A 57671-nucleotide genomic window follows, 5' to 3' on the forward strand; every position below is an offset into this window, starting at 1 on the left:
CAGCTTTTTTTCTGGCCTTTTTAGAGAGCTTTTTGTTTTTTTTCTTGGTCTTCTTTTCTTTCTTCTCTTCTATTTTGTCCAGACGCTTATTGCGTTCCTTTATGGCTTCTTTTTGCGAATTCTTTTGCGCGGTGGTTGGGAGTAAGACTTGTTGGCTAAGCCTAGAAGTCTTACCCTTGCACAGTTTATAAGTTCTTTAGTAGCAATGAACCTCTTTCAAAGTTGCGATAGAACTTGCAAAGCAAGTAGAAGCACCAAAATTTCTAGGATATTTTGTCGAAATTCACAGAGTCATAGGTGAGGTCAACTTCTTTCTTACATTAAAGGGGGGCAGAAAAAGGCCCCGACACCTAAAAGGAGACGGGGCGGAATGTTCAAGAGAAGCTCTACAAGTCTCTTGCAAAATATTCTCGATGCTGATATATCAGCATTTACAAGTATTCAAGTATAGAAAATCTTGAGTTTTTCGGGGTGCCCTCAAGAATGTCTTGCCTTTTCTAAAAAAATGGAAAGTCTATTATGAATCTTGGGATGTATAATGCGACTTTGAAAATTATGTAACTCTAATGTAAAAGTGCATATACGACTTCTGCCGAACTATAAATACCCAAAATCAAAATAATTACAAAGCAAGTAATTTTTACAGCAGGACTTTTAATGTGATTGGCCATAATAGGCAGTAGTAAAATACAAAATAATACTAAAGTAGTTGGGAGCTTTGGCATAAAATAAAACCTCCATCTCCCCAGCCATTAACAACACTGATAGTTCCACCTATCTGTTCAGACAAGTCGTTTGCTTGAACAGATTCGAATTCCTCAAACACAATTGATTCCATATAGTTTATCCTTTCATTTTTATGGTTGCTATAGTATCACCTAAATTCTTCTTAATCAAGCTCTTCTGCCCATCTTTTATTAGAATGTCAAAACCCTGAAAAAACATAAATTTTCTGATACTTTTAAGCACTTGGACAGTGTTACAAATAGTTGAAAAGAGAAGACCAACTGAATCTTCTCTCGCATTTAATTATAGTCATTTATCACAAATTAAAAGGAGAAAACTTGATTAGTCTCCTCCCTTTTAGTTTTGAAGTCCCATGTTTGCCATTAATTAGGAACTTAGAAATCAATATCAACAGAAACGGTTTGGACAGGGACGTCATAGAAAGGATCTTCACGGCGGCCTAAGAAATCTTTAGCTTGCTGAGGGAAGGAGGCATAACTGAGCACATCTTCTTCACTTTTAGCATAGTCTGCAATTTCTTGACGTAAACTTGGTAGTTGCGGTTCAATCAAATCAGCTGGCCGAACCGTGATAGGCTCCTCATTACCGATAATGAGTTGCTTGATCTTGTCATCAATAGCTGCTGGTGGACGGCCGTAAAGCCCACGGACATAATCCTTAATCTCATTGGGAACGACCTTATAGCGCTCACCTGAGATAATATTCATTAGCGATTGGGTTCCTACCATCTGTGATAAAGGGGTTACCAGCGGTGGATAGCCAAGGTCAGCTCTGACACGAGGAACCTCAGCTAAAACTTCTTCATATCGATCAACCAGACCCTGTTCTGTTAATTGGCTGAGCAAGTTTGATAACATCCCACCTGGAACTTGATAAATCAGGGTTTTAGGCTCAACATCCTTGACCTTAGGATTCAAAATGCCTTCTGCTCGATAATGGTCGCGAACAGTATTCATGTGGGCAGCCACTTCTTCGACCTTTTTTAAATCTATGCCCGTGTGAAAACCAAGTTCTTCAAGGGCGATGACCAAAGACTCTGTCGCAGGCTGGCTAGTTCCTCCTGCAAAAGATGAGACCGCTGTATCAATAATATCAGCTCCTGCTTCAGCTACTTTGAGATAAGTCATTTCAGAAATACCACTGGTCGCGTGGGTATGGACTTCAAGAGGCAGATTTACATCTTCCTTGATCCGCTTCACTAACTCATAACCCGTCTGCGGCGTTAAAACACCAGCCATATCTTTGATACAGATGGAATCAGCCCCAATTTGGGCGTACTGCTTGGCAAGATTTACAAAATAATCCACCGTATGAATAGGACTAGTAGTGTAGGAAATAGCAACTTGAGCATGACCACCTGCTGCTTTAGTAGCTGATACAGCCGTTTGCAGATTGCGAGGATCATTGAGGGCATCAAAGATACGAATAATATCAATCCCATTTTCGATAGACTTTTGAATGAAGGAGGTCACAACATCATCGGCATAATTGCGATAGCCAAGCAAATTTTGACCACGCAGGAGCATTTGCAATTTCGTTTTCTTAACATGTTTACGAATGGTCCTCAGCCTTTCCCAGGGATCTTCATTCAAATAGCGCAAGCAGGAATCAAAGGTAGCGCCACCCCAGACCTCCAAAGCATGATAGCCTGCCTCATCCAAAGTTTTCAGGACCGGCAGCATCTCTGTTGTTGTCATTCGTGTTGCGATTTGACTCTGTTGTCCATCTCGCAACACTGTCTCCGTAAGGCGGATTTCCGACATGACTTTCCTCCTCTTATAAATTTTCACTAATAATTTGGGCAAGCTTGGCTTGCATCGTTTCCACATTATGTTTTCGAGATCTGGCACAAGACTTGGCCTCTCCCTGACAGATAAAACACCGTCGTTTAGGAAAACCGAGCTCCTGACGGCTAATTGGTCTTGGATGATTTTCAAGCAATTGTAAAACATCTAAGTCCATCAGGCGTCCCAAAGGAGTGCTTGTTTCAATCTCTATCATAGATTGTTTTAAATCGTTAGCCGCTAAATCTGAAATCAGGTAATACTCACAGCCCGTTTTTTTAACAGTTTCTTTTTCAAAATTAATATGTCCTGCTAAAGTTTTTTTGACCTGCTTAATAACCATCTCAAAGGCTCGACTCAATAAAACTGAGTTCTTTATGGGCCCAGGAATATTCATGGTCGCACAGAGCAAGGAATGAGGCTTATAAGTTTTTAGCAACTCCGTCTGTTTATGGCTGCGGTCTTCACGCGCAGCTAGCATATCCTCTAGGGTTACCTGCGGTCCATCAAAGACGGCTTGAATACTCCGTTTTTCAGACATTGCGGACAACATCAATTAGACTACCGTCGCGGTACTCAATAAGAGCCACAACCTTGTCTCCATATTGAATAGGATCTGGATTGCCAACAATCGCGTAAGCCTTTTCTTTCAACTCATCAATTGTAAATTGCGGTACTTTCAGGTCCTTAAAGTGTTCTATCAAATCAGGACGATTAGGATTTATAGCAATACCCACTTCTGTCACAATGACATCAACGCTGGTTCCCGGCGTAATAACTGTATTAACCTTATCAACAAAGGTAGGAATACGGCCGCGCACAAGGGGTGAGATGACTAAACTCATTTTGGCAGCAAAGGCGGTATCGCAGTGACCACCTGATGCCCCGCGGATAACACCATCTGATCCAGTCATAACATTGACATTAAAGTCTGTATCTACTTCTAAGGCAGAGAGTACACAAGTATCCAATTGATTGATTACAGAACCTTTGCTAAGCGGAGAGGCATACATATTAGCATCAATTTCATAATGCTTTTCGGCATTACTGTCAAGCGATACGGCCGAAGGATGGTCGAAGTCCTGAACGTCCATAATCTTGTCAACCAGACCTTCTTCCAGCAATTCTACCATGGCATTGGTGATACCACCGAGAGCAAAGTTAGCTTTGATGCCATCTTTAAGCATCTGCTCACGCATAAAACGTGTAACAGCTAATGAGGCTCCACCCGTTCCTGTTTGGAAAGAGAACCCTTCTTTATAGTAAGGAGAACCGGTGATAACCTTAGCCGCATACTCGGCAATGAGCAATTCCTTAGGATTCTTGGTATAACGAGTTGCACCCTTAGCAATACCTTCGGGATCCCCGATCGCATCTACAACAACGACATAATCGACATCTGTTTGCGGAATACTGATCGGCGTATTAGGGTAAGGCACCAAGGTATCTGTGATGATGACTACTTGGTCTGCATACTTAGCGTCAATCATGGCATAGCCTAGTGAACCACAGGTTGCCTTTCCTTTTGTCCCATTAGCATTGCCGTAAGCGTCAGAGCTCGGAGCTCCTAAGAAAGCGACATCAATATGAATGTCATCGGCTGCAATCGCACGGGCACGTCCCCCGTGGGAGCGGATGACAACAGGATTTTCCATGATTCCTTCTGAAATTGCAGCCCCAACTTTATCGCGCAGCCCACTGGATGTGATATTAGTAACAACGCCATTTTTGATGTGATCGATCAAAGGGGCATGAACATTGGCGATAGAACTTGGAGCGATAGAGATATCTTTAATCCCCATCTTAGCAATCTCATCCAAGACCATATTCATCACATAGTCTCCCTCACGGAAATGGTGATGGAAGGAGATAGTCATACCATCTTTTAGCCCTGTTTTTTCAATCGCTTCACGAATAGAAGACAAGAGCTTGTCATCAGCGGGTTTCACTGGTTTCACCCGCCGACTGGATTCTTGATAATCTTTAATATGTGCCAATTCCCCTTCAAATACACCATAGCGTTCAGCATATTCTTGAGGAATATCACGACCTAATTTATTTTCTACCATCTTAAATATCCTCCTCGCTTAACACGCCAGCTGCCTTGGCCAAGGCAATAACACGTTCGGCGCGCTCAACAATAGGCTTATCAACCATTTTACCCTTGAGCGAAATAACACCAGACCCCTTGCTTTCTGCCTCACGAATTGCCCAAACAACTTCTTTGGCATTTTGAATTTCTTTTTCCGTTGGTGTATAGATTTCGTTAACCAAAGGAATTTGGCGAGGGTTGATAACGGATTTTCCATCGAATCCCAGTTGCTTAATTAAACGCACTTCGTTTTGGAAACCTTCGGGGTTATTGACATCAGAGTAGACCGTATCAATCGCTGCAATGCCGGCCGCACGCGCTGCATGAAGAATCATGCTGCGAGCAAAGAAAAGCTCTTGGCCGTCAGGGTAGCGACGCGTTTTCATATTAGTCACATAGTCTTCGGCACCGAGGGCGATACCAATTAAACGTTGAGAAGCCTTGGCAATGGCTGGAGCATTGAGAACACCTTCGGCAGACTCGATAGCAGCCATCATCTTAGTACGCCCAATCTCAATACCGTTATCGCGCTCAACTTTTTCGATAACTGCTTCGACATCAATGATATCTTGGGCCGTTTCCGTTTTAGGTAGACGGACTACATCGACGCCAGCAAGAACGACGGCCTCAACATCAAGTGCGCCACAGGTATCCAGACCATTCACCCGAACAACCGTCTCTACTTGGCTGTAGTCAAAAGTCTTGAGGGCAAAGTGTACCAAAGCTCTAGAAGTGTCCTTTTCTTTTAAGGAAACCGAGTCTTCTAAGTCAAACATAATGGAGTCTGCGCCATACAGCGGAGCATCCCTAAGCATGGCTGCATTGGCTCCGGGGACAAACATCATTGTTCTTCTTAAGCGTTCCATGCGTCAATCTCCTTCCAGTTGTACTGCTCTACTTCTGCCGCTCTGTGAACTGCAGCAAGCGTACGTGCTTGAATGGTACAATCCAAAGCTCCTTTATCTACGGCTTGGATAGCAGCAGACTGAACACCCAAGTTTTCCAGTGTTTCTTGGATAAGTGTCCTAATTTGTTGACCAAATTGTTTTTCGACGCTGCTTTCTAATTCGATAGAAATACCATCATTGCTTGGATTAACTGTCACCATAATGTCACTGGACTCCAAAGAGCCAGCGACAGCAGATTGTTTAATATTCATAATTCACCTCACATTGCTATAATATGCGGCGCAGGTGAGATCATCCCACGAGTGTCGCGTGTGATAACTAACTTATTTTTTGACTGGAAAAATCCTGAGTAACAATTCAGCTACTGCATAGAGAATCCCCAAGACGATAAAAACACCAGCCATACCTAAGCCCATCAATTCAAAGGCTTGAATCAAATCATCCATTGACATAATTTTTTCTCCTCACCTTTTTAGCTAAAGAATGACAGCAGCAAGCCGCCTGCGATTACCGAAGCAATTTGTCCCGATACATTTGCCCCGACCGCATACATCAAAATAAAGTTTTGCGGATCTTCATCCGTTGCCATTTTTTGAATAACCCGGCTGGACATTGGAAAGGCTGAAATCCCTGCAGCACCAATCATTGGATTGATTTTCTTGCGGCGGAAAATATTTAAAATCTTAGCAAAAACAACCCCTCCGACAGAGTCCATAATGAAGGCCACCAAACCAAAGAGGATAATCATAAGAGTTTGGAGATTTAAGAATTGATCAGCTTGCATCTTAACCGAAATCGTTAGACCCAGGAGGATACTGACAATATTGACCAACTCGTTTTGAGCTGTTTGTGATAAACGGTCTAAAACACCACATTCACGCAAGAGATTACCAAACATCAAGAAACCAACAAGCGGTAGGGAAATAGGTGCGATAAATCCTGCAACAATCGTAATGACAATTGGAAATAGAATTTTAGTTAATTTAGAAACATCTTCTGCCTTGTAGGTCATACGAATCCGACGTTCCTTTTTAGTCGTAACCAATTTGATAGCGAAGGGTTGGATAATAGGAACCAGTGCCATATAAGAATAGGCTGCAACTGTTATCGGCCCCAGTAGCTTAGGAGCTAGCTGGTTGGCGACAAAGATTGAAGTTGGACCATCGGCAGCCCCGATAATCCCGATCGAAGCTGCTTCCTTGATATCGAAGCCTGCCAAGACCGCAACAACGACAACAAAGAAGATCCCAAACTGGGCTGCGGCACCAAAGAGCAGCATAAAAGGATTCTGCAACAGAGGGCCAAAGTCAATCATGGCACCAATCCCGATAAAAATCAGGAGGGGAAAGAGTTCAGTATTAATCCCTATCTTAAAGAGGACATCAAAAACTCCTTCTTGATGGACACCATTGACAACCTGTGTTAAAACTCCTGTTCCGGGGAAATTCACCAAGATGGTCCCAAGACCCATCGGAACTAAAAGGGTGGGCTCATATTCCTTTTTAATCCCCAGATACATGAGCACGGCTCCAATTAACATCATAATGATTTGCGGAATAGTGATAGAGGTAATTCCTGAGATTAAAGTATCCACAAGCTTACTTCCTTTCTAATGTCTCATTAAGCGATTGTAATCAGGCCGTCGCCTGCATTAACCACTTGTCCTTCTTTAACATGAATGGCAGAGATTGTACCTGCACTGCTAGCTACAATTTCATTCTCCATTTTCATGGCTTCCAAAATCATGAGGGGTTGATTTTCTGAAACGGTATCGCCTGGATTAACCAAAATTTTCAGGATTGTTCCTGGCATTGGCGCTGGCATAGCATCCGCACCTGCTGGTGCCGAAGCCGCTGGGCTTGGAGCAGGTGCGGCCGGAGCTGATTCAGCTGGTTGAGGCGCTTCTACAGTTGGTGCCGAAGCAGGTGCAGCTACTGGGGCTGGTGTTGGAGCCACTGGAGCACCGATTTCTTCCATTTCCACTAGATATTCTTTTCCGTCAATTGAGATTTTAAATTTACGCAACATAAAATGTCTCCTTTTTGTCTCAGTCTTTCTTTTTGTAAATATTTTTTATGGACAACTGGCTATCAGTTTTTGTGCCGGCCGCAATGCTTGCAGCTATAATCGAAATCGTTTTAACTTCTGGATTCCTCTGTAAGACTCTTTTAACAAGAAACTTACTGTCCGGTCTGTCACCAGCAGCAATAGCTGTTGCGATGACACTGACTCGCTCAACATCTTGAGGATCCGCCGGAATAAAGGCTGGAAGCAGCTCCCAGTCAGAACCTGTTGAACTTTCTAGACTATCAGACTTTGCTGCACTGATAGGTTCAGCTTTACTGGTCTTGCCAAATAAACGTTGAAAAATCCCCATATTTTCCTCCTTTCGAAGTATTGCTTGTGTATTAAGCTTCCGAATAGCTGCTACTCCTTAATTATATAACGTTAAAAGCCTTCAGCATGCATTTTTTGTGTTCTTTCAACTAGCAGGCAATTTGTGTTTTTTTTGTGTTCTTTCGAAAAGGCACTATTTATTTTTGAAACGCTTTCATATACACTGTTAGTAAGATACTTCAAGCTTATATATTTTTTAAATGAAGGAGAAGCTTATGTTATTAACATTATTAGCTTATGCGATGATTATCGTCTTCATGTATGTTGTCATGAAGAAAAAAATGTCTCCCCTTACAGCATTGGTTATGATTCCACTGATAGCAGCTGTCATTGCTATCCTAACTGGATCAGCTAATCTGACTGCAGATAAGGCTTTTGTTGAGTTTGCTGCCGAAGATGGGATGGGGAAAGGGTTAACAGCCATCGGCCCAATGATCATGTATGGCATCAACAATACCGCCAAAACGGGTATTATGTTGCTCTTTGCTATTCTCTATTTCTCAATTATGTTGGATGCAGGCCTTTTTGACCCTATAACTGAAAGGATGATCCGCTTCGCCAAGGGCGACCCTCTGAAAGTTCTTGTAGCCACAGCCGTTGTTGCAGCTGCTGTTTCTCTCAATGGTGATGGTACTACAACAACCTTGATTTGTTGCTCGGCTTTTTTACCAATTTATAAAAAATTAAATATGAGAATCATGAATCTTGGTGTCCTGATTATTTTGCAAAACACCATCATGAATCTACTGCCTTGGGGCGGACCTACTGCCCGGGCTATGTCAGTCCTTAATGTCGGTTCTGAAATTTTAAGTTATTTGGCTCCCGGTATGATTCTTTCTATCCTCTATGTCATCTTCTTTGTGGCAAGAAGCATGGGGAAAAAAGAACGCAAGCGTTTAGGGGTTAGTGAACTCTCTGATAAAGAGATCACCGAGTTAACCAAAGTTACCGATCCAAAGGTTTTGGATATTCGCCGTCCTAAAAACTTTATTTTCAATGCTATCTTAACGATTATTCTGATTGTTTGGCTGGTTGCTAGTTCCTTTGTTCCGGCTATCGAAGTTCCTTCACTTCTGCTCTTTGGTGTCGGTACCTGTATCGCACTGATGGTCAATTACCCTAGACTGAAGGATCAAACAAAACGCATTAGCGATAATGCCGGTGATGCTGTTCAAGTTGTTATCTTAGTCTTTGCTGCCGGTATCTTCATGGGACTTTTCCAAGGTAGCGGTATGGCCAATGCCCTTGCGTCCAGCTTTACAACCATTATTCCTAAACAATTAGCTGGCTTCTGGGGTCTGGTTATCGCCCTCATCTCTGCTCCTGGTACCTTCTTCCTGTCAAATGATGGCTTCTACTATGGTATTATGCCAGTCTTAGCGCAAACCGGTGCCCAATATGGTTTCAGCAACATGGCAATGGCTCTTGCATCTTTGATGGGACAAGCTTTCCACTTGCTGAGTCCTCTGGTTGCCTTTATCTACTTACTCCTGCGCTTGACCGGTTTGGATATGGGGGAATGGCAGAGAGAGTCCGCCAAATATGCAGCTGTCATCTTTTTGATCTTCGTTGTCACCGTTCTTGTGATGGGACATGTCCCACTTTACATTCCTCAATAAACAAAGCGATACTCATTCTTTTTAAAAGCCCTGCTCACTGGCAAGGCTTTTTTTATAAAAAAACAAGTTATTTACTTTACTTTTTTTAAGAGACTTGGTTATAGTTATAATAGTTACTAAAATTTCAAGGAGGAATCATGTCACAAATTACTCAGGCTATTAAAAATAACTTAGATTTATCGCAGAACGTACCTCTGAAAGTCTCTTTTTATGAAGCTCTTAAAAAGACCATCATCATGAGTGAAATTCCAGCTGGCAGTCACATTAATGAAAAAGAACTCGCTGAAACTCTTAATATCAGCCGCACTCCTATCCGCTATGCTCTGAGTGTTTTGAAAGAAGAGAAGTTGGTGGAGCACATTCCAAAAAAGGGGATTATTGTCCGCGGTATCAGTTTAAAAGACGCTATCGAAATTTTTGATATTCGTAAAGCGCTTGATACTCTGGCTTCCATCAAGGCTATGCATTTGATGACTGAGGAAGACTTCGCAGATATGAAAAAAATATTGACTGACTGTGAAGCAATGATTGAAGATGGAGATATCCAGCAAATACTGCAAAACTTTAACCAATTTAATGAATTAATCTATGAAAAAAGTCAGATGCTCCGCCTGCGTAAGATTGTTATGGAATTGCAAACCTATCTTAGATATTTTCGGGAGATTTCCATAAGTTCCCTAGAAAGACGGAAACGCGCCCTATCTGAGCATTGGATCATTTACCGAGGTATGAAAAACAAGGATACTGAGCAGATTACCTTGATTACTCATGAACATCTCAATGCCTCCCTCGAATTTATCAAACAAGAAATGGAAAATAGGCAGCATGGCCAATAACTTTTCTTTAGAGAATTATGCCGATCTAGCCTCAAGAGCCTTGCTCTACGAGCTTAATCTCAGCCCCAAACCAGGCCTAGTCGATTGTTTGGATGCTGGGGCTCATAGGGATATGACCTACGAAACCTTCCTTACTAGTATTGAAACTCTCAGTCCCTTTTTCTTACGCTATCTTGAAGTAGGCTGGCGGATGGCTGGGCAAAACCCTCAGCTGATTTTTGAAGAACTAAGAAAAATTGGTATTCAAGCCGAACAGGCTATGTTTCAGGCTACCGGTGGCGTCAACACTCACAAAGGTATTAACTTTTCACTAGCCTTGGTTCTTGGAGCTACTGGCATTTACTTAGCCAAGCAGAAAACCGCCGCCACTAGTCATAATAACCCCTTAATTCCCCAAGATAGCCTAGCTATCTGCCAACTGGCCCAACAGTTAGCGGCTCATATTATTCAGACAGACCTCAGCCAGTTGGAAACAAAGGCGGACCTTAGCCACGGTGAAAAGCTCTATCTCAAATTTGGCATTAAAGGCCCCCGCGGTGAAGCCGCGGCCGGTTTTCCTACAGTTATCGCTCATGCTCTCCCTTTTTTCCGACAAGAGCTTAACAAGGAACAAGACAAAGAATTTTGTCAATTGCGACTACTGCTTTATTTGATGGGCACCGTTGAAGATGCCAATCTTATCCACCGAGGGGGGGTGCCAGCTTGGCAAAGGATTAAAAAAGAGGCTCAGAACCTCTTGAATAGTGATTTTAGTAAGTCAGAACTCAAACGACAGCTGGCCGCCTACAATCAGATATTGATTCAGCGCTATCTCAGCCCTGGTGGCAGTGCCGATTTTCTGAGCTTAACCTTCTATTTTGCTTTCTTGGAGAAGCTGCTATAAGTATTCTGCCAGCTGATTGGTAGAACGTTTGTTAGAATATACTAGCTAGGGCTTTAACAAGCAGGGGCATGACTACTACGGTATAAATAGTTCGGCTAATTTGAATACCTGCAATCTTGGGCATATCTCCGCCAAGTTCCCCAGCTAAAAGCGAAATATCTGTAGCTCCAGCGGGTGAGGAAGCAAAAAGTGCAGATTGGAGATCGAGCAGGCCACTGCGGTACATGATAAAGCCAAAGAAAGCATTGATAATGAGGTAACTCGTCAACAGCAAAACGATAGGAATGATGAGTTGTGCCATCCGCAACAGACTGGTTTGCGTGAAATTCGTTCCAATTAAAGAACCCGCAACAATTTGCGCTAAATATCTCAGAGAAATAGAAAGTTGGCGGGTATCTCTAGTAATTTTTAAAATGGAAGAAAAAATCAGAGAGAAAATCAAAGCTCCCACAGGAATTCCCAGCTCCATCCCAATGAGTCCGCCCAAGCTAGCAACAGTCAGAATTAAACCGTTATTGATCCACTGTTTTTTGCCACTTAGCTTGGCTGGCTTTCGCTGCGGTAAAGAAGAAGGCTGATTATTCTGTCCTTGTTGCCTTTTGGGTTGAGCACCTTTAGGGCTAAATTTCTTTGTTAGAAAGGCCACCCAGGCCGGCAAGATCAGCAAAATTCCAATCAGACGAGCTGACTGCAGAGTCGCCACAATATCCGATCTTGCTCCCATGTCAATGCTCATCAGAGAAACATCTACAATTCCTCCCGGAAGACAGCTGAGTAGAGCAGTTACTAAGTCTAACGCAAAAAAATGTCGAAACAGCAGTCCCATTGCTATCATATTAAGGGTAAACAGGCTCATTAATCCTGCGATAGCCTTGCCCAACTTGGGAAAACTCAAAATATCCCTTTTAGAAATCTGTTGACCAATATAGGCACCGCTGATAACCTGTGCAAAAATTTTCATGCTTGGCTCTGTAACCATCCGGCCTGTTAAAATGGATACCAAGGCCACAGCTATCATACTACCAACCATAAAAGGGGCTGGGATTCTCAGGCGCCTTGCCAGCCAGCCACCTGCAAAACCAATGAAAAGGGTTAAGAAAATTGATAATACCATGAGCTAAAAATCTTTCTTGCCGTCTAAATTTTAACTTAGCAATCTTAGTGTCAGTGACTTTTTCTTTAATTATGGCACATTTAGCATCTCTTATAAAGCAAACTATTGTATTAAAAGTGTTTTTAATGGGTGACCCTTGATGATAAGGTGCACGTTTAGTGCTACAATGACATTAAAAAGCGGAGGAAACCATGTCAGCCTATTCTATTTCAAAAATTTTTCCATCTGATGTAGCCAGCTTCAAAAAGATTGATCAACTCTTAGAACAAGAGGGGATTCGCCGTGATGGCAATCTTGATTATACCTGTGCAATCTTTGATGCGGACCTCAATGTTATCGCCACTGGCAGCTGCTTTGGCAATACCCTGCGTTGTTTGGGAGTCAGGCAAGACTATCAAGGAGAAGGGCTGCTCAATAAAATTGTTAGCCATCTCGTTAATCTTCAGTTTGAGCGGGGCAACAGTCATATTTTCCTCTATACCAAGCCTTGTACAGCTAAGTACTTTACCGACTTAGGTTTTTATGAAATCGTCAGACTTCCCAAGAAAATTTCTTTTATGGAAAATAAAAAAACTGGCTTTCAAACCTATCTATCAAAGTTGACAAAAAATCCTTGGACAAGTCCGCGGACAGCGGCTCTTGTTTTAAACGCCAACCCTTTCACTTTGGGACATCAATATTTGATTGAGCAGGCTGCTGCGGAGAATGATTGGCTCCATCTTTTTATTGTCAGTGAAGACAGCAGTCTGGTTCCCTTTTCCATTCGCAAACAGCTAGTTCAGGCAGGAACTGCCCATCTCAATAATATTATCTATCATGATACTGGTGACTACATTATCAGCCGTTCCACCTTTCCCAGTTATTTTTTAAGAGACAGAGAACAAGTGATTGAAAGTCAGGCTAGAATTGATCTTACTATTTTTATTCAGATTGCTAAAGAATTAGGCATTTCACGACGCTATGTCGGACAAGAACCGACAAGTCTAGTTACCAGTCTTTATAACCAAATTATGCAAGAGGATTTACCCAAAGCCGGTATTGACTGCATCATCCTTCCCCGTAAAGAAACTGCTGATGGACAGGTTATTAGTGCTTCTACAGCTCGTCAGGCAATCAAAGAGGAGAATTGGAAGCTCTTGAAAGAACTTCTGCCCCAGAGCAGCCTAGATTATTTCTTAAGTGAACAAGCCAAGCCTGTGATTGAGAGAATCCAGACAGCTAATGAGGTTCGCCACTACTGAACTCCTCTGATTAAGGAACATCGCCACCAAAGAGAGGGAAGGTATCTTAAACTCCCAATACTATCCTTTAAAGAATATATCAGGCAATCATAAATAACCTTGACTCCTTAACTTTATACATCATTGTCATATTGTATGATGGGCGAGAAGAAAGCCTTCATGGGTATCTATCTCAGGCTTTCACTGCTTAGTTATTTTCTCTTAATACTGGCAAATGGCTCGGCAAAATCCCCCTATTTATGTTACAATGAAATGAATACTTTCACAGGAGAAACACATGGATAGTAAACTCATTATCGCTCAAGAGCTCAAGACTGTCCTACCTGATATGGACCTTGATGCGATTGTTAATCTATTAGAAATCCCTAAGAACACTGCGATGGGGGATTTAGCCTTCCCTGCTTTTTCTTTAGCCAAGATATTGCGTAAGGCCCCCCAAGCCATTGCCAGCGAACTCGTTGAAAAAATTAACACGGATAAATTCGATAAAGTCCAAGCTGTCGGCCCCTATATCAATTTCTTCCTCAACAAGAAAGAGATTTCCCGAAGTGTTCTAAAGGAAGTCATTACTCAAGGTAGTAACTACGCCACACAGGATTTCGGTCAAGGACGACATATTACCATTGATATGTCCAGTCCTAACATCGCCAAGCCCTTTTCTATCGGTCACCTGCGCTCGACTGTTATCGGTGACAGTCTAGCTAAGATTTTCGAAAAAGTCGGCTATAAGGCTATTAAAATCAATCACTTGGGCGACTGGGGCAAACAGTTCGGCATGCTGATAGTAGCCTATAAAAAATGGGGTGACGAGGAAGCTGTCCGCACTAATCCCATCGATGAGCTACTTCAGCTTTACGTCCGCATCAATAAGGAAGCTCAAACCCAGCCTGAATTAGACGAAGAAGCTAGAGACTGGTTTCGGAAGCTAGAGGCTGGTGACGACGAGGCTATTAACCTCTGGCAATGGTTCCGTGATGAGAGCCTGATTGAATTCAACCGCCTCTATGACCAATTAGGGGTCCAATTCGATAGCTATAATGGGGAAGCCTTCTATAATGACAAGATGGATGAAGTTGTTTCTATCCTAGAAAATAAGGGACTCTTGCAGGAATCGCAAGGAGCTCAAGTGGTTAATCTGGATCAATATGGCATTGAAAACCCTGCCTTGATTAAAAAATCAGACGGAGCCACCCTTTACATTACACGGGATTTGGCTGCAGCTCTCTACCGCAAGCGGACCTACGATTTTGCTAAGTCTATCTACGTGGTCGGCAATGAACAAGCCGCTCATTTTAAGCAACTCAAGGCTGTCCTTAAAGAGATGAGTTACGACTGGTCAGACGACATCGTTCATGTTCCTTTCGGGCTAGTCACCAAGGATGGTAAAAAACTCTCAACTCGTAAGGGAAATGTCATCCTCTTGGAACCAACCATTGCCGAAGCCATCAAACGGGCTGGTGATCAAATCGAAGCTAAGAACCCTGATTTGCCAAATAAGGACATCGTTGCTCACACAGTTGGTGTCGGAGCCATCAAGTTTTATGACCTCAAGACGGATCGCCTCAATGGTTACGATTTCAACCTCGATGCCATGGTTTCCTTTGAAGGAGAAACCGGTCCCTATGTCCAATATGCCTATGCCCGGATTCAATCCATCCTCCGCAAGGCGGATTTCAAGGCTACTCCAGCTGCTGGCTATTCCTTAGATGATGCTGAAAGCTGGGAAATTATCAAGTTGATTCAAAATTTCCCAGCCACCATCAAACGAGCGGCCGATAATTTTGAACCATCTATCATTGCCAAGTTTGCCATCAGCCTAGCTCAAGCTTTCAATAAGTACTACGCCCATAACCGTATTTTGGACCAAAGTCCAGAGCGTGACAGCCGTCTAGCCCTTAGCTATACAACAGCGCTGGTCCTCAAAGAAGCCCTGCGCCTTCTGGGTGTGGATGCCCCAGACGAAATGTAAAATAAGACCATCGGATTTCCGATGGTCTTATTATTCTAATCGTCCTCTACAAAACGTCCTAAGATATGGACATCCTCAGCAATGGAAACGAAAGCTTTGGGGTCAGCCTTGTGCATAACATATTTGAAATCGTTGAATTCTTCTCGAGTGATGATAGTAATCAGCACTACCTTTTTCTCATGATTATAGGTCCCTTCGGCATCATTGATCTGGGTCACTCCCCGATGGAGCCTCTTATGAATTTGCTTGGTTACTCGGTCAGGCTTGCTGGTAATAATAGTGGCCTGCATTTTCTTTTGCTTGGTAAAAATAGCATCTGTCATTTGACTAGAAACAAAGATCGTCACCATGGAATAGAGGGCATACTGCCAGCCAAAAAGCAACCCCGCAAATACCATGATGGTCCCATTGACCATGAGAGAGATACTTCCAACAGCACGCCCTGTCTTCTTGCGAATATAGAGGCTAACGATATCCGTCCCCCCGCTAGAAATCCGCGATCGCAAGCCATAACCAATCCCGGTTCCCATCACTAAACCTCCAAAGATAGCATTAATTAGGGGATCACTAGTCAAAGTAATCTGAGGCATGATTTGGATAAAGAAGGAACTGATGGTTACCGTAATAAAGGTAAAGATAGTAAACCGGTGGCCCAGATTGAACCAGGCCAAGATCATCAAGGGAATATTGATGGCATAAAAAGTCACTGAAACCGGAATAACAAAACCAACAAAACGATCACTGAGTGCCGATAAGACTTGAGCTAGACCAGTCGCTCCGCTTGAGTACACATGCCCTGGTTGAAAAAAGAAGTTAACCGCAATACTAGAAAGTATTCCGTAAAAGAGCGAAGCCGAAATCTTCTCAGCATACTTCTCGCGGGAAATACTGCGCACTGTATGGAGCAGGCCGACCTTTTTAGCTGCCTTACCAACAGCATATTTGATTTGTCGCTTAGGCTGTGTTCTTTTAGTCATGATCTTGCACTTGCAGAGCTAGTTCTTCCAATTGTTTATCAGCAACCAAGCTAGGAGCTTGAGTCATAGGATCTGACGCCTTATTATTTTTAGGAAAAGCAATAACTTCACGAATATTGTCTTCCCCCGCTAAAATCATCACAAAACGGTCCAAACCGATAGCCAGCCCTCCGTGTGGTGGGAAGCCATAATCCATAGCTTCTAGCAAGAAGCCAAATTGCTCTTTAGCAGACTCTGCTGTAAATCCAAGAGCCTTGAGCATACGCTCTTGCAAGTCTTTTTGATTGATACGCAGGCTGCCACCGCCGAGCTCATAACCATTTAAGACAATATCGTAGGCAACTGCACGAACCTTGGATAGGTCACCCTCCAGCTCAGCAGCGGTCTCTTCTGTTGGTAGTGTAAAGGGATGGTGAGCTGACATATAACGTCCTTCCTCTTCTGACCATTCGAACATTGGCCAGTCAACTACCCAGAGAAAGTTGAATTGCGATTGATCAATCAAGCCTAATTCCTTAGCTAGACGCGTCCTCAAGGCGCCCAGTGTTGTGTTAGCAACCTCTGAGGTATCCGCAACAAAGAGCACTAAATCGTTGTCAACTAACTGTAAACGCTCTGTCAACTTAGCAGTAATCTCTGTCAAAAACTTGGCTACAGGTCCTGTCAACTCACCGTCAGCGACCTTAACCCAGGCGAGACCTTTAGCACCGTATTGTTTAGCCACTTCTGTCAGCTTATCGATATCTTTACGCGAGTATTTATCAGCCGCATCTTTCACCACAATAGCCTTGACAACTGGAGCTTGAGAGAATACTTTGAATTCAATTCCTTTGACAAGATCTGTCAAGTCTTGTAAAAGCATTTCAAAGCGAGTATCAGGCTTATCTGAACCATAGTTATTCATGGCATCATTATAGCTCATGCGTGGAAAAGGGAGTGTCACATCGATGCCTTTAGTTTCTTTCATAACACATGCAATTAGGCCTTCTGTGATATCTTGAATTTCCTGGTCGTCAAGAAAGGAGGTTTCCAAATCAATCTGTGTAAACTCAGGTTGACGATCCCCACGCAAGTCTTCATCACGGAAACACTTAACTATCTGATAGTAACGGTCAAGCCCAGCGTTCATTAACAGCTGCTTTGTAATTTGTGGACTTTGAGGTAGAGCATAGAAATGTCCCTGACTGACACGTGACGGTACAAGATAATCACGCGCTCCTTCTGGTGTTGACTTGGTCAGCGTCGGTGTTTCCACATCGATGAATTCAAGCGCATCTAGATAATTACGAACACTGTGGGTCACTTTGGCACGCAGCTTGAGGTTTTCTAACATGCTGGGGCGACGCAAGTCCAAGTAGCGGTAGCGCAGACGATTATCGTCCGTCATTTCCGCATCATCTTTGATTTCAAAAGGTGTCGTCTTAGCTGTATTAAGAACGGTTAACTCGCTGACATGAAGTTCAACTTGACCGGTAGGAATCTTATCGTTGGCTTGCTCACGCGCTTGAACGGTACCAGTCACTTCAATGACGTACTCGCTGCGAAGGCTCTCAGCTGTCGCCATCACTTCGTTAGAGACAGCTTCAGGATTGATGACCAACTGCATGATCCCTTCACGATCACGCAAATCAATAAAAATCAAACCACCAAGGTCACGGCGGCGAGCTACCCAGCCCTTCAACGTCAACTGATGGCCAACATGATCACTGCGAACGCGACCAGCATACATACTACGTTTCATACTTGAGATACCAAGCCCAACTGGGCTTTATCCTTTCTCTATCTGAGTTTTTACATTCCCTATTATTATAGCAAAAAGCACACTAAAACCCCACCCATTCGGACGGAGTTTTTTAGATAGCCCTAGTACAAATTAGTATGTGATTCAAAGTTCGACAACTCCTCAACTTTGATCTGCATCTTTTGCGCCTCATTAATGAGATCATTATTCTTCTGTTCATCTAATTTAAAAACTTTATGGTCCCAAGTTTTACCTGAATCATCTGTCATGGGAAATGCCTTATCACTCACAATCCAACTCTCTCCTTTTTTCTCAAAATGTGGATACAAAATATCTAAGTACTCTTGAAAGTCAAACGTTTCTTTTCCACTGACATTTCGGTAATTCGTAAGAATTGAAGAATAAGCTTCTGAAAAGTCTAAATTACTATCTTCATTCAGTGCCCCCTTTGTGTTATGCAATAAAATGGCTTCTGAGACAAGTTGACTCCCTTCTACTCGCTTTCTATAAAATATACCAGCATACTGCGGCTTACCAGAATAATCATTTTCTAATCGCATCAACTTAAAAAAGTAGTCACTATTAGCGATATAGTACCATTGATCCATTTCAATATTGCTTACAGGCTTTTCAGTATTATTCTTCAGGTTAGAAGGATCATAGCTCCAAGATAAATTTCCAGAGTAGAGTTCCCCTTCAGCAATAGTTTGATAACTTCCTAACTTTTTACTATTCTTATACGATGTAACAGTATAGGCAATCGTCGAATAGGTGACAGAATCAATGGTTATTTTTATAGTATCGGCATGAGTATTAAAAAATGCCACACCTTCTTTATCCGTAACGACAAGTTTTTCACCTTCATATTTAAAAGGAAAATCATGGTCTGTAACAGCATCTTCAATATCTGTGTCATCAAAGGTATGAATCCTACCATCTTTAAATGTTATAGTCGAGCTGTAATCTGAATTGCCGTATTCCCAATCAACTTTGTCAATCCCCGGATAGCGTTGTACCAAAGTTTTTGTCGGTTTTCTATTGATAGATACTTTTTGAGAATTAACTATTTTACCAATTTGGACTCCCAAAATGAAAACCATTCCTATACTAACAAGGATTAAAGCCACCCATAAACTTATTAACTTCTTCATAATGATTCTTCCTTTTATAAAATAACCCCACCTATTCCAGTGGAGTTTTTAGCTATTTTCCAAAAGCTGCTATCAAATCACTCGTATCAACAAATTCATCCTGAAACTCTTCAAATTCATTAAAGTGATAATCCGCTTCATCAGCCAGATGGTTCCAGCTAAAGCCATAAACATCTTGAATGGAGATGCCCCATTCATCGGTCTCCTCGTCATATTGCCAGCCAAGAAATCGTTCTGTCGGCTTGAAAACTAAGATAACCTTTTGGTAGTCATGGTCCCATTGCTGGCCGAGAAACTGCTGACACATAAAATGGTCGCCGGCCTTTTCGCCATTAAACCAAGGTATATCATGCCGATCCAAATAGCCAATCATCTTCCAAAACTGTTCCTGAAAGTGAATGGGCTGACTGCGATCAAAACTCAGGCTAAAGGTCTGCTCCTCTTTTAATAACTCTTCAATACTTGTCACAATTTTCTCCTAAAAGTCTAAACTCTATCCTTCAATCTTGGCCAAAACACGAGCAAAGTCTGTACTGATTTCTTCGAGACTGACAATCACTTCTTTGCGGGTCTGATTATTCTTAACAGCTGCTTTACCGCTCTCAACTTCGCTTTCACCAAGTGTGATAACCGCCTTAGCCCTGAAAGCATCTGCAGATTTAAACTGAGCCTTGATCTTGCGGCCCAGATAGTCACGTTCGGCCTTGAACCCTTGCTGACGAAGGGCTTGAACTATCTCGAGCGCCTTAAGGTTAGCACCATCACCAAGAACGGCTAGGTAGACATCCAAATCCTCATCGATTGGAAGTGAGATGCCTTGCTTATCCAGAACCAGCAAGAGGCGTTCAATCCCTAAACCAAAGCCAAATCCTGGAGTTTGTGGGCCATCAAAATACTCAACTAAGCTATCATAACGGCCTCCCGCACAGATCGTTAGCTCCGTTTTATCAATGGTCGTGATGAACTCAAATATCGTATGGTTATAGTAATCCAAGCCGCGCACCATGTTGGTGTCAATCACATAAGGAATTTTCAAGGTCTCCAGCATCTGACGGACAGCGTCAAAATGAGCTTGACTCTCTTCATCCAAGTAATCCAAGATCGATGGCGCATGCTCAACGGCTTCCTTATCCTCTTTTTCCTTAGAGTCCAGCACACGTAAAGGATTTTCATCCAATCGTCGCTGACTGTCTTTTGAGAGCTGATCACGCATGGGCTCCAAATAGTCAATCAAAGCCTGACGATAAGTTAGGCGACTCTCAGAATTACCAAGGCTGTTGAGGTGCAGGGTGACATTCTTAATACTCAGCTCATCAAAAAGCTGATAGGCCATAGCGATGGTTTCTGCATCGGTTGCTGGATTGCTGGAGCCAAAGCACTCTACCCCTACTTGGTGAAACTCACGTAAGCGTCCAGCCTGAGGGCGTTCGTAACGAAACATAGAACCAATGTAGTACATCTTGACAGGCTTTTGTACTTCAGGCGCAAAGAGCTTATTTTCCACAAAAGAGCGGACAACCGGAGCTGTTCCTTCCGGACGCAAAGTGATATGACGGTCGCCCTTATCGTGGAAATCGTACATTTCCTTGGTCACGATATCTGTCGTATCACCAACTGAGCGCGAAATTACCTCATAGTGCTCAAACATAGGGGTGCGAATTTCACCGTAGTTATACTTTTTAAATGTTTCACGTGCAACATCTTCCACATACTGCCATTTAGCACTCTCAGCAGGCAGGATATCCTGAGTCCCTTTTGGTTTTTGAAGTTTCATAATTAAGATACAAAGGCCGAAAAGAAAGCGACTGAAATCAGGAAGACAGTTCGTCTTCCTGATGACTAGACTGACTTGTCTATTTTCCGAGCTTTTCGACCGTGTTCAATTCCTTTCATAGATTTTAATCAATTTCTTAAGATAGCATGAATCACTGCCTGTATCACTACCAGCATCGATTATAATGCTCTTCTTTACACTTATAGCTCCCTCTATTCTACCATAAAAACAGCTGCCCTAACAGTTTAAGTCATTTCAAAAGCCCCTTAGCAGAAGCTTGAATAACCTTATCAAACTATTACAGTTTAGTATTGATAGCGCCGATATCCCTTTTGATCATCACATAATTAAACACATAGATAGCAGCATAAAGAAAGCTGATGAAAACTAACATGCCAAGCAGGCTTGTCACACTAAATTGGAACCATCTCAGGTACCAGCCCGCCACTAGCAGCGGTACTACAATGAGGCTATAGTGCAAGCAAGTCAGCCAAAGTAAGGAATACTTTTCTGCCTGATGAAAGACAGATTCAGCTATCCCCTGAGCCATGCCCAGACCAGCAAAAATGGCAAGTTGGACACCAACCGCGCTGATATCAGACTGAAATTGTTCCATAAAGGCAGGGACTGCTGGTGAGAAACCTCTACCAACCACTAAGCTAGCAAGGTAGGTGGCTAAACTTCCCATACCTAGCCCCATTAAAGCATAAACGAGCATCTTTTTAAGTACTTTCATGATATCTCCTCCTTTTCTAGTCGTTACAAACCTAATTTCTCTTTAAATGTTTTGAGGGAGCGTCGGGATACAAAACTCTCACCGCCAGTTTTCAAGGTGAGTTTAATCGTTACCCTGATACTGAGATCCAATTTTTGGATGGCACTGATATTAACGATCTCACCTTGAGAAATCTTGATGAAATCTTTTGTCAACTGCTCCTCTAATTGATAAATCCGGTATTTAGTTGCATAGACTTTATCTGTTGTCTCTGGGAAAACTTTCTTATCCTCACTGTAAATACGGATAATATCAGGAAGGGCTAAGAGGTATACTTTTTCCATCCATACGCCAAGCAGATGGTCTGACTTCCCTTCGGCAAGATCGATAATCTGTTGGGTCTTACGGTCAATATGCGCTGCATAAATTTTGATCAGTGTCTCCGCTAACCGCGAGTCTCTAATGATTTCGAGCTTCATTGCTTTTCCTCCTCTTTTTTAATTTAGTATAACCTATATTTTTCAGAGAGACTATATTTTTAAGATAAGCGGCTGTTTTTTACAGATATACGGTCATGCTTTCAATTAAATAATGGTTACAATTTAGCTTTTTCGATGATAGTTATTGATTTTCTAAAAAAATGGGATTATAATGCCTTGTCAAATAAATTTAGAGGAGGAAAGGGATGCTTTCTAATATCAAATATTTCCTTTTAGGGGCCCCTTTAAAATCTGATCCTGAAGAAGAGGATAACCATTCTTTGGGTAAATCACAAGCTCTGGCTATGCTATCCAGCGATGCCCTGTCGTCAATTGCCTACGGGCCTGAGCAGGTCATTCTTGTGTTGACTGCTCTATCAGCTGGTGCTATCTGGTGGTCACTACCTATCGGTATAGCTGTCCTGATTCTTTTAATCAGTCTAACCATTTCTTACAGTCAGGTCATCCGTGCTTATCCTAGCGGCGGCGGGGCTTATATGGTCTCTACTGAGAATTTGTCACCATCTCTAGGACTGGTGGCTGGCGGCAGCCTCTTAGTCGATTACATGCTGACGGTAGCTGTTTCAGTATCATCTGGTGCTGATGCTATCACATCAGCCTTCCCGATACTGAGAGCCTTCAATTTGGAAATCTCTATTGCTCTTGTCCTCATCCTGATGATTATGAATTTACGTGGACTCAGAGAGTCGGCGGCAGCGCTCTTTGTACCTGTCTATCTCTTCATTATCTCCACACTTTTTCTGCTAATTTCTGGTATTTTCCAAATCATCACAGGCCATATAGACTACTCGGCAACAGCCCATATCGGTCAGCCTATTTCGGGACTAACCGTATTCTTGCTCCTTCGGGCCTTTACCAGTGGTTCGGCATCTTTGACTGGAGTTGAAGCCATTTCAAACGCTGTCCCATTTTTCAAAAAACCAAAAATCAGTAATGCTATTAAGACCCTTGTCATGATGTCTATGATTCTTGGTTTTATGTTTGTTGGCATTACCTTCCTCAACTACTGGCTTGGCATAGTTCCACAATCTGGTGTAACCATTTTGTCTCAGATCGCTCAGAGAATTTTTGGTGCTAGTGTGGTCGGTCAGGTGCTATTTTATATTTTCCAAATTGCTACCGCTCTAATCTTAGCTGTAGCTGCTAATACAGGATTCTCAGCCTTTCCAATACTGTCTTACAATATGGCTAGAAACAAATATATGCCCCACCTTTATTTAGAAAAAGGGGCACGTCTTGGTTATTCTAATGGTATTATGACCCTAGCCTTCGGTGCCATTCTTCTGCTCTTTATCTTTAAGGGAAGTACCGAACGGCTAATTCCCTTGTATACAATTGGGGTGTTTATTCCATTTGCTCTTGCACAGACTGGTATGGTGGCTTATTGGAAAAAACAAAAGCCTGATCATTTCCTTAGGCGGTCTTGGGCTAATCTGTTAGGAGCTGTCATTTGTTATGGCATTATCCTCATTCTTTTACTTTTCCGCTTAACAGATATCTGGTATTTTTTCCCAATTATCATTATCTTGATCCTTATGTTTCAGAAGATTCACCGTCACTATCAAAATGTAGCGCGACAGTTACGCATTTCTGAACAAACCAAATCTATCCAGTACTCTGGTAACACGGTTCTGGTTCTCGTCGGCAATATGACTAACGCCACTGTCGGAGCGATCAATTATGCTAACTCTCTTAGTCAAAATGTTATCGCCTTGCACGTCTCAACAGCCGAGACACAGATAAAAGATGACGAGGTTAGGGATGAATTCAAACACTATTTCCCAAATACTACCTTTATTAATATTTATTCCGATTATCGCGATATTATCAAGCCAACTGTTGATTTCGTCAATGATATGAGTAAGCAAGCCAAGGCTGCTAACAATACTTTGACCGTTATCATTCCACAATTTGTCCCACGAAAGCGTTGGCAAACACTACTGCACAACCAGATGAACCTTCGTCTTCGTTATTTTCTCAGATGGAACCAGGATATAATCCTAGCCAGCTATTCCTTCCATTTAAAAAATTAAAGAGTTAATGTCAAGTAACTTTACTTTACAAAAATAATATGATAAACTGTTAGAGTTGATTTAAAATCAAGATTAATCTATTGGAGGAAACATAAAAATGGCAGTACCTGCACGTCGCACGTCAAAAGCGAAAAAAAATAAACGTCGTACACACTACAAATTGACAGCTCCAACTGTGAAATTTGATGAAACTACTGGAGATTACTCACGTTCTCACCGTGTATCCCTCAAAGGCTACTACAAGGGACGTAAGATCGCTAAAGCTAACGCTGCGGAATAATAGAAGGGAGATACCATGCGCGTAAATATTACACTTGAACACAAAGAATCTGGTGAACGCTTGTACCTTACTTCAAAAAACAAACGTAACACTCCAGACCGTCTGCAATTGAAAAAGTACTCACCAAAATTGCGTAAGCACGTAATTTTTACTGAGGTGAAATAACACAAAGAAAGCCTATGAAATCAACGTTTCAAAGGCTTTTTTGTTGACTATTAGTTTCAATTTTTAAAGAACCGGTAAAAAATCCGGCATCAGTTGTGTAACGAGCTGTGTTGGCTCATAAAGGACTTATAATTTTGTTATAAAAATTGTCAAGTTATGAATTGAAAACCATTTTATTCTATCATTTATCTATTTATCAATTATTGCAGCCACTTATAACTTTTAAGCTTAAAACAACTAAAATAGGGCTTTATCCCCCGATCCAAGCAGCCAATAATAGATACTAGATTAAAGATTTAAGCAAATGAGCCAATTGGTGAACTAGTTGAAATAGTAACAATTTGTAGTACTCACTGTAACGCGCCGTGCTGACTTGTATCTATATATTCTAAAGGAAGTCAATTATTAACAATAAAAGTCAAAAAATTCGTCCCTATTTCTTAAACATCCCAGCTTGTGCATATAAGATTAGCGATAAAGCAATTGTTCCAGCAGCGAAGACTGATATACCCGAAAAGCCTGTAAAGTTTGCAAAGAGGATGCCACCAACAACCCCTGCAATCGTTTCACCCAGATACATAGCTGCATTGGACAGGGAAGAAATGGTACTGCGTGCATTCTCCACGGTGCTTTGCAATGTTGTCATAAACAGTGGGAAAATAAATCCATTATTGATATAAATAACAGTTAACAGGATTTCAGCAGTCCAAAAATTAGGCGCAAACGGCAAAATGAGATAGAGGATAATCAGTGCTATCAACTCTGTTTGAAATGCCCTTTGTAAACCAAACCGTTTAACAATTTGACTTCCAAAAAGAGAACCCAATAAATTACCGGCTCCGATAGCAATAATAGCCGTACTGATATTGGTTAAACTCATATCAAAATCATGCGTATACCAAGTCGAAATAAAGGTAATAGCAGTAAAGGAGCCTGTTTGAAAAACAAAATAAGCAATGAGGTAACTAGTAGATTTCTTATTGGTGAGAATATTTTTATAAGCTTCTCCAAATGAAACTCTATTATGACTGCTAATTTCTAATTTAGGCAAATAGATATAAATGAGTGCAAGTAATACCAAAGAGGATACTGCAATAGCGAAAAATGGTGTTTGCCAAGAAACATTAGCTAGATAACCGCCAATAGGGACACCTGCCATTTGAGAAACAGATAAACCAGCCGTCGCATATCCCATTACTTGTACAATGAATTTCTTGTCAACGACAATAGGAATTGATGCCCAAACTTGAGGCGTCACAAATGAGGCACTAATCCCTGCAAACAAACGAAAAAGCAACATTAAAGGAAAACTTACTGCAAACCCACAAAGAAATGTAGAAACAGCAAAAGCAGCTAATCCGTAGACCATGACTTTTTTTCTATCTCGGCCATCAGAAATTGGTCCTGATATGAGTGCAAATACAGCATAACCAATAGCGTAAGCACTGACCATCCAACCCGAAACAGAAGAATCTATTCCATATAATTTGGTTAAAGTCGGCAATAAGGGAGAAACTAAAAACGTATCAGTCCCGATGATAAACATGGTAAGGAAAAATAAAACCGAATACTTCTTCATTATTTTTCACTCCTTCTATTTTTTAGTTTAACAGTTGTTTAACTATTTAATAAAATATATCACTCATGGATAAGGAAGTCAACACTAAGAATAGAGAAATTGACATAAAAGTTATCAAGTAGTACAATTTTCACATGACTATTAAACTATTAAATAATGAAACCGATGACTTAAGAGTGAAGCAGCTAAAAGCCTTAGCCGATCCTGTCCGTTTAAAAATTGTTCGCTTGCTCGTCCAAAAAAATGATGAACTAAACTGTGGAGAAATTGGAACTATCCTAAAGATGAGTAAGTCGGCAGCTTCATATCACTTTAAAACTTTGAGAGAGGCCGGGTTGACTACTACTCGAAAAGTAGGGCAGAGTAAATTTGTTAAATTAAATGAGACTGCTTTTCAAGAGTTTTTACCTGGATTTTTGGAATCTCTTTAATGACAATATATTTGATGTCATAATTGATGAACCATCAGTTACTTTTTATCTTTTAAAAACCTTCTAAAACCAAGGTTATTACTGTTAAATACTTCTATAGATTGCACAATTTAATTTATTATTATAAAAAAGCGAACAGTCTCACTATCCTAACTGATAGGAAGGGCTGTTCGTTTCTTTATGATTTAACCAATCATTTTAGAAAACTTTTCCCAAAAGTCTGTCTATCTTTGATTGGACCTTTCGGTGATTCTTTTTTATTTGATAATTTTGAAGTTTATTACGCCTATTAAACTGCAAATAACCAAAACGATAGTAATGGCCCAACCAACTCGTGTTGCTAATAGGAGATTATTGGGCCAGAGATTTAGACAAGCTGCTCCAATTGCTGAGCCACTGGAAATAGCAACATTTTGTACCATACGCTGCAGTGCCCCTGCACTGCCCTGTATTTCTATAGGACTGGCTTGCATAATACTAGAAATATTGGCAGGTTGAAAATAACCGCCACCAATACCATAAATAAAAAGCCCTAAAGTTAGAAACAGATAAGGCCATTTAGGATTAAGAAGCAGTAGAAAAACCAAAGATAGGCAGATGATTTTCAAGCCTAAACGGCTAAACATTTTATTTTTATGACCATTGTTTAATTTGCCGGATACTCGCGAAAATATGACTAATCCCGCTGGAGCACCCAATACAAGAAAACCGGTAAGTCCTACTCCTAAATGATAGAGCTGTTCAAATATAAACGGAGGCAATAAAAATATTACAGCAGAAGCAAAACCAAAGGCAATTGTTTGGAATAGATAAGAAATAATCTTAGGGTTATTTTTGAGTTCTTTAATATTAACAAGGGGATTACTTTTATTACGTTCAATCCGGTAGAATAGACCACTGATTAGCAAACTCATCGTAATTAACACAAGGCTAGTCATTAATAAGTGAGGTTTGCTTAATAAGGACAGGCCTAACAAAAGACAAATGAGCATTGCCGCATTGATCAACGTTCCAACTCTATCTAATTTTTGACTGTTGGTCTGCTCAGAGATTTTCCTAAGAAGATAGTGATTACAAATGCTGGCTATAATGGCAAAGGGGATGTTTATCCAGAAAATAAAGCGCCAACTATTTAAAGAAAGCAATATTCCACCAAGGGATGGGCCCAACACAGGTCCTAGACCTATCATAACTCCTAAAATACTAATGGCACTATTTTGGCGTTTTTCAGAGACCAGCGTTGTAATTAAGGCAGCAGATGTAGCTTGCAAGGCTGCGGCTCCAATTCCTTGGATAATCCGTCCTGCAATAAGCCAACTGATACTATTGGCAAATCCGCAAAAAAGTGAGCTAAGTCCAAAAAGAACAAATCCTAAGTAAGAAATCCTTAGTTTTCCAAATTTGTCACTAAGAACCCCCAAAGGTAGGATAAAGATAGCCAATGCCAAAGAGTAGCCTGTTACTGTAAGAGCTGCGGTATTAGTTGGCGTTTGGAAATGTTCCTTTAAAAAAGATAGCGCTACATTGATAATACCTGTGTCTAAGGTTGACAATAGCATCCCCAGACCAGCGATAATAGTTATTAGTGAGTCCTGAATCCGTTTGTTCATCCTTCTTCTCCTTATATCAGAATTGTGAATATGATACAATGAAAACAAGCGATAATCAATCGATTTCAAAAATATCGAATCGTTTGGAGGTGTATTTTTATGGCTATTACTGTTCAATTCAGCAATTATGCTCGTAAAACCGATGAAACGCTGACACAAAGGATACAATTTGTCTATTCCCCACTTAATGAACTATTTAGAAGTTTACATGTCTTATTGAATCCTCGCCACCATGGTACAAATGTCGACTGGGTCATTGACGTACAGGATAAGCTGACGGATGTTTTCTACGAAAATCTCCATTATTTTCAACTTTTTTATGAACTGGGTGTTCCTCCCATCTTGCTTTGTAATTTTCGTTACCATGCCGCAACTATTGAAGAGGAAATACAAAATTTAAAGACATTCCTTACTGATTTGCCTACTGTCCAGTTGATTGAACAATTGAAAAAAGTAAGCAGCGATCGAGAAAATTCTTTCATTCCTGCATTAGCAAAAGGATTAGAATGGAAAGATTTCTCATTAGGTGACGATAAACAGTTACTTAAGGATTTAAAGAAGGATGCTTCGGGTGTCTACCGACGGCTTTTCTCCTTTATTGATTGGTACAGGCGGGAAATATTTGATCAGACTTGGAAAAAGAAAAGCATCCAGCAGAAACTGCTAGATGAAATACAAAAGCAATCTTCTTTTTTAAGAAAAAACGGTTTAATCGAAATGTTTAATCATTTGCAAGTTGACCGTATCCATTGGAAAGGGGATGAGCTAGCCATTATCAAGCCATTTGACCAAGAAATTCAACTGCAAGATCGTGATGCTATCATGTTGATCCCCAGTTACTTTATTTGGCCTCACTTGTTTGTTGAATCTTTCGATCAAGGAATTGCTATCACCTATGATATCACAGAGCAGCCAAGTTACTATAACGCTTCACCAGAAAATTTGCTTACTATTTTTAAAGCTTTAAGTGACCCTGTACGGCTGCAAATTATGAATTATGTGATTAACAAACCAAGTACAACCCAATCTTTAGCGCAAGTTTTCTTGATGAGCAATTCCAGTGTATCCAGACATTTACAAATTTTAAAGGAAGCAAAATTGCTAACTACTAAAAAAGTTAAAAAGTTCGTACTTTATGAGCCAACACAGCTCATTACACAACTAATGCCGAATTTCTACCAGTTCTTTAAGAATTAAATGATTTGAAAATTTTTAAACAATCTGAGTGAAACTAGTAAGAGGCTGAGACAAAAGTTCTCAGCCTTATTTATTGGGTCAACTTTATTGATAAGGTGTTTAAGGTGCTAAAAGAGCAGGATCATTGACCTGCTTGATGATTTTAACTTAGGAAGAAGACATTGACTCCTTCTCCGATAACGATAAGACGGTCGCGACTGCTATCATCCCATTGACTGGCGGCCTGAGCTCCACTTGGAGTCGCTACACCTGCTGGAACGACATAGTAATTCCAACCATATTGATTTGAGAAGCCGGCTGATTGACCATCTTGGTGATAGTTACTGAATTGGCATTGAAACTCACCGTCTGACTTGCTGATGGTGCCTGTACCATCTGTGCCTACGGTAAAGTTGATAGCACCATTTTGACCAGTATAGGTTCCTGCAATACTAGAAAGGTCACCCTTAGCTACAGCAGTTATATTGATGTTAGGATTAGGCTGAGATTGGGAATTTTTTTGATCCTGACTAGACGATTGTGAAGGGGCTTGGGACGATGAACTTGGAGAATTTTGAGAGCTCGTCTGCCCCTGAGAGCTATTTTGCACTTGCTTGCTTTGACTGGAGCTGCTCAAATTTTTCTTGCTAGCTTTTTTACTGGTCTGAGTCGTCTTGGCAGAATGGTCCGTCTTAGTTTTAGAACTATTCTTCTGGCAGGCTCCTAGTAAGAGTGTGCTTGTCAGCGCAAGCATGATTAAGCTTGTACCTTTTTGAACTTTTTTTCATAGTAGATGAGTCCTTTCTATATTTCATCTTTATTATAAGAGGATTTTAAATAAAATGCAATATTTTTGTAATTATTTTGTAATTTTTATCTTGCTATCTTTTTATTCGAAAATTATTTTAAAAATTTAGGAAAAATAAAAATGAGAATGGAACAGACAGTCATGTGGATCAGCTTTCACTTACAATGTATTGGAATCTCTGGAGATTACGTATAAAAATCAAAATCATCATGAAATGGTGATTTTGATTTTGCTGTCCCACTCTCACTACTTTTTAATAATTGACACTTTGGCACAGTGGTTAAAGGAAGGCTAAAACAAAATCGATTGGTATTTCTAAGCTTTCTAAGCCATCGATTTTGTTCTCATTCTCAAGAAATCGTACTTATGAGGCCTTACTGTGAGCTCGCAAGGCTGATAATATAGCCACGGTATCGACAACTTCTTGAAGTATAGCTCCTACTAGAGTTGGAATGACACCGGTTGCGGCGACTAACATGAGGACGACACAGACAGCCAGACCGATTAGGACTGACTGACGGGCAATGCTCATGGTGTGTTTAGCAATCTTAATAACTTGAGCGACCTTGCTGAGGTCGTCTTTAAGAATAACAACATCGGCACTCTCGCTGGCGGCACTGGAACCACTGGCTCCCATGGCCATCCCTACATCGACCATTGCTAGAGCGGGAGCATCATTAATCCCGTCGCCCACCATAAGAACTGGTTGTTGGTCGGGTGCCACTGTTTTCAGAAAGTTAATTTTGTCTTGGGGAAGACAGTCCGCGTGAACTTGAGTGATTCCGACTTCTTGGGCAATCTTATCAGCAATACCTTTTCTATCTCCTGTTACCATGACCAGATTGTTCACGCCGAGGCCTTGAAGTTCAGACATGGTCCTTTTTGCTTCTGGTCGAACGCGGTCAGTAAAGGTGATATGACCGATATAACAGTTATCTTTAGCTACATAAATACTAGTTTTATCAGTCTTTTGATCATCAGTTAAGTCAGGCATCATGGCTATCTTTCCAACTGAGAAGAGACTACCTTGGCAGTTGCCTTGTACGCCTTTGGCGGTTATTTCTTCAATATCACTAACTGGAAGCATTTTAATACCTTGACTCTGGGCATAATGAACCAGACTTTGAGCTAAGACATGAGAAGAGGATTGTTCAATGCTGGCTGCATAAGTCAGAAGTTCCTCTTGGCTAACCCTCTCAGCTACAATTTGGTCAACTTTTAGGTCTCCCTGAGTAATGGTCCCAGTCTTATCGAAAGCTGCTGTTTTGATTTTGGAAAGTTTTTCTAAGACCGTTCCGTTTTTAACGATAACACCATTTTTTGAAGATTGGCTCATACCAGCTACCAGAGCAATTGGCGCTGCTAAAATTAAAGGGCAAGGCGAAGCGACTACTAATACCTGAGCAAAACGGACAGGATTCTTGGTGATCAACCAAGCTAAACCACCAATTAGATAGGCAAAGATGGTAAAAGGAACAGCATAACGGTCGGCCAGTCGGACGAAAGGAGCAGTGTTCCCTTTTGATTCTTTGACCAATTTCACCAGTTGCTGATATTGACTATCCTTGGCCAGAGCCGTTACTTTGAATTGGATAGCGTCGGAACCATTGAGTGAGCCCGACATAAGGCTATCACCAGGACCTTTTTCGATTGTCTTAGGCTCCCCAGTTAGAGAAGCTTCATTGAAATCAGAACGGCCTTCTAGGATTATGCCATCAACAGGTACCATCTCCTGAGGACGCAGAAGAACAGTATCGTTAATCCTCAGATCATCAACATCCACCACTTCAACATTAGTTCCAACCATCTTATGAGCCAATTTAGGAGTATTATCTAGGAGGCTAGTCAGTTCGCGGCTGGCACGGCGGCTAGCATAATCTTCTAGACTTTCCCCACCCGTTAGCATGACCAAAATAATCAAACCAGCCCAGTAGTCACCAATAGCCATAGTTGCAATAATGGCTGTGATAGCTAAAATATCAACTCCATAGCGACCTTCCTTGAGAGTCTGGATCATATCCCAGAGCATCGAAATAGACATCATACCAGCTGATACAGCTACTAGTATATAGGCCAAGTGACCTTGACTTAAGCCAAAGGTTAGAACCAAGGCTAGCAGCCCAATCAGAGATACTATCATAAATTTTTTGAAGTTGCTCATGATTGGCCTCCGCTTATTCTTATTTTTCTAGCTTAATTATAATCATTATAAATAAGAATAGCAAGTTAAAAAATAAAACTCTTAAACATAAAGCCTGCTTTTGCTGCATCAAGTAAAAAAATAAAAGGAAGGTCAATAAAAAGTACTGACAAAATATGTTGACAGAGGTGTAAAGAAAAGGCTCTGATAATCAATCAAAGCCTTTATTATTAGCTTTTCAGCTTAGAAAAGATGTAAAGCATATTTACAGATAAAGAGCAAAGGAATGATGATGCCCCAAAAAATCATTCCGATGGGTCGGACAACAGGACTCTTCCACCAGAGAAAATCATCCTTAGAATTAGAAGCATGAAGAGACTCTCTAGGATTCGTACGGTGCTTACGAGACAAGGGAATATTCTTAGTCAGTGGGTACTTCTCATCAAGACGGTCTCTCCAACGTGTCTTACGAATGTATTTAGAAAGAATCAAGCCAGTTAGGAATATAAACGTCCAAACTAGACCAAGAATCGTTTGCAGCAGCTCACCTGAAATAAAATTGATGCCAGTTGCCAACAAAACCATAATAAAGATATAACCCAGCCGGAAAATCGAAAAGAGTTTATCTTCGGCATCTCGCTTTTCTAGTTGGCTAGCCTGCTCATCAGCATAGGCAGCTACTTTTTTCAATTTTTGACTATCTTCATCATCGTTAAAGAGCTCATTAACGGAAATGTCCAAGGCGTTGGCAACCAACCCAAGGGTTTCTAAGCTTGAGTCATCACCTTTTTCGATACGTTGAATGGTCCGCACACTGAGACCTGTTTCTTCAGCTAAGCGTTCTTGAGTCCACCCTCTTTGTTTACGCAGCCTAGCAACAATTGTTTGATTTTTCATGATTATGATCCTTTCTGGCAGATAGTTTTTTTGGAAGTTAGCCTTGCTAGCTCCTCACCTGCTTACTAAGCTAATTATAAGTCTAAGCAGAAAATTTTAGAACGACAGCTAGACGACAATGACCTGTCAAAAACCTGACAGGTCACCGACAAAGCTATAGACAGATTTTTACGAATTAATAGTTCTTGACAGCCATGTCAAGATAAAATTAGGAAACAAGGAAAAATCAGCTAAATGAAAGTTTTAGCCGATTATTTGAAGCTTTACACAACTGTCAATTGCTGCTATTTTTTAGAATCTCAATGAAACGGGCGGTGAATTGCGCAGTAATACCCCAGAGATTTTCTCCACCTAGATCATAGAAGAGGACTTTACGACTATCTTTACCAAAATTATAGTTAGAACCATTTGGAATCCGCTCAAAGGGAAAATTGGAGTCTGGCTTAGGTGTTGCAGTTAGGTGGTAAATTTTGGGTTTCGTTGTCAGAAGCTGGTTCAAGGGGAGAGTAAAAAGTCTTTCCACCTCGTCAGGATTTGCCTGAATAGCCTGCCAGTCTCCTAAAATCTTACCGACAAAACAGCGGATGGTCCGATCATGATGGATAAAGTAATCTATTTCACCCAAAATTTCAATTTGAGAACTGGTAATATTCAACTCCTCAGCTGTCTCTCGAACAGCTGCTTCTTGAAAGCTTTCTCCTGTTTCCACTCGACCACCCGGAAAAGAAACCTCCCCAGGTTGAGAAATATATTTACTGCGAATCTGATAAAGAATCTGCCAATCCTGATTATTTTCATCCCAGACTAAGGGCAAGAGAACAGCATAACACCTCTCTTGCCCTAAAGGTCGGGGTTGGTACTCTTTTATTCGTTCGATACAATTTTCTATCATTTCTTTTCCCTTTTCTTTTTTCTCTTACCATCATAACATGTTTGCCTATCTTTTTAACAGGCGGAATTCTTTTTTCAAAATTATATAAAAAATTTATATATTTTTATTGACAAGGTCTAATAATTATTTTATGCTTAATATATAAAAATAATATATATTTAAGGAGGTGCCTATGTATTTTCCGGTATCATCCATCCTCATTGAATTTTTGATTCTAACTATTATTGAGAAAGGGGACTCCTATGGTTATGAGATTAGTCAAACTATCAAAATCATCGCTAATATTAAGGAATCAACCCTCTATCCCATTCTCAAACGGTTGGAAAAAGCAGGCTATCTGACAACCTACAGTCAAGAATATCAGGGAAGACGGCGTAAATATTATTCCATCACACCAGCGGGGCTGACACAATTAGCCCTGCGAAAAGAGGAATGGCAGAAGCATATCTCAACCATCGACGGCATTATCGAAGGGAGAATCAGACATGACAAAAAATGACTATTTACAGCAACTGGATAAGTATCTAAGAAAGTTGCCCCATCAAGATTATCAAGAAGCCATGGATTATTTCACAGAGTATTTTGACGAAGCAGGCCCCTCAAATGAGGCACAAGTTATCCAAGAACTGGGCAGTCCCAAGGAAGCTGCTAAAGATATTATTCACAATATCTTAGACGAGAAATCGGACCGTGACCGTGATCATGCTAGTTCTAAATCACGTCTAGCCTTGATTTGGATAGCTATCCTTGCCTGTCTTCTTAATCCTTTTAGTTGGGCTCTCTTAGCCGTGGTCTTTACCATTCTTGCAACAGGCGTCGCCATGATTTTTATCTTTTTTATGCTGGGTATTGCTGGAGCTATTTCAGGTATTGCTATTTTTATTGATGGACTAACCTATCTCGGTTCAACCTGGGCTGGTTCCCTGATTGGTATCGGAATAGGAATGCTTTTCGTTGGCTTTGCCTGTCTCCTTATTTTAGCAACTAGCGAGGCTTCTAAATGGCTTGGTCGTGGTACGGTTGGCCTAGTTCGGTGGGCAAATAAGAAAGGAAAAAGGTCATGAAAAAGTGGAAAAAAATAATATTGATTTCTGGAATTAGTTTAATTCTTTCCGGGGCCGTATTGGCTTATATTGGACAACTCAGTGGCGGTTTAGATGCTATCCAGTATAAAAATCATGGCAAAGTTAGCCATGTGAAGAAGAAATTAGACCCGTTTGATCACATTGATCTAGAAGGTGATTACTATGACATTCTTGTCAAATCAACAACAGATAAGGAAGCAAGTATCTCCTACTACACTAACAAAAAGGAAAAAGTCGACTTTAATGTTACTGATAAGAAGTTAAGTGTGAAGCAAAGCTCAAAGGGGTTGGCTCACTTTATAAATCTATCTATTTTAGCTCAGCTAGCTGATGCTAAAACGAAAAACTTGAATACCATTGTTATCTCTCTTCCCAAAGGGCAAACAATTTCTACTCTTAAAAGTAAATCTTCAATTAATGGCCTTAAACTAGATGGCCTTACGGTTAATCGTCTTGATGCTAATGTTGATACGGGGAATCTCACAGTCAAAAATTCTAAAATTTTAGCCGGACAGGTAGATATCGATACGGGGAACGCTGATATTTCTAACTCACAACTGTCTGATTTGACTCTTACTAACGATACTGGCAGTATTGATCTGGATACTGTCACACTAATTTCAAGTAAAGTTTCTGTTGATACTGGCAGTCTGGCTGGCCAACAATTAACCTTCAAAAAAGACAATCAGATTTCCGCTGATACTGGCAGCATTGATCTTAGCCTTAAAGATTATCATTTGACAGTATCTAGTCACGCTGATACAGGTAGTGTCGATGTTAGTGACAAACTCATACACTCAAGAGATAATTTTCTTGATTTAAAGGCCGACACCGGCAGTATCACGCTTGAATAAACGACACATAAAAAAAGCTAGCTTGACGGTTCTGTCAAGCTAGCTTTTTATTACATTTAACGATCATCTTGCTGACGATAGATTAGTAGACCCAAAAGTATTGCTCCAAGTATGAAGGCTAACAACATACCAAGCTCTTGCCCCACATCTCCAGTTAGGGATATCGTTTTACGTAACCCTAACACTGAATAGGACATAGGTAAATAAGGCTGAATGACTTTAAAGAATTTTGGACTGAGCTCAATTGGATAAGTCCCTGCACTGGAACCCAGTTGTAAAAGCAGTAAAATCAGACTGGCGAAGGCTCCATAGCGTTGATGCCAACCGACTAGAGCTGTCACAACAGCCATCAAGGCCCAAGCAGTAAAAAGGGTTACCAGATAGGTTTTTCCAGAATAATTAGGATGGACCCCAATAACCTGAACTGCAAAGAAAAGAATAGTAGCTGATACCGTAGCAATTAGGCCGTTAATCAAGAGCTTGTTTTTAGCCCAGGCAAAGCGGGTTCTGGGTTCATTACCAGAAAGAGCCTTGGCAAAAATAACATTACTGGATAAAGCAACAACCATCAGAGCTACTGACATCATATAGGGAGCCATACCGACACCATTGGTTGCAACATTATCCTTATCGCTATGTTTTATGCTTAAAGGCTGAGCTACTGCCTTAGCATTCGTTGGTTTTACGGAAACTACATTCAACTGGTCCTTGGCTTTAGCTAAAGATTGAGATAGAGTATCGGCGCCACTTGACAAAGTCGACAAGCCTGTTGTCAAGGCTGCACCACCTTGGGCCAATTGGTCAGCTCCTGATGATAATTGGTTAGTCCCTGAGGCCAATTGACTAGAGCCATTGGTAAGTTGACCAGACTTGCTGGACAGTTGACCAGCTCCGTTAGCTAAGGTGGAGGTAGCATTACTCAAAGTTGACACACCTGTCAAGAGTTGGGAAGAACCACTGGATAACTGACTTTGCATGGTCCCAATACCGCCAGCTACCTGCTGACTTCCTGGTAGGACTTGTTGATTAAGCGTTGTATTAACAGTTGTCAAACCTGATTCCAGACTGGATAGACTACTGGCAGCTCCTGGTAAGACAAGATTAGCCTGCGCAGCTAGACTACTGATATTGGTTTGTAAACTAGATAAATCAGGGCTCGTTGACGTTGAGGGGGATGAGCTGGTTGTAGTTGTCGTACTAGTATCAGTTCCAGCATTCGCCAGCGTTGCTTCCAAGCTTTGAACCGTGGCAATCAGACTGCTAACATCAACAGAACTGCTGCTTGTTTGTGGGGCATTATTAGTAACAGCATTAGAAATTTCCGCCTGCTGCTCTGGCGTCAAGGATTGATAAGCTGAAGTTGATTGAACTGCTGCTAATTGACCAGAGGTGTCCGCGGTTGTCGTACTCGTTCCTGTGCCAGATAAAGATTGCAGTTGAGACTCAATACTGGCCAGACTAGCCTCTACTCCAGATAAATCTGGCCCACTGGTTGTTGTCGTGCTAGTCGTTGGGACTCCACTCATTCCTGTGCTTCCCTCAGAATTGACTGCTTGATTCAGATTTTGAATAGCTGAATTGAGAGCAGGAAGAGCAGCGACCAATTGGTCAATCTGGGTCTTTTGATCGGATGTCAGGCTAGTATTGCTAGCTAATTGACTGAGGCCAGTTGAGAGCTGATTAGCCCCTGTTATTAGAGGTTGAGCAGAATTTGCTCCAGAAGAAAGAGCAGATACCCTATCTACCAATGTTCCCATGTTGGCATTCATGAGGTTAAGGCCAGACGAGAGCTGATCTACACCGCTGGCATAAGCTTGCAGGCCTGTATTCAGACTACCAGCACCAGAAGCTAAGGCTTGGGTCGAAGTTGATAGCAAGTTGAGACTGTCGCCAAGAGTCTGACTACCAGACTTAGCAGTATCCGCACCGGTCGCTAGGGCACTGCTGCCATCAGCAGCTTGGCCCATCCCATCTTTCAACTTGGACATACCTTGAAAGACCGCCTGTGTATAAGTTTGGGTCAGAGAGTTAGAGACACTGGCCTCTAACTTGGACATAGCCGAATCACTCATTTTAGAAGCAACAAAGCTTCTTCCCTTGGTTGTTTGGTAATTAATCTGCAACTTTTTGGGATGGTTTGTCAGCAAACTGGCGGCATTCTGCGAAAGATCTTTTGGCAGAGTCACAACCATGTAATAATCACCGTGCCTCAATCCTCTATTGGCACCGTCTTTTGAGGTAAAATGGTAATCAAGACTATCATTTTCAGCCATATTGCGGACCATATTTTTTCCAATGGTCAGGTCTTTACCATTTAGCTCAGCTGTTTTGTCTTGATTAACAACAGCAACGGGTAGGTGGTTGACATTCCCATAAGGATCCCACATGGAGCTCAAAAAGATAATATTATAGAGCATAGGGACCAATGATACTCCAAAAATTGTTACCCAGAGTGTAGGTTTTTTTAGAATAGCTTTGACTTCTTCTAACATTTTCTCCCTCTTTTTTAGACGGATTGTCTATATTTTTGATACAATATATTATACAAGTAAGAAGTATTTTTTCAAGGTTCTAACCCTTTATTTTAGACACCTTGTATAATATTGTTCAAAAGGAGATGCGATGACAAAAGACAGTCGAAAAACACGCACGCGCCAGGCTTTAGAAAAGGCCATGGTCGAGCTATTAATTGAGAAAGATTTTGATGAAATTACTACCAGTCAACTGGCTAAAACGGCTGGTATTAGCCGTTCAAGCTTTTATACTCACTATAAAGATAAGTACGACATGATTGATCAGTACCAGCAAGCTATTTTTAACAAGCTAGAATACGTCTTTGATAAAAATCACATGGATATCGAAGCTACTCTTCTAGAAATTTTTGAATTTTTAGACAGAGAGTCTCTCTTTGCCACCCTAATTACCCAAAACGGCACCAAGGAAATTCAAAACTTTATCCGCAATCACCTGCAGCGTATGATTTCAGCAGATTTCTATAACAGTGATCTGACTCCTCAGCGAACTGCGCTAGAAAAGCTCTACAATAGTGTATTTATCAGTCATGCTATGTTTGGCGTTTACCAAATTTGGATTACTAGGGGCAAAAAGGAGAGTCCTAGACAAATCACCAAACTCTTAATGAACTTGCTTCCCAGCCTTGATTAATGAATTTGATTTATAGCAGAAGGCTCTTGTCTCTGGGACTGGGCCTAATTTTCTCCACAAGAAAAGGCTTTTGGAAAAGATCCAAAAGCCTTTATTCTTACTGATAAAATTAAAGCATCTTGTTATAGAATTCAACGACAAGGGCTTCATTGATTTCTGGGTTGATTTCGTCGCGTTCTGGCAAACGAGTCAATGAACCTTCAAGCTTTTCTTCATCAAATGATACAAAAGCTGGACGGCCAACAGTTGCTTCAACTGCTTCCAAGATTGCTGGAACCTTAGCTGATTTTTCACGAACTGAGATCACTTGTCCTGGCTCTACACGGAAGGATGGGATATCAACGCGTTTTCCATCAACAAGAATGTGTCCGTGGTTAACGAACTGACGTGCTTGACGACGGGTTGTCGCCAAACCGAGGCGGTAAACCACATTATCCAAACGACGCTCCAAAAGAAGCATGAAGTTGTAACCAAGTGTTCCTTCTTTGATCTTAGTCGCTTGTACAAACAAGTTACGGAATTGTTTTTCACCTAAACCGTAAGTAAAGCGCAATTTTTGCTTTTCAGCCAATTGTAAACCGTATTCAGAAAGCTTTGAACGGTTGTTTGGACCGTGTTGTCCTGGTACGTAGTTACGACGTGCCAATTCTTTACCTGTCCCTGTAAGCGACAAGCCAAGGCGGCGTGATTGTTTCCAAGATGGACCTGTATAACGTGACATAAAAATGTCCTCCTCTAAAAATTTATGAGGAAATAACGTCTTGGGTAAACCTAATTCGTGCAGATGCCCTTCGCCTAAACAGCCAAGGTTACTGGTTTTTCAGAACATCTGTTGACGAGCTTTATTTTGCCCTGCTGCTATTTCACACAAAGAATAGTCTACCATATAAATGGGGTCTTGTAAAGCACTAAAGTCCTGTAAATCAAGTATTAACTTGGATTAAACGAGGCAAATTAATTTCAAAGGTCCAGAAACCTGATTTATCTTTACTGACCTAAACGAAAAAACTAGGGTTAGAAGCACTTCCTTTACAAACTTGTCAAGATGTGTCAAGGGGGGATATAAGAGACTATGAAAAAATTGAAGAAAAGAAAAAAGGCAGCGAAGCCTTTCTTTTTCTAGTCAAAATAGCGAATTAAACTCTTTTGGGTCAAAATGTCTGAATAGGTGTAGGATTCTACGTAAGTGTTGCTGATTTCTCCAGGTTGACTGGCGTGGTCGCTGTACTCAACAATAAAGAGAGAGGGATAAACTTCAATTAGGCGACCAACCTTAGTTTTTTCCCGTTTACGACCATGATCCAGAGTCATTTCGACCTCTTGGCCCTCATGATTTTTGACATCTTCTTTGATTTTTTTCATTTTAGCAACATCTGCAAATGCATCACTCATTTAATTTTTACCTTTCTTCAAATTGCGCAATGGATGAAAATTTGTTGTATTCCTTTTGGAAAATCAGTTTAACCGTTCCCCGAGCTCCAGCCCTGTTTTTCTCTAAAATAACTTCGATGGTATTATCCTCAAGCTGGTCACCGTCTTCCTTGTCCCCTCGCTCATAATAGTCATCGCGATAAAGGAAAGCAACAATGTCGGCATCCTGCTCAATGGAACCAGATTCACGAATATCTGAGAGAACTGGACGCTTGTCCTGCCTTTGTTCAACACCACGTGAGAGCTGACTAAGGGCAATAACAGGGACTTTTAGCTCCTTAGCCAAAATCTTGAGCTGACGGGAAATATCAGAGACTTCTTGTTGACGATTTTCTGATCGAGTTCCTGTAATCAGCTGGAGGTAGTCAATAACAATCAGGCCAAGGCCGCCAAGCTCCTGCGCCAGTTTTCTGGAGCGAGCTCGGATTTCTGTAACCTTAATCCCAGGAGTGTCATCAATATAAATCGGGGCATCAGCCAAGGTTCCTTGAGCCAAAGTCAGATTTTGCCAATCTTGATCGGTCAGCTGACCCGTTCGCAGGTTGTGAGAATCAACTAAGCCTTCGGCTGCTAACATCCGATTAACCAGACTATCTGCACCCATTTCTAGCGAGAAGATGGCAACAGGGGCATTTTGCTTGGTACCGACATTCTGGGCAATATTGAGGACAAAGGCAGTCTTACCAACTGCAGGACGAGCCGCCAAGATGACTAGTTGATCAGGATGAAGACCAGTCGTAATCTTATCCAAATCACGAAAACCAGTCGGTAGACCAGTTATTTCGGAAGTCTGTTGCGAGCGTTCTTCTAGGGCCTCATAATTTTCCTTGAGGACATCAGAAATTTTACGGAAACCACTGTTGCTGGAGCGCTCATTGATATCGACCAGAGCCTTTTCAGCGTGGGCAATAATATCATCTGACTCAATTGAGCCATCATAAGCTTCATTGACTGTCTCGGTCAAGCGGTTTATGATATTGCGAAGCATGGCCTTTTCAGCCACAATTTTAGCATAATACTCGGCATTGGCACTGGTTGGTACACTGTTGACCAACTCGACCAAATAGGCAAGACCGCCGATATTTTGTAAGTCGTCTTGGCTATCTAGGATAGCCCGAACAGTCGTAGCATCAATGGCATCATTGCGGTCGTTTAGCGTTATCATAGCGTTGAAGATAACCCTGTGTGAATATTTATAGAAATCTTCAGGCTCAATATATTCCCGAACAGAAATCAGCTTATCTGGACTAATAAAAATAGAGCCCAAGACAGCTTGCTCAGCAAGCAAATCTTGCGGTTGGACCCGCAACTCCTGAGCTTCTGGCATACGTCTTACCTCCTTGCTAAGAATGGTCTCAACTACTGAACCAAGGACTCGTCGTTATAAAATGATGATTGAGCATTTTCTCAATCACATTACAAGTCCCAGAGTGAATTTCTTGCGATAGGAAACTTACTTAACAGGCAGTTGACAAATCTGTCAACTAGGCTTGGTCAATTTTTAACTTGATTTGTCCCTCAACCTCCTTGTGAAGCTTGACAGGAACCTCAATCAAACCAATCGCTCGAATAGGATGATCCATTTCAATAGAACGCTTATCAATCGTGATACCAAATTGCTTGTGTAGCTCTTCGGCGATTTTTTTAGCTGTGATAGAGCCGAAGGTCCGACCATCTGGACCAACTTTTTCGCTGAATTGAACCCGAGTTTCTTCTTTGGCTAATTGCGCCTTAACAGCCTTAGCTTCTGCTAAAATTTCAGCAGCTGCTTTGGCTTCTGATTTTTGCTTACCCTTGAGCTCATTGATAGCTTGTCGGGTTGCTTCCTTGGCCAGCTGCTTTTTCAAAAGGAAATTTTGAGCATAGCCTGTTGGGACTTCCTTGATTTCGCCCTTTTTTCCTTTACCTTTAACATCTGCTAGAAAAATAACTTTCATCTTAGGTTTCCTCCTCAAGAATTTGGTCAATAATATCTGTTAACTCATAATACGTTTGCTTGACAGTCTTGTCATCTAGTTGACAAGCCGCTAAATTAAAGTGACCGCCGCCACCCATTTCTTCCATAATCCGTTGAACGTTGATTTTATCACGACTGCGAGCCGAAACGGCAGTTTGACCAGAAGAGTTTTTAGCAATGACAAAGCTAGCTTCGATATTAGCCATTGACAGAAGGGTGTCAGCCGCCTTACTTGCAATGATGTTGCTGTAAGCTTGATCCTCTGGTCCACAGGCAATGATCATATTGCCACCGTAGGATTGACCTGTCAAGATGAGTTCATTAACTTGACGATAGTCATCAAAGTCAGTTGCTGAAATTTTTTGAATTTCCGTACTGTCGCTACCCATGGTTCTCAGGTAACTAGCCACATCAAAGGTTCGATTGGTAACCCGAGTTGAAAAATTCTTGGTATCCAGCATGATCCCAGCCATCAGAAGACTAGCTTGAATCTTAGACAGGGGATCTCGGCCATTTTGGAATTGAAGCAACTCGGTCACCAATTCACTAGCAGAGCTGGCTCCACTTTCGATAAAGGTTAGAATGGCCTTGTCAGGAAAATCTTCATCTCGCCGATGGTGGTCAACTACAATAACTTCTGTAAACTTATCGTAAAGCTCTCTTGACAGGGTCAGACCCAATTTGGAGTGATCCACCATAATCAAGAGGTCATTGTCACTTGCTTGTACTAAAGCTTGATCAAGAGTGACTAGAGTCGTTTTCCCTTCTTCTTGTAAACGTTTAACAGCTCGAGCAATATCGGTGTTCATATCTTGCTCATCATAAACCGCAAAACTGTTTTCTAGGATATTAGCTGCAAAATGTTGCATCCCAACTGAAGCACCCAAGGCATCCATATCCAAGCGGCTATGGCCGACAACAAAAACCTGTTCAGCACTCTTTATGCGATCAGAGATAGCAGTCATCATGGCTCGAGTCCGCGTTCTGGACCGTTTGACTGTTGAAGCAGTTCCGCCACCAAAGTAGAGAGCCTTCTTATGCTCATCTGTCTCCTTAATAACAGCCTGATCACCGCCCCGCATCAGGGCAATGTTGAGGTTCTGCAGAGCTGCCTGACCAATTTGTTGATGGTTGTCTTCCCCAAAGGAAATTCCCATACTGAGGGTCAAAGGCAGTTCCAAATTTCTAGCTTCATTGCGGAAACTTTCCAGAACCGTAAACTTGTCATCAATCAAGGCTGCTAATACCTTGTAATCACTGAAAAAATAGAAGCGATCCATGCTGACCCGACGGTAGTAAATCTGATGCTGCCCAGCAAAATTAGAAATAAAATTAGCAATAAAACTATTGATTTGGGCCACATCGGTATCAGATAGGTTGGTTGTGATATCATCGTAGTTGTCAACAGAAATAACCCCGATAACCGGACGCTTTAGAGAACTGTCAAAGCCTGCCTCTGTTCCTACAGAATCGAAGAAGTAAAAGAGACCGGCGGATAGATCAATATTGACCACATAGATATGGTCATTGACTTGGATACGATGGTTGGCGGAACCAGCCTTTTGCTCCTGGATTGTTGTTCGCAAAAGATCGACATTGAACTCCCCTTCATCATTAGTAAAAATCAACTCTGCATAGGGATTGAACCAGCCGATATCATCCGTTTCAGGGTCAAATTGTACCACTCCAACAGGCATCTTATCAAGAAGAGACTTGAGACTGAGCTCCGTTTGATCATTGAGCCGCTCGATCTGTTCCAATTCTGATAATTCATAGGCCTGCTTTTGGTAATACAGCAAACCGACCATAGCTACTAGGACGACAAAAATAGCCAGAAGGAGAGCTGTTTGCGAGCTCATGGTCCTGACACAGATGGCTAGAATTCCAAAGAAAATTAAGCCAATCATCACAAGATGGATGGTCTCTAAACGAATTTTTCTCATTATTAAACCTCTTAATCTCCTTATTATATCATAAGAGGCCCTAAAATCCTAGGTCTCTTTTAGCTATTAAAACAAGGGGGTTAGGATTTACGGCTGGCCTTTTGATTTCCCTCTAAATAAACCATGAGAATAGAAATATCAGCTGGATTGACGCCTGAGATCCGACTGGCTTGGCCGATGGTTTCAGGATTGATCTTTTTGAATTTTTGGCGGGCTTCGGTGGCGATGGAGTCAATGTCGTCCCAGTCAATGTTAGCGGGAATTTTCTTTTCTTCCATACGCTTCATCTTGGCTACTTGATCCAAAGCCTTGTTGATGTAGCCTTCATACTTGATTTCGGTTTCGAGTAGTTCGATCACTTTGGGACTGAGATCTTCCGCAGCTGGTCCGATGAATTTGACAACATCTGTGTAGCTGACCTCTGGCCGCCGCATAAACTCTTTGGCTGTTACTGCATCTGTCAAGGGCTTAAAGCCCATAGCTTCAACCTGCTGATTAGTGTCTTTGACAGGTTTTAGCTTGATAGTTGACAGACGTGCCATCTCATTGTCAAACTGGGCTTTCTTGATCTCGAAGCTGAGCCAACGCTCTTCATCAACCAGACCGACTTGACGACCGATTGGAGTTAAGCGCATATCAGCATTGTCATGGCGCAAAATGAGGCGGTACTCGGCACGAGAAGTGAGAAGGCGGTAAGGCTCCAGGGTTCCTTTTGTCACCAAGTCATCAATCATAACACCAATATAGGCATCGCTGCGCTTAAGAATAAGCTCAGGCTTGCCTTGCACCTTGAGAGCTGCATTGATTCCAGCCACTAAGCCTTGACCGGCTGCTTCCTCATAACCTGAAGTGCCATTGGTTTGACCTGCTGTAAAGAGACCAGAGATCAGCTTGGTTTCAAGAGTAGCCCGCAGCTGGTGGGGCAGGACAATATCGTATTCGATAGCATAGCCTGTGCGCATCATCTCTGCCTTTTCGAGGCCTTTGATGGAGCGTAGCAGCTCTCTTTGAACGTCCTCAGGCAGACTCGTTGACAGGCCTTGGACGTAAACTTCTTCTGTGTCACGCCCTTCTGGTTCCAGGAAGAGTTGATGGCGATCCTTATCCGAAAAGCGGACAATCTTGTCCTCGATCGATGGGCAGTAGCGTGGTCCAACCCCCTTGACGACACCTGAAAACATGGGTGCACGATGGAGGTTTTTATTGATGATGTCATGGCTGGACTGGTTGGTATAGGTCAGCCAGCAAGGGACCTGATCCTGCAGGTAATCCTCATCTTTTGATAAAAAGGAGAAGTGGTTGGGCGTGGTATCGCCGGGCTGGATTTCTGTTTCATCGTAGTTGATCGTTGAAGCCTTGACACGTGGCGGGGTTCCTGTTTTGAAACGCCCAATTTCAAGCCCTAGTTTTTTAAGGTTATCCGCCAGAGTTACAGAGGCTAGGCTGTTATTGGGACCTGATGAATACTTGAGGTCACCGAGGATGATTTCCCCACGCAGGGCAGTCCCAGTCGTTACTACGACAGCTTTGGCACCGTACTTGATCCCAGTTGCTGTGACAACACCGATAACCTTACCATCTTCGATCAAGATATCATCGATCATGCTTTGGCGCAGGGTTAAGTTTTCCTGCTGCTCAACGGTGTGTTTCATCTCACGCACATAGAGAGCCTTATCAGCCTGGGCACGCAGGGCACGAACCGCTGGACCCTTACCGGTATTGAGCATCTTCATTTGGATGTAGGTCTTGTCGATGTTCTTGCCCATCTCACCGCCCAGCGCATCGATCTCACGCACCACGATCCCCTTGGCAGAGCCGCCGATGGACGGATTGCAGGGCATAAAGGCCAGCATCTCAAGGTTGATGGTAGCCAGCAAGGTCTTACAGCCCATCCGGCTGGCAGCCAAGCTAGCTTCAACACCAGCATGCCCAGCCCCGACCACGATAACGTCAAATTCTTCTGCAAATATGTGTGTCATTTGTATCTTCTCCTTACTTTTCCTCTTAGAGAGTTGATGTTTGTGTTTGTGCTAGTGTAATATCTGAGAGTTTTTAAGTACCTTTCTAAATTCCATAATTTATATCTTTTCCCAAATAAGGGATCTCCAAATAAAAAAGGAGTTGCGAAATAAACCACACCTAGTGCAGCTACAAACATAGCAATTAAGACCAAAATGTAGATTTGTATCATTTTTTCATTTACTTTTGAATGAGTTATTACAGCTGTAAGAAAAGCAATACTAGGACTTAAGAGAACTATCACAACCAGTTTACCAATTGTCGAAAGTAACCAATTTCTCGTTTCTTTTCTTTGATTTTCAACTTGGAATAATTCTGACAAGAGAAGATCAATATTTTCTCTTGTCATTTCAATATCTATTTTCTCTGGAATCCTTTTAGCACGTTTCATATGTGCTTCACTTGATGTATATTCATTGTTTGTTTTTCTTAGATCTTTGGATTGGGAATACAACACAATAAAAGTTACGATTATCCCAATTATCCCAAATAATATAATATAGCCGTTATAAGAAAATAAACCATATACAAAAGTAATATACCATATCAATATTATGGTAGCTATAACACAATATCTACGAAACTCTTTTGTGTAATCTATGTTGTTCTTTTCGGCTTCTGCTTTCCTGTCTTCCTTTTCCATATCAGAAATAATCTTCAATAGTCTCTCAACGACCTTGCTCATTTCCCTTCCTCCATACAAAAATAGCCAAAACTCTCGAAAACTGTACGTCAAAAAACGCACAATTCTCATGAGCTTTGACCATCATGATTATTGTTGGGATTAGTTTATCAAAAAATGAAAATCATTTCAATCTCGAAATGCTTGTAGATAGTCTAATAAGGTTTGATTTACTCCATTTTCTTGAAGAAATTGGTAAAAGTCCTGCCTTGCTAAAACCTTATGAAGGAGGACAGGATTGATCTGATCAATAATGTCCAAAAAAGATTTTTTCGTCAGGCTATTCAGCTGCAATAACAAATCAGCTTCTTCCCGCTTACGACTAGCATCTTGAGGTGGATAACCTATTCCAAACTCTCCGTCAAACAGCTTATCTAAGGTATACTGCAAATTTAATTCGGCAGACCAGCCAAAGTTTAGTCCTAGTGATAAGGAGGCAACATTGCCATTATTGATTCTACCAAAAAGATAGGCGTCTTGAGGGGTTTGGATAAAACCAGCTCGCAAGCCTGGTAGGCTATTGCAAGCCATCATCATTCCTTGTCCAGACGAGCATCCTGAAACCACAAAATCTAAGCTCCCTGTTTCAATCAGCAGGCTAATCATGATAGCCACTTCAACATAGGAATAATTGACGGTTTCGTTCGGAAAGATACCAAGATTAAAAACATCATGTTTTTGTTGAGTCGCTTTGATAACCGCTTGATAAAGCAAATCATTGACATCAACTCGTGTACTAGCTTGAATAACTCCAACTTTCATTTCTTAAATACCTTTACAACAGTGTCAACTAAATATACTGGCAAGCCTTCTCATCTTTATAGGCCATATCAATGATACCACCACCAAGGCATTCGTCACCATCGTAGAAGACAACAGCTTGTCCTGGTGTGATGGCACGCTGAGGCTCATCAAAGATGACCTCTGCCTTGTCGCCTGACACCTTGACAGTTACTTTACTGTCTGGTTGACGGTAGCGGAATTTGGCTGTGCATTCAAAGCTGAATTCCTCAGGCATATCACGGGTGAAGTGAACTTGACTAGCCTGTAAAGAGGTTGACATGAGGGACTCATGGTAGAAACCTTGGCCGACATAGAGGATATTTTGTGATAAGTCCTTGCCGACAACGAACCAAGGGGCATTGTCACCGCCGTGCTGGCCGCCGATTCCCAGACCGCCGCGCTGGCCAATGGTGTAGTACATAAGACCGGCATGCTCACCCATATCACGACCATCAACGGTCATCATGCGACCGGGTTGCGCTGGTAGGTAGTTTCCTAAGAACTCTTTGAAGTTCTTTTCACCGATGAAACAGATACCGGTCGAGTCTTTCTTTTTAGCGGTCGCTAGACCAGCTGCTTCGGCAATACAGCGCACTTCAGGCTTTTCAAGATGCCCCAGAGGGAACATGACCTTTTGCAGCTGCTCCTGTGAGAGCTGGCTGAGGAAATAGGTTTGATCCTTATTGTTGTCAGCCCCACGCAGCATGTGGACAGTGCCGTCTTGGTCACGGCTAACTTGGGCATAGTGCCCAGTTGCCACGTAGTCAGCGCCCAGACTCATAGCGTAATCAAGGAAAGCTTTGAACTTGATTTCCTTGTTGCACATGACATCTGGATTTGGCGTACGTCCGGCACGGTACTCGGCCAAGAAGTATTCAAAAACACGATCCCAGTACTCTTTCTCAAAGTTGACAGAGTAGTAGGGGATTCCAATCTGGTCTGCAACTGCTGCGACGTCCTTATAATCTTCAGTCGCTGTGCAGACACCGAACTCATCCGTGTCGTCCCAGTTTTTCATGAAGACGCCGATGACATCATAGCCCTGCTGTTTGAGCAAGAGGGCTGTTACTGATGAATCAACACCGCCACTCATCCCAACGACGACACGTGTTTTAGCATTATCCGTCATAGATAATCTCCCATCAAATATAAGATGCTCAGGACTAAAAAGGCTAAAATACAGCTGTTTTTAGCCCCTGCTCAATTGGAAATAGTGACCTAAATTTAGCCACTATTTCTTGGTTAACATAGACTTGAAGGGTCTAGTTATTCAACAATCGATTTGAAGGTCGACAGTGAAAAACGGCGTTAGCAAGGCTAACACCGTAAAAGATTATAACATGATTTAATCAGAAAGCAAAACTTGGAAACTACGCCTGCGAGTTTTGTGGTAGAGCCAGAAAACAGCTAAGCCTAACCAGCTAAAAATAGTTAACCAAAGGACCACCGTAAAGTAAGTGGGAACTGTAAAGTTAACTGTCAACTTATTGACACCCTTGTGGTCTGCTACCGTTGGAATTCCAAAGGCTGATAGACTATAATCTTTTGGGGTCAAGGCCTTGTTATTTAAAAGCAGGCTGGTCTTCTTATAAACTGTTACTGGCAACTCAGTCTGGCCACCATTGGAAGTCCATGTTATGGTCAAACTGCCATCATTATTGACAGTTTTTGTAAAGCCAGATTTGAAAATAACCTTTTCAGCATAGTAATCATAGGCATTGTAACCCTTAGTCGAACTGTAAATTGGGAGGTAGTCAGGTGTTGATTTTCTAATTTTTCCAAGAAGGTCAGCCAGATCTTTATCAAAAACAGCCTGATATTCCTCTTCGTAAGTCCCTACTAAATGAACATGCCTTGTAGGCTCTAAAACATGTTGCTCTGTCTCGGCTTTATGTGCTTTTTGATAAGCTCCGTCAATAGCCTGCAAACCTCCAGCAAAGGCCAAGACAACTAAGATCCAGCTGATCGGTTTACGCCACTTGACAAAGTGATTGAGAGTCATACCGCCAATCAAAAGCAATAAAATTGTAGCCGGAATAAAGAAGCGAAAAGGAAATTGGATTAACTGAGCAAACTTTACACCATGATTAACCAGCCAATTCCAAGGAATAATACTGGTCGAAAGGAGGATAAACAGGAGATAGACTGAGTGCAAAATTCGTTTCCAGTTGGCCATACTGCACCAACGAAAAAGAACATAGCCTACTTGCCCGATAAGAAAAAGAACCAAAGAATAAGGAGCTGTAATCCAATAAGTCGAACCTGTATTAATAGCATTGTTATTCATTAAATCATTGATGAAAGGATCTAATAACTGATTATCCTTTTTTAAAAACAGTAAGGCAACCCAAACGTTAGCTGTTAAAAGAAGAGTTAATCCCGTTGATATAAGACCCTGTATCATAATTTTCATTTTTTTCTTGCTTTGAAAAAAACCATAAACAAAGAAGGGAATATACATGATTACTAAAAAGAGTGTGCTCAGCAGATGAATTTGAAAAATCAGACTGATGGCAAAAGCTAGCTGTAGGGGGTGAACTTCTTTATAAAAGGTAAATCTGATAGCAGGGATGAAACAAAAAGGCATGACGGCTGCTCCCCAGCTGCTGAAACCTTGTCTAATAGTCCAGTATTGGATTGAGAAGGTCGTCACATAAAGTAGGGCAATAGGAAGAGAGATTTCTTCTTTAATCTTGGCTGCCTTAAGCAGGGCGTACATAGACAGGCCGGCAATAAGTCCCAGTATAAAACGGGACACGAGCTGGTAGCCAAACCAAGTGCGACCGATAAGGACTAGCAAGCCTTGAAAATAAGCAAAAAAAGGGCCGTAGACTGCATTAACAATCCGACCAGATTGTTGAAAGCCATAAATCGAAATGAAGTAAGAAAAATTCCAATGCTTAATCTGCATAGCAGCTTCATAGAAGCGATTGTAATGAAAAATGGAATCTGATCCAAAAATAATCCCTTTAGTCACCCACTGGGGAAGCAATAAAAGAAAAGAAAATAAGGCAAGCAAAAGAAAGGGCCTTATTTTTAACCAATAGTCTCTTTTCATATCATAAAATCCTCGTAACTTTTTTCATAAACCTAGCTCAAGTATAGCACAAAAAAGTGAATTGCCTGAATTTAGGATTGAAAACTTTCAAGAAACCAAAGCAGCTTATCAACTTATTTTAATAAAAAAAAGCCAGTCTCATGATAGAGATTGGCTTTGAGGTGAAGATTTATATATTACATACCCCAGGCAGACATGCCTTGAGCATTGTAAGCATTTATTGCAGCGTTAACTTGGTCTTGGACAGTGGCTGTTGAACCCCAACCTGGCATGGTTTGGAAAAGACCTGAGGCACCTGAACCATTAGCAACGTTTGGATTCCCATTAGATTCCCGAGCAATGATGTATTCCCAAGTTGCTTGACTCACTCCAGTCGCTGCAGCCATTTGAGCTGCGGCATCTGAGCCAACCGCACCTGCCGTATTACCATTACCGAGAGAATAATTGCTAGGGCTGGCCGTGCTAGCTGCTTGGGTAGCTGTTGCTGGAGCTACATTTGCCTTACTAGCTACCACTTCTGGCTGAACTTGCTCGGACGTTGAATCCATTCCTTCCGACTGAGGGGTTGAGGCTTCTGTTGGAGCTGTTGCTGTTGAAGCCACTGTTTCAGTAGCTTGAACTGCTGCTCCCTCATTTTTACTGTCTGATGTCGACGATAATTCTTCTGCAAATGATGATTCTGACACTGAGATTTTGGTGTGCTCTGAAATAAATCCAAAGACTAAAGCTGCTACAGTTGTCAAAATTGTAATGATAAATAATTTATCAGAAGTTTTTTCAACTCTTCTCTTAGGCATGCCGTACTCCTTTTCAATTAACTTACTCCAATATTCTAACTTAGTATTATTACTAACTAATTGTTTTACTATTAAAAATATTACAATTTATTTTAATTTAAGTGAAAAAGCCCGAAAATTCAACATTTCGAGCTTCATCTTATCGTTAATCAATGCTTTTACTTAGTACCAGCCGTTAGCATTCCAGTAATCAAGGGCTGCTGACCATGAACCATAGCGGCCATTGACATAATCATCTGCCGTCTTTTCTTGGTTTTCTTCGGAAAGGTCATTGTTCAAATAGTCCCTGGTCAATTGGTAGCGGCCGTAATAAGAACCATTCTCTGCTGTATAGCTACCACCAGATTCACGTTGAGCGATCTCTTCCTTAGCTGCTGCATCTGCTGCACTGAGGTTTGAAGAATATCCCGTTGGAGCAGGAGCAGATTCTGGAGCTGGGGCTGTTTCAGGAGCTTCACTTGCAGGAGCGGTATCTTCTTGAGGAGCCTCACTACTTGCTGTCTCTTCTGAAACAACGGCATTAGCATCTTGTGGCGCCTGAGCTTCTTCAGAACTTGCTGTTTGGCCAGTTTCTTCAGAAGTTGGGGCTTCACTTGTTGTATCAGTTGTTGCCGTTGCTTGATCAGTAGGAGCTTGGTCCTGTGCGGGAGCTTCGCTGCTTGTAGCAGGAGCTTGTGTTGCTGTATCCTCTTGAACAGGAGCTTCTTCCTCTGCTTGAGGCGCTTCACTCGCTGCAACAGAAACAGCCTCTTCTTGAACAGGAACTTCGCTAGTCGCTGCGGTATCTTGACTATAGTCAGTCACCACTGCCTCACTTGTTGCAGAAGTATCAAAGTCTTCTTGAGGTTGGGCTGGAACTTCTTCAGCACTTGCTACTGCTTGGTCAACAGTATTGACATCATCTTGAACAGCTTGGGCAGCACCAAGATTTGATACTGAACCCCCAATTTCAATAGTTTGACCAGCAAAAATAAAATCTGGATTAGAAATATTGTTGGTTTGTGCTAAATTATCAACAGTTGTGTTGTGACTTTCAGCAATTTCTGAGAGGGTATCTCCTGCTTGAACAGTATAAGTCTCAGCGTGAACGACATGCGCAACTGTTGTTGCACCGAAAGCTGCCGCTGCTGACAAACCTGCTAAAGCCAACTTTTTAGAATAACGTATATCTTTTAAAACTGATTTTTTAGACATATAGAAATATGTTCCCTTTCTGAGATGGTATGTTATATATCATACACTTTTATTATTACTCTCCCTTTAGTCTTAGATTAAAAATATTACAGATATTTTTAATCTCTATAAAGAAAAAACGTCTAAGACTAGACGCTTTAGGGGGCTTTAAGAAAGAAGAGGGCTAGACCCAAAATTAATAAGGAAAGCAGAGCAAAACTATCTGCAAGTGCCCAATTTAGTCGGCGATACTTGGTCCGCCCATCACCCCCTCGATAGCCACGCGCCTCCATGGCAATGGCTAAGGCATCCGCCCGCTTAAAGCTAGAGGCGAATAACGGAATTAGGAGGGGGACAATGGATTTAACTTTTTGGATAAGATTTCCTTGGCCAAAATCAACGCCTCGGGCTCGCTGAGCCTTCATAATTCGAGTCGTATCATCCATTAAAGTTGGGACAAAACGCAGACTCAGAGACAGCATCAGACCGATTTCGTGAACCGGAACCTTGAGCGGTTTAAGGGGCTTGAGCAAGGATTCAACAGCATCAGCTAGACTCAAGGGCGTCGTCGTCAGAGTCAACAGAGTTGAAAAACAGATAATTAGGACAAAACGCATAAAAATCAAAGCTGCCTGACCAAGACCATAGTCCGTTATTGTTAAAAACCAAAATTGCCAGAGCAAACTGCCTTTGTGGTTAAAAAATATTTGAAAGGCTGTCGTAAAGAGGATAATCGCGAACATGGACTTGAGACCGTTGAGAAAGAAGGATAGTTTCACTTGAGACAGTAAAATTAAAAAGAGAGTGAAACCAGCCAGCAGAAGGTTGGTAACAAGGTTATTGGCCCAAAAAACGATTACAATAAAGAGAAACATGGCTATTAGTTTACTGCGGGGGTCTAGGCGATGAATGAGAGAAGACCCTGGTACATAGCGCCCTAAGATTAATTTATCCATGCAGATCCTCCACAAATTCATCAATAGTAATAGGCAGGCGGTCCATCGTTAGACCATGTTCCCGTAAGTTTTGAGCAAACTTGGTAATTTTTGGCACACCTAGTTGTTTGCTTTCCAAAAACTCAACCTTTTGGAAGACATCTCTTGGTTGACCGGAAGCTACCAGATGCCCTTTTTCTAAAACATAAACCTGATCAGCATAGTTGGCCACATCATCCATAAGATGGGTGACCAAGACAATCGTTTGACCCTGCTGGTGGAGTTGGGCGAAAAGCTCCATCAGTTCTCGCCGTCCTTTGGGATCAAGTCCAGCTGTTGGTTCATCTAAGACTAAGATTTTTGGCTCCATAGCCAAAATACCAGCGATGGCAACCCGTCGCATTTGTCCACCAGATAAATCAAAGGGATTTTTTTCAAAAAGGTCTGGTGTTAATCCAACTAAGGCTAGTTTTTCTCGAGCAATTTTTTCTGCCTTGTCCCTAGGAACACCGAAGTTTTGCGGACCGAAAGCTACATCTCTAAGGACGGTTTCTTCAAAAAGTTGACTTTCTGGGAATTGAAAAACCATACCGACCTTTTGGCGAACTGACTTGATTTCTTTATTTTTAGAATCTGGATTAATCACTAAATCATCAACTGTCACAGTTCCTTGGGTGGGTAGGTTGAGACCATTTAGCAGCTGCATGATGGTTGACTTGCCACTTCCAGTATGGCCGATAAAGGCCGTGTAAGAGCCATCCAGAATTTCTAAACTAATATCAAAAAGGGCACGCCCTTCAAATGGCGTTCCCGCTTGATAGGTAAAACTTACTTGTTTGAGACTAATGCCCATAGTTCATCTCCTAGTTCAGTTTCATCCAAATAGGGCTTGCTGAGAGCAATCTGATTATCTTTCAAGGCCCTAATAAGCTGCGAGGTGAAGGGAATATCCAAACCTAGGTCCCACAGATCATCCCCTCGACCTAGTAATTGTTCTGGTATTGAACTGGATTCTACTTGACCATCCTTCATGACCAAAACTCGATCGCTCATGGCAACCTCATCCAAATCGTGGGTAATGGAAATAACCGTCATAGCATACTGGTTTCGAACTGTCTGAATCGTTGCCATCAGTTCCAAACGTCCTTCGGGGTCCAGCATGCTGGTAGCTTCATCCAGAATCAGAATGGCTGGTCGCATAGCAACGATACCGGCGATGGCAACTCTTTGTTTCTGACCACCTGAAAGACGAGCTGGTTCTCGCTCAGCAAAGTCAGACATGCCGACCAAATCCAGAGCCTCCCGAACACGAACTTTCATCTCTTCGTAGGGCAGACCTTGATTTTCCAGACCAAAAGCTACATCATCAGCTACAGTCGCACCGACAAATTGATTGTCTGGATTTTGGAAAACCATGCCAATTTGGCGACGCAGGTCCCAGACATTATTTTCGGTCAAAACCTGACCAGCAATCTTGATTTGGCCGGACTCTGCTTCTAACAGTCCATCAATCAGACGAACAACCGTTGATTTTCCTGAACCGTTGTGACCAACGATAGACAGCCATTCGCCTTGTTTCACGTGAAACGTTACATCTTTGAGGACATAGTCCTCTTGATATTTAAAATTTAACTTATCAACTGAGATGATTTCTGTCATAATTATTTAAAAGTGTCTTTAAAGAGGTAACCTGCCCCCTTGAAATAATCATAGCCTGAATAGATGGTAAAGAAGAGAGCGATGTAGAGCAGGATGGTTCCTGGCCAGTAGAGGTGGCAGAGAAGAAAGATGATGGAGAACATTTGAGTAACTGTCTTGATTTTACCTGGCATAGCTGCGGCTAAAACAGTCCCACCATTTTCGACCAAGAGCAAGCGCAAACCTGTAACGGCTAACTCTCGACAGATGATAATAGCTGCAACCCAAGCAGGAGCCATCTTTACTCCAACTAACATGATGAAAGCTGACATAACTAACATTTTATCAGCTAGAGGATCAGCAAATTTACCAAAATTGGTGACAACCTTCCATTTGCGAGCCAAATAACCATCTAAATAGTCTGTAAAGCTGGCAACTGCAAAGACGATTGCTGCAACAATATGCCACTTGATGTCATTTGAAATAGAGGTCAAAATCAAGAAGACGGGAATCATGAAGATACGGATAAGGGTTAAAAGATTGGGGATGTTTTCTTTTTTTGTCATGGTAACTTCCTTTACTTGACGGTTAGGGTGATATAACTTGTACTATCTTTGGTTAAACCTGAAAGATCCAGATTTTCACCATTGATTTTTACACTGACATTATCGATACTAGCTAGAGTAATAACAGATTTGTCAACACCTGATATTAGAGTTGCTGTTGCATTCTTAGTTGTGCTGTTCAGGATGAAGCCTTTTTTACTCATATCAGAATTAGTTACTGAGATAAGATTTTCCTGATCTGAATCCTGAGTGATTTCAATTGTAACCTGATCAGTTTTATCAGTTAATTTTACGGACATACTGGAACCTCTGACCTTAGCCGTCAGTTTATTGTCACTATCACTAGAAGATGGAGTGGTTTCCTGATTAGCTAGTTGACTGGTTTCTCGATCAAGAGAGGAGCTTGGCTGGGCTTCTTGTCTAATCTCATCACTAACTTGAGCATAGATGGCAAATCCTATCAATCCAATAATCAAGACAGTCAAAAGAGACATAAGAACCAAGGGCAGACGACGTTTTGGATTTTCTAGGTATTCAAAACGGTCCGAACGAGACCACTTGGTAAAAGGTTCAACTGTTTTAGGATTTGGACTTTCTTCATCTGTGACTTGATCTAGTTCCTCATGCTCACCCTCAATTTCAATTTGAAAATCTGGATTTTGGTAACCTTCCAACAAAAAATCGCTATCTAGACCAAGATAATCTCCATAAGCTTGGAGATAAGGCTTTAGCTTCTCCTCGACGAGAAATTGAAACTGATTGAGCTCCATCACAGTGATATACTGCATAGGAATGTTCAAATCCATCGACACCTGCTCAACCTTTAAATCTTTGGCGAGACGAGTATCATGAAGATACTCACCAACGCTCGTTTTTTTCATAGTAACACCTCGAGATAATAATTACCCTCTATTATAGCAGATTTCAGCTCAATTTTATAATTAGGTTGGAAAGATTGTAAACTCAGAAGTCACCATTTTCTTAAGTAGTTTTTTACCAAGCTGTTCAAGATCTGGCAGCTGGATTGAAGATAAAATTTCAGGTAAATCCAAATAGGATTCTTCCTTTGTTTGATAAGCCGCTAGCTGATTGGCAAGTTCTTCAATGTCGTCTAAGCTTCTCATAA

The 57671-nt window shown here is 41.6% G+C and carries 56 protein-coding genes and 1 pseudogene (1 of these 57 running past the window's edge); 14 read left to right on the forward strand and 43 right to left on the reverse strand.

Annotated elements, in window-relative coordinates:
- The 10 genes and pseudogenes from G7Y32_RS07345 to G7Y32_RS07385 form a co-directional block, all read right to left on the reverse strand.
- Positions 1–127, reverse strand: a pseudogene (locus G7Y32_RS07345) (HlyD family efflux transporter periplasmic adaptor subunit); the annotation flags it as partial.
- Positions 128–1121: 994 nt separating this feature from the next.
- On the reverse strand, positions 1122–2510 hold the full coding sequence (locus G7Y32_RS07350; RefSeq protein WP_165212481.1) for an oxaloacetate decarboxylase subunit alpha: 1389 nt from the start codon (positions 2508–2510) through the stop codon (positions 1122–1124).
- Positions 2511–2523: 13 nt separating this feature from the next.
- Entirely contained in the window at positions 2524–3072 is a 549-nt protein-coding gene (citX, locus tag G7Y32_RS07355; protein WP_165212482.1) for a citrate lyase holo-[acyl-carrier protein] synthase, read from the reverse strand.
- Positions 3065–4600 carry a citrate lyase subunit alpha gene (gene citF / locus G7Y32_RS07360; RefSeq protein ID WP_165212483.1) on the reverse strand — a complete coding sequence of 512 codons (1536 nt, stop codon included), beginning with the start codon at positions 4598–4600 and terminating at the stop codon, positions 3065–3067. Before citF ends, citX begins: the two co-directional genes overlap by 8 nt.
- Position 4601: 1 nt before the next feature.
- Positions 4602–5489, reverse strand: coding sequence for a citrate (pro-3S)-lyase subunit beta (citE, locus tag G7Y32_RS07365; RefSeq protein ID WP_004226354.1), 888 nt, complete (start codon positions 5487–5489; stop codon positions 4602–4604).
- Positions 5477–5782 (reverse strand): citrate lyase acyl carrier protein, encoded by a 306-nt coding sequence (citD, locus tag G7Y32_RS07370; protein ID WP_165212484.1) that lies wholly within the window; start codon positions 5780–5782, stop codon positions 5477–5479. The genes citE and citD overlap by 13 nt, the downstream gene beginning before the upstream one ends.
- 72 nt (positions 5783–5854) lie before the next feature.
- Positions 5855–5983, reverse strand: a complete 129-nt coding sequence (locus tag G7Y32_RS10465; protein WP_277423770.1) for an OadG-related small transporter subunit — start codon at positions 5981–5983, stop codon at positions 5855–5857.
- A gap of 20 nt (positions 5984–6003) precedes the next feature.
- A complete protein-coding gene (locus G7Y32_RS07375) occupies positions 6004–7125 on the reverse strand; it encodes a sodium ion-translocating decarboxylase subunit beta (RefSeq protein ID WP_165212485.1) in 1122 nt (373 codons plus the stop codon).
- Between the two features lie 26 nt (positions 7126–7151).
- On the reverse strand, positions 7152–7559 hold the full coding sequence (locus G7Y32_RS07380) for an acetyl-CoA carboxylase biotin carboxyl carrier protein subunit (RefSeq protein WP_165212486.1): 408 nt from the start codon (positions 7557–7559) through the stop codon (positions 7152–7154).
- Between the two features lie 19 nt (positions 7560–7578).
- Positions 7579–7908, reverse strand: a complete 330-nt coding sequence (locus G7Y32_RS07385) for a hypothetical protein (RefSeq protein WP_165212488.1) — start codon at positions 7906–7908, stop codon at positions 7579–7581.
- Positions 7909–8143: 235 nt separating this feature from the next.
- On the opposite strand from G7Y32_RS07385, the gene G7Y32_RS07390 reads away from it, so the two are divergent.
- The 3 genes from G7Y32_RS07390 to citG all read left to right on the forward strand — a co-directional run bounded on the left by G7Y32_RS07390 (position 8144) and on the right by citG (position 11266).
- Positions 8144–9547, forward strand: coding sequence for a CitMHS family transporter (locus tag G7Y32_RS07390; RefSeq protein ID WP_165212490.1), 1404 nt, complete (start codon positions 8144–8146; stop codon positions 9545–9547).
- A 137-nt stretch (positions 9548–9684) separates the two neighbouring features.
- The gene (locus G7Y32_RS07395; protein WP_165212492.1) at positions 9685–10383 is read left to right on the forward strand and encodes a GntR family transcriptional regulator; all 699 of its coding nucleotides are present in this window, start codon (positions 9685–9687) and stop codon (positions 10381–10383) included.
- On the forward strand, positions 10373–11266 hold the full coding sequence (gene citG, locus G7Y32_RS07400; protein WP_165212494.1) for a triphosphoribosyl-dephospho-CoA synthase CitG: 894 nt from the start codon (positions 10373–10375) through the stop codon (positions 11264–11266). The genes G7Y32_RS07395 and citG overlap by 11 nt, the downstream gene beginning before the upstream one ends.
- 31 nt (positions 11267–11297) lie before the next feature.
- Here citG and G7Y32_RS07405 read toward each other — a convergent pair whose 3' ends face one another.
- Complete coding sequence (locus tag G7Y32_RS07405) at positions 11298–12380, reverse strand: AbrB family transcriptional regulator (protein WP_165212496.1); 1083 nt, start codon at positions 12378–12380, stop codon at positions 11298–11300.
- Positions 12381–12571: 191 nt separating this feature from the next.
- Here G7Y32_RS07405 and citC point away from each other — a divergent pair, with 191 nt between their 5' ends.
- A complete protein-coding gene (gene citC / locus G7Y32_RS07410) occupies positions 12572–13621 on the forward strand; it encodes a [citrate (pro-3S)-lyase] ligase (protein ID WP_165212498.1) in 1050 nt (349 codons plus the stop codon).
- Positions 13622–13898: 277 nt separating this feature from the next.
- Positions 13899–15590, forward strand: coding sequence for an arginine--tRNA ligase (gene argS / locus G7Y32_RS07415; RefSeq protein WP_165212500.1), 1692 nt, complete (start codon positions 13899–13901; stop codon positions 15588–15590).
- Positions 15591–15625: 35 nt separating this feature from the next.
- Here the strand turns inward: argS and G7Y32_RS07420 are convergent, their stop codons facing one another.
- The 7 genes from G7Y32_RS07420 to G7Y32_RS07450 form a co-directional block, all read right to left on the reverse strand.
- Positions 15626–16567: a YitT family protein gene (locus G7Y32_RS07420; protein WP_165212502.1), complete on the reverse strand. Its 942-nt coding sequence runs from the start codon at positions 16565–16567 to the stop codon at positions 15626–15628.
- Positions 16560–18308, reverse strand: a complete 1749-nt coding sequence (aspS, locus tag G7Y32_RS07425; RefSeq protein ID WP_165212504.1) for an aspartate--tRNA ligase — start codon at positions 18306–18308, stop codon at positions 16560–16562. Before aspS ends, G7Y32_RS07420 begins: the two co-directional genes overlap by 8 nt.
- 122 nt (positions 18309–18430) lie before the next feature.
- Positions 18431–19459: a hypothetical protein gene (locus G7Y32_RS07430; protein ID WP_165212506.1), complete on the reverse strand. Its 1029-nt coding sequence runs from the start codon at positions 19457–19459 to the stop codon at positions 18431–18433.
- Positions 19460–19511: 52 nt separating this feature from the next.
- Complete coding sequence (locus G7Y32_RS07435) at positions 19512–19928, reverse strand: hypothetical protein (RefSeq protein WP_165212508.1); 417 nt, start codon at positions 19926–19928, stop codon at positions 19512–19514.
- Between the two features lie 24 nt (positions 19929–19952).
- Positions 19953–21233, reverse strand: coding sequence for a histidine--tRNA ligase (hisS, locus tag G7Y32_RS07440; RefSeq protein WP_165212510.1), 1281 nt, complete (start codon positions 21231–21233; stop codon positions 19953–19955).
- Positions 21234–21531: 298 nt separating this feature from the next.
- Complete coding sequence (locus G7Y32_RS07445) at positions 21532–21969, reverse strand: DUF3021 domain-containing protein (RefSeq protein ID WP_165212512.1); 438 nt, start codon at positions 21967–21969, stop codon at positions 21532–21534.
- Between the two features lie 23 nt (positions 21970–21992).
- The gene (locus tag G7Y32_RS07450; RefSeq protein WP_165212514.1) at positions 21993–22427 is read right to left on the reverse strand and encodes a LytTR family DNA-binding domain-containing protein; all 435 of its coding nucleotides are present in this window, start codon (positions 22425–22427) and stop codon (positions 21993–21995) included.
- A gap of 206 nt (positions 22428–22633) precedes the next feature.
- Here G7Y32_RS07450 and G7Y32_RS07455 point away from each other — a divergent pair, with 206 nt between their 5' ends.
- The 3 genes from G7Y32_RS07455 to rpmG all read left to right on the forward strand — a co-directional run bounded on the left by G7Y32_RS07455 (position 22634) and on the right by rpmG (position 24926).
- Positions 22634–24481, forward strand: a complete 1848-nt coding sequence (locus G7Y32_RS07455; protein ID WP_165212516.1) for an APC family permease — start codon at positions 22634–22636, stop codon at positions 24479–24481.
- Between the two features lie 97 nt (positions 24482–24578).
- Entirely contained in the window at positions 24579–24761 is a 183-nt protein-coding gene (gene rpmF, locus G7Y32_RS07460; RefSeq protein ID WP_004225572.1) for a 50S ribosomal protein L32, read from the forward strand.
- Between the two features lie 15 nt (positions 24762–24776).
- Positions 24777–24926 carry a 50S ribosomal protein L33 gene (gene rpmG, locus G7Y32_RS07465; protein WP_002262412.1) on the forward strand — a complete coding sequence of 50 codons (150 nt, stop codon included), beginning with the start codon at positions 24777–24779 and terminating at the stop codon, positions 24924–24926.
- Between the two features lie 433 nt (positions 24927–25359).
- On the opposite strand, the gene G7Y32_RS07470 is transcribed toward rpmG, so the two are convergent.
- Positions 25360–26505, reverse strand: a complete 1146-nt coding sequence (locus tag G7Y32_RS07470) for an MFS transporter (RefSeq protein ID WP_165212518.1) — start codon at positions 26503–26505, stop codon at positions 25360–25362.
- 134 nt (positions 26506–26639) lie between these two features.
- Here G7Y32_RS07470 and G7Y32_RS07475 point away from each other — a divergent pair, with 134 nt between their 5' ends.
- A complete protein-coding gene (locus G7Y32_RS07475; protein ID WP_165212520.1) occupies positions 26640–26936 on the forward strand; it encodes an ArsR/SmtB family transcription factor in 297 nt (98 codons plus the stop codon).
- A 257-nt stretch (positions 26937–27193) separates the two neighbouring features.
- Here G7Y32_RS07475 and G7Y32_RS07480 read toward each other — a convergent pair whose 3' ends face one another.
- Positions 27194–28546 (reverse strand): MFS transporter, encoded by a 1353-nt coding sequence (locus tag G7Y32_RS07480; RefSeq protein WP_165212522.1) that lies wholly within the window; start codon positions 28544–28546, stop codon positions 27194–27196.
- 99 nt (positions 28547–28645) lie between these two features.
- Here G7Y32_RS07480 and G7Y32_RS07485 point away from each other — a divergent pair, with 99 nt between their 5' ends.
- Positions 28646–29743 carry an ArsR/SmtB family transcription factor gene (locus G7Y32_RS07485; RefSeq protein ID WP_165212524.1) on the forward strand — a complete coding sequence of 366 codons (1098 nt, stop codon included), beginning with the start codon at positions 28646–28648 and terminating at the stop codon, positions 29741–29743.
- 142 nt (positions 29744–29885) lie between these two features.
- On the opposite strand, the gene G7Y32_RS07490 is transcribed toward G7Y32_RS07485, so the two are convergent.
- The 4 genes from G7Y32_RS07490 to G7Y32_RS07505 form a co-directional block, all read right to left on the reverse strand.
- On the reverse strand, positions 29886–30476 hold the full coding sequence (locus G7Y32_RS07490; protein WP_165212526.1) for a DUF6287 domain-containing protein: 591 nt from the start codon (positions 30474–30476) through the stop codon (positions 29886–29888).
- Positions 30477–30894: 418 nt separating this feature from the next.
- Entirely contained in the window at positions 30895–32691 is a 1797-nt protein-coding gene (locus tag G7Y32_RS07495; RefSeq protein WP_165212528.1) for a heavy metal translocating P-type ATPase, read from the reverse strand.
- 222 nt (positions 32692–32913) lie between these two features.
- Entirely contained in the window at positions 32914–33567 is a 654-nt protein-coding gene (locus tag G7Y32_RS07500; RefSeq protein WP_165212530.1) for a helix-turn-helix domain-containing protein, read from the reverse strand.
- Between the two features lie 274 nt (positions 33568–33841).
- On the reverse strand, positions 33842–34456 hold the full coding sequence (locus G7Y32_RS07505) for an NUDIX hydrolase (protein ID WP_346773320.1): 615 nt from the start codon (positions 34454–34456) through the stop codon (positions 33842–33844).
- Positions 34457–34631: 175 nt separating this feature from the next.
- On the opposite strand from G7Y32_RS07505, the gene G7Y32_RS07510 reads away from it, so the two are divergent.
- The 3 genes from G7Y32_RS07510 to G7Y32_RS07520 are packed head-to-tail and all read left to right on the forward strand — an operon-like array spanning position 34632 to position 36398.
- Positions 34632–34958 carry a PadR family transcriptional regulator gene (locus G7Y32_RS07510; RefSeq protein WP_165212534.1) on the forward strand — a complete coding sequence of 109 codons (327 nt, stop codon included), beginning with the start codon at positions 34632–34634 and terminating at the stop codon, positions 34956–34958.
- The gene (locus tag G7Y32_RS07515) at positions 34945–35523 is read left to right on the forward strand and encodes a DUF1700 domain-containing protein (RefSeq protein WP_165212536.1); all 579 of its coding nucleotides are present in this window, start codon (positions 34945–34947) and stop codon (positions 35521–35523) included. Before G7Y32_RS07510 ends, G7Y32_RS07515 begins: the two co-directional genes overlap by 14 nt.
- Positions 35520–36398: a DUF4097 family beta strand repeat-containing protein gene (locus G7Y32_RS07520; protein ID WP_165212538.1), complete on the forward strand. Its 879-nt coding sequence runs from the start codon at positions 35520–35522 to the stop codon at positions 36396–36398. The genes G7Y32_RS07515 and G7Y32_RS07520 overlap by 4 nt, the downstream gene beginning before the upstream one ends.
- A 56-nt stretch (positions 36399–36454) precedes the next feature.
- Here G7Y32_RS07520 and G7Y32_RS07525 read toward each other — a convergent pair whose 3' ends face one another.
- Positions 36455–38890, reverse strand: coding sequence for a YhgE/Pip family protein (locus G7Y32_RS07525; RefSeq protein ID WP_165212540.1), 2436 nt, complete (start codon positions 38888–38890; stop codon positions 36455–36457).
- Between the two features lie 130 nt (positions 38891–39020).
- Between G7Y32_RS07525 and G7Y32_RS07530 the strand changes: the two genes are divergently transcribed.
- Entirely contained in the window at positions 39021–39563 is a 543-nt protein-coding gene (locus tag G7Y32_RS07530; protein WP_004226562.1) for a TetR/AcrR family transcriptional regulator, read from the forward strand.
- Between the two features lie 109 nt (positions 39564–39672).
- On the opposite strand, the gene rpsD is transcribed toward G7Y32_RS07530, so the two are convergent.
- The 18 genes from rpsD to yfmH all read right to left on the reverse strand — a co-directional run.
- On the reverse strand, positions 39673–40284 hold the full coding sequence (gene rpsD / locus G7Y32_RS07535) for a 30S ribosomal protein S4 (protein ID WP_004225730.1): 612 nt from the start codon (positions 40282–40284) through the stop codon (positions 39673–39675).
- A gap of 398 nt (positions 40285–40682) precedes the next feature.
- Entirely contained in the window at positions 40683–40955 is a 273-nt protein-coding gene (locus G7Y32_RS07540; RefSeq protein WP_004225762.1) for a Veg family protein, read from the reverse strand.
- A 7-nt stretch (positions 40956–40962) separates the two neighbouring features.
- Positions 40963–42321, reverse strand: a complete 1359-nt coding sequence (gene dnaB, locus G7Y32_RS07545) for a replicative DNA helicase (protein ID WP_004229557.1) — start codon at positions 42319–42321, stop codon at positions 40963–40965.
- Positions 42322–42478: 157 nt separating this feature from the next.
- Positions 42479–42931, reverse strand: a complete 453-nt coding sequence (gene rplI / locus G7Y32_RS07550) for a 50S ribosomal protein L9 (protein ID WP_004226792.1) — start codon at positions 42929–42931, stop codon at positions 42479–42481.
- A gap of 1 nt (position 42932) precedes the next feature.
- A complete protein-coding gene (locus tag G7Y32_RS07555; RefSeq protein WP_165212542.1) occupies positions 42933–44894 on the reverse strand; it encodes a DHH family phosphoesterase in 1962 nt (653 codons plus the stop codon).
- Positions 44895–44974: 80 nt separating this feature from the next.
- Positions 44975–46873, reverse strand: a complete 1899-nt coding sequence (gene mnmG, locus G7Y32_RS07560; protein WP_165212544.1) for a tRNA uridine-5-carboxymethylaminomethyl(34) synthesis enzyme MnmG — start codon at positions 46871–46873, stop codon at positions 44975–44977.
- A complete protein-coding gene (locus tag G7Y32_RS07565; protein WP_165212546.1) occupies positions 46870–47598 on the reverse strand; it encodes a hypothetical protein in 729 nt (242 codons plus the stop codon). Before G7Y32_RS07565 ends, mnmG begins: the two co-directional genes overlap by 4 nt.
- A gap of 126 nt (positions 47599–47724) precedes the next feature.
- On the reverse strand, positions 47725–48357 hold the full coding sequence (locus G7Y32_RS07570; RefSeq protein ID WP_165212548.1) for an RpiB/LacA/LacB family sugar-phosphate isomerase: 633 nt from the start codon (positions 48355–48357) through the stop codon (positions 47725–47727).
- A gap of 28 nt (positions 48358–48385) precedes the next feature.
- On the reverse strand, positions 48386–49507 hold the full coding sequence (gene mnmA, locus G7Y32_RS07575) for a tRNA 2-thiouridine(34) synthase MnmA (protein WP_165212550.1): 1122 nt from the start codon (positions 49505–49507) through the stop codon (positions 48386–48388).
- Between the two features lie 216 nt (positions 49508–49723).
- Positions 49724–51436, reverse strand: a complete 1713-nt coding sequence (locus tag G7Y32_RS07580; RefSeq protein WP_165212552.1) for a putative glycosyltransferase family protein — start codon at positions 51434–51436, stop codon at positions 49724–49726.
- A gap of 176 nt (positions 51437–51612) precedes the next feature.
- Positions 51613–52233 carry a transglycosylase SLT domain-containing protein gene (locus tag G7Y32_RS07585; protein ID WP_165212554.1) on the reverse strand — a complete coding sequence of 207 codons (621 nt, stop codon included), beginning with the start codon at positions 52231–52233 and terminating at the stop codon, positions 51613–51615.
- A gap of 162 nt (positions 52234–52395) precedes the next feature.
- On the reverse strand, positions 52396–53427 hold the full coding sequence (apf, locus tag G7Y32_RS07590) for an aggregation-promoting factor (protein ID WP_165212556.1): 1032 nt from the start codon (positions 53425–53427) through the stop codon (positions 52396–52398).
- Positions 53428–53564: 137 nt separating this feature from the next.
- Positions 53565–54362 (reverse strand): energy-coupling factor transporter transmembrane component T family protein, encoded by a 798-nt coding sequence (locus tag G7Y32_RS07595; protein ID WP_165212558.1) that lies wholly within the window; start codon positions 54360–54362, stop codon positions 53565–53567.
- The gene (locus G7Y32_RS07600) at positions 54355–55194 is read right to left on the reverse strand and encodes an energy-coupling factor ABC transporter ATP-binding protein (RefSeq protein ID WP_165212560.1); all 840 of its coding nucleotides are present in this window, start codon (positions 55192–55194) and stop codon (positions 54355–54357) included. Before G7Y32_RS07600 ends, G7Y32_RS07595 begins: the two co-directional genes overlap by 8 nt.
- Positions 55170–56000 carry an energy-coupling factor ABC transporter ATP-binding protein gene (locus tag G7Y32_RS07605; RefSeq protein WP_165212562.1) on the reverse strand — a complete coding sequence of 277 codons (831 nt, stop codon included), beginning with the start codon at positions 55998–56000 and terminating at the stop codon, positions 55170–55172. Before G7Y32_RS07605 ends, G7Y32_RS07600 begins: the two co-directional genes overlap by 25 nt.
- A 2-nt stretch (positions 56001–56002) precedes the next feature.
- Positions 56003–56545: a CDP-diacylglycerol--glycerol-3-phosphate 3-phosphatidyltransferase gene (gene pgsA, locus G7Y32_RS07610; protein WP_165212564.1), complete on the reverse strand. Its 543-nt coding sequence runs from the start codon at positions 56543–56545 to the stop codon at positions 56003–56005.
- Positions 56546–56556: 11 nt separating this feature from the next.
- Entirely contained in the window at positions 56557–57426 is an 870-nt protein-coding gene (locus G7Y32_RS07615; RefSeq protein WP_165212566.1) for a helix-turn-helix domain-containing protein, read from the reverse strand.
- A gap of 60 nt (positions 57427–57486) precedes the next feature.
- Positions 57487–57671: the 3' portion of an EF-P 5-aminopentanol modification-associated protein YfmH gene (gene yfmH / locus G7Y32_RS07620; RefSeq protein ID WP_165212568.1), read on the reverse strand. It continues 1087 nt past the right edge of the window; the window shows 185 of its 1272 coding nt (coding positions 1088–1272); its start codon lies off the right edge, out of view; the stop codon is at positions 57487–57489.

The sequence above is a fragment of the Streptococcus tangpeifui genome (assembly GCF_011038795.1).
In the GTDB taxonomy this organism is placed as follows: Bacteria; Bacillota; Bacilli; order Lactobacillales; family Streptococcaceae; genus Streptococcus; species Streptococcus tangpeifui.

Coding starts and splice junctions, on each gene's coding strand:
- citG (WP_165212494.1), top strand. CDS start 10,373: ATGGCCAATAACTTTTCTTTAGAGAATTATGCCGATCTAGCCTCAAGA.
- G7Y32_RS07600 (WP_165212560.1), bottom strand. CDS start 55,194: ATGGGCATTAGTCTCAAACAAGTAAGTTTTACCTATCAAGCGGGAACG.
- G7Y32_RS07485 (WP_165212524.1), top strand. CDS start 28,646: ATGGCTATTACTGTTCAATTCAGCAATTATGCTCGTAAAACCGATGAA.
- G7Y32_RS07605 (WP_165212562.1), bottom strand. CDS start 56,000: ATGACAGAAATCATCTCAGTTGATAAGTTAAATTTTAAATATCAAGAG.
- rplI (WP_004226792.1), bottom strand. CDS start 42,931: ATGAAAGTTATTTTTCTAGCAGATGTTAAAGGTAAAGGAAAAAAGGGC.
- G7Y32_RS07565 (WP_165212546.1), bottom strand. CDS start 47,598: ATGAGCAAGGTCGTTGAGAGACTATTGAAGATTATTTCTGATATGGAA.
- G7Y32_RS07510 (WP_165212534.1), top strand. CDS start 34,632: ATGTATTTTCCGGTATCATCCATCCTCATTGAATTTTTGATTCTAACT.
- citE (WP_004226354.1), bottom strand. CDS start 5,489: ATGGAACGCTTAAGAAGAACAATGATGTTTGTCCCCGGAGCCAATGCA.
- G7Y32_RS07475 (WP_165212520.1), top strand. CDS start 26,640: ATGACTATTAAACTATTAAATAATGAAACCGATGACTTAAGAGTGAAG.
- citC (WP_165212498.1), top strand. CDS start 12,572: ATGTCAGCCTATTCTATTTCAAAAATTTTTCCATCTGATGTAGCCAGC.
- pgsA (WP_165212564.1), bottom strand. CDS start 56,545: ATGACAAAAAAAGAAAACATCCCCAATCTTTTAACCCTTATCCGTATC.
- G7Y32_RS07385 (WP_165212488.1), bottom strand. CDS start 7,908: ATGGGGATTTTTCAACGTTTATTTGGCAAGACCAGTAAAGCTGAACCT.
- G7Y32_RS07520 (WP_165212538.1), top strand. CDS start 35,520: ATGAAAAAGTGGAAAAAAATAATATTGATTTCTGGAATTAGTTTAATT.
- mnmA (WP_165212550.1), bottom strand. CDS start 49,507: ATGACGGATAATGCTAAAACACGTGTCGTCGTTGGGATGAGTGGCGGT.
- G7Y32_RS07450 (WP_165212514.1), bottom strand. CDS start 22,427: ATGAAGCTCGAAATCATTAGAGACTCGCGGTTAGCGGAGACACTGATC.
- rpmF (WP_004225572.1), top strand. CDS start 24,579: ATGGCAGTACCTGCACGTCGCACGTCAAAAGCGAAAAAAAATAAACGT.
- citX (WP_165212482.1), bottom strand. CDS start 3,072: ATGTCTGAAAAACGGAGTATTCAAGCCGTCTTTGATGGACCGCAGGTA.
- G7Y32_RS07350 (WP_165212481.1), bottom strand. CDS start 2,510: ATGTCGGAAATCCGCCTTACGGAGACAGTGTTGCGAGATGGACAACAG.
- G7Y32_RS07395 (WP_165212492.1), top strand. CDS start 9,685: ATGTCACAAATTACTCAGGCTATTAAAAATAACTTAGATTTATCGCAG.
- G7Y32_RS07495 (WP_165212528.1), bottom strand. CDS start 32,691: ATGAGCAACTTCAAAAAATTTATGATAGTATCTCTGATTGGGCTGCTA.
- G7Y32_RS07580 (WP_165212552.1), bottom strand. CDS start 51,436: ATGAAAAGAGACTATTGGTTAAAAATAAGGCCCTTTCTTTTGCTTGCC.
- hisS (WP_165212510.1), bottom strand. CDS start 21,233: ATGAAACTTCAAAAACCAAAAGGGACTCAGGATATCCTGCCTGCTGAG.
- G7Y32_RS07455 (WP_165212516.1), top strand. CDS start 22,634: ATGCTTTCTAATATCAAATATTTCCTTTTAGGGGCCCCTTTAAAATCT.
- G7Y32_RS07380 (WP_165212486.1), bottom strand. CDS start 7,559: ATGTTGCGTAAATTTAAAATCTCAATTGACGGAAAAGAATATCTAGTG.
- G7Y32_RS07585 (WP_165212554.1), bottom strand. CDS start 52,233: ATGCCTAAGAGAAGAGTTGAAAAAACTTCTGATAAATTATTTATCATT.
- argS (WP_165212500.1), top strand. CDS start 13,899: ATGGATAGTAAACTCATTATCGCTCAAGAGCTCAAGACTGTCCTACCT.
- G7Y32_RS07515 (WP_165212536.1), top strand. CDS start 34,945: ATGACAAAAAATGACTATTTACAGCAACTGGATAAGTATCTAAGAAAG.
- citF (WP_165212483.1), bottom strand. CDS start 4,600: ATGGTAGAAAATAAATTAGGTCGTGATATTCCTCAAGAATATGCTGAA.
- G7Y32_RS07555 (WP_165212542.1), bottom strand. CDS start 44,894: ATGAGAAAAATTCGTTTAGAGACCATCCATCTTGTGATGATTGGCTTA.
- rpsD (WP_004225730.1), bottom strand. CDS start 40,284: ATGTCACGTTATACAGGTCCATCTTGGAAACAATCACGCCGCCTTGGC.
- G7Y32_RS07430 (WP_165212506.1), bottom strand. CDS start 19,459: ATGAAGAAGTTAATAAGTTTATGGGTGGCTTTAATCCTTGTTAGTATA.
- apf (WP_165212556.1), bottom strand. CDS start 53,427: ATGTCTAAAAAATCAGTTTTAAAAGATATACGTTATTCTAAAAAGTTG.
- G7Y32_RS07530 (WP_004226562.1), top strand. CDS start 39,021: ATGACAAAAGACAGTCGAAAAACACGCACGCGCCAGGCTTTAGAAAAG.
- aspS (WP_165212504.1), bottom strand. CDS start 18,308: ATGAAACGTAGTATGTATGCTGGTCGCGTTCGCAGTGATCATGTTGGC.
- rpmG (WP_002262412.1), top strand. CDS start 24,777: ATGCGCGTAAATATTACACTTGAACACAAAGAATCTGGTGAACGCTTG.
- G7Y32_RS07570 (WP_165212548.1), bottom strand. CDS start 48,357: ATGAAAGTTGGAGTTATTCAAGCTAGTACACGAGTTGATGTCAATGAT.
- dnaB (WP_004229557.1), bottom strand. CDS start 42,321: ATGCCAGAAGCTCAGGAGTTGCGGGTCCAACCGCAAGATTTGCTTGCT.
- G7Y32_RS07405 (WP_165212496.1), bottom strand. CDS start 12,380: ATGGTATTATCAATTTTCTTAACCCTTTTCATTGGTTTTGCAGGTGGC.
- G7Y32_RS07595 (WP_165212558.1), bottom strand. CDS start 54,362: ATGGATAAATTAATCTTAGGGCGCTATGTACCAGGGTCTTCTCTCATT.
- G7Y32_RS07420 (WP_165212502.1), bottom strand. CDS start 16,567: ATGACTAAAAGAACACAGCCTAAGCGACAAATCAAATATGCTGTTGGT.
- G7Y32_RS07540 (WP_004225762.1), bottom strand. CDS start 40,955: ATGAGTGATGCATTTGCAGATGTTGCTAAAATGAAAAAAATCAAAGAA.
- G7Y32_RS07525 (WP_165212540.1), bottom strand. CDS start 38,890: ATGTTAGAAGAAGTCAAAGCTATTCTAAAAAAACCTACACTCTGGGTA.
- G7Y32_RS07490 (WP_165212526.1), bottom strand. CDS start 30,476: ATGCTTGCGCTGACAAGCACACTCTTACTAGGAGCCTGCCAGAAGAAT.
- G7Y32_RS07445 (WP_165212512.1), bottom strand. CDS start 21,969: ATGAAAGTACTTAAAAAGATGCTCGTTTATGCTTTAATGGGGCTAGGT.
- G7Y32_RS10465 (WP_277423770.1), bottom strand. CDS start 5,983: ATGTCAATGGATGATTTGATTCAAGCCTTTGAATTGATGGGCTTAGGT.
- G7Y32_RS07390 (WP_165212490.1), top strand. CDS start 8,144: ATGTTATTAACATTATTAGCTTATGCGATGATTATCGTCTTCATGTAT.
- mnmG (WP_165212544.1), bottom strand. CDS start 46,873: ATGACACACATATTTGCAGAAGAATTTGACGTTATCGTGGTCGGGGCT.
- G7Y32_RS07470 (WP_165212518.1), bottom strand. CDS start 26,505: ATGAAGAAGTATTCGGTTTTATTTTTCCTTACCATGTTTATCATCGGG.
- G7Y32_RS07480 (WP_165212522.1), bottom strand. CDS start 28,546: ATGAACAAACGGATTCAGGACTCACTAATAACTATTATCGCTGGTCTG.
- citD (WP_165212484.1), bottom strand. CDS start 5,782: ATGAATATTAAACAATCTGCTGTCGCTGGCTCTTTGGAGTCCAGTGAC.
- G7Y32_RS07615 (WP_165212566.1), bottom strand. CDS start 57,426: ATGAAAAAAACGAGCGTTGGTGAGTATCTTCATGATACTCGTCTCGCC.
- G7Y32_RS07500 (WP_165212530.1), bottom strand. CDS start 33,567: ATGAAAAATCAAACAATTGTTGCTAGGCTGCGTAAACAAAGAGGGTGG.